52 protein-coding genes and 1 pseudogene (1 of these 53 only partly in view) are annotated in these 56,552 nt (G+C 73.9%); 25 read left to right on the forward strand and 28 right to left on the reverse strand.

Features of this window, described 5'->3' with window-relative positions:
- On the reverse strand, nt 1–62 hold the beginning of the coding sequence (locus NUM_RS20460) for an NAD(P)-dependent oxidoreductase (RefSeq protein ID WP_207126516.1). 892 nt of this gene lie to the left of the window's left edge; 62 of the gene's 954 nt are visible here — the first part of the coding sequence; its start codon is at nt 60–62; the stop codon falls past the left edge of the window.
- A gap of 85 nt (nt 63–147) precedes the next feature.
- Nucleotides 148–996, reverse strand: a complete 849-nt coding sequence (locus NUM_RS20465) for a LysR family transcriptional regulator (protein ID WP_308440581.1) — start codon at nt 994–996, stop codon at nt 148–150.
- 94 nt (nt 997–1,090) lie between these two features.
- Between NUM_RS20465 and NUM_RS20470 the strand changes: the two genes are divergently transcribed.
- Entirely contained in the window at nt 1,091–1,777 is a 687-nt protein-coding gene (locus NUM_RS20470) for an SDR family NAD(P)-dependent oxidoreductase (protein WP_207126517.1), read from the forward strand.
- Nucleotides 1,778–1,875: 98 nt separating this feature from the next.
- On the opposite strand, the gene NUM_RS20475 is transcribed toward NUM_RS20470, so the two are convergent.
- From NUM_RS20475 to NUM_RS20495, 5 genes are all read right to left on the reverse strand, one after another.
- Entirely contained in the window at nt 1,876–2,568 is a 693-nt protein-coding gene (locus NUM_RS20475; protein ID WP_225918723.1) for an endonuclease/exonuclease/phosphatase family protein, read from the reverse strand.
- Between the two features lie 30 nt (nt 2,569–2,598).
- Complete coding sequence (locus tag NUM_RS20480; protein WP_207126518.1) at nt 2,599–3,543, reverse strand: ROK family glucokinase; 945 nt, start codon at nt 3,541–3,543, stop codon at nt 2,599–2,601.
- Nucleotides 3,534–4,046 (reverse strand): hypothetical protein, encoded by a 513-nt coding sequence (locus tag NUM_RS20485; RefSeq protein ID WP_207126519.1) that lies wholly within the window; start codon nt 4,044–4,046, stop codon nt 3,534–3,536. Before NUM_RS20485 ends, NUM_RS20480 begins: the two co-directional genes overlap by 10 nt.
- Nucleotides 4,047–4,354: 308 nt before the next feature.
- Nucleotides 4,355–4,801 carry an SRPBCC family protein gene (locus NUM_RS20490; RefSeq protein ID WP_207126520.1) on the reverse strand — a complete coding sequence of 149 codons (447 nt, stop codon included), beginning with the start codon at nt 4,799–4,801 and terminating at the stop codon, nt 4,355–4,357.
- 11 nt (nt 4,802–4,812) lie between these two features.
- Nucleotides 4,813–5,217, reverse strand: coding sequence for a polyketide cyclase / dehydrase and lipid transport (locus NUM_RS20495; RefSeq protein ID WP_207126521.1), 405 nt, complete (start codon nt 5,215–5,217; stop codon nt 4,813–4,815).
- Between the two features lie 182 nt (nt 5,218–5,399).
- On the opposite strand from NUM_RS20495, the gene NUM_RS20500 reads away from it, so the two are divergent.
- The 4 genes from NUM_RS20500 (at nt 5,400) to NUM_RS20515 (ending at nt 10,342) form a co-directional block, all read left to right on the forward strand.
- Nucleotides 5,400–7,199, forward strand: coding sequence for an AMP-dependent synthetase/ligase (locus tag NUM_RS20500; RefSeq protein WP_207126522.1), 1,800 nt, complete (start codon nt 5,400–5,402; stop codon nt 7,197–7,199).
- Nucleotides 7,200–7,289: 90 nt separating this feature from the next.
- Nucleotides 7,290–8,921 (forward strand): sensor histidine kinase, encoded by a 1,632-nt coding sequence (locus tag NUM_RS20505; RefSeq protein ID WP_207126579.1) that lies wholly within the window; start codon nt 7,290–7,292, stop codon nt 8,919–8,921.
- 57 nt (nt 8,922–8,978) lie between these two features.
- The gene (locus NUM_RS20510) at nt 8,979–9,641 is read left to right on the forward strand and encodes a response regulator transcription factor (protein WP_207126523.1); all 663 of its coding nucleotides are present in this window, start codon (nt 8,979–8,981) and stop codon (nt 9,639–9,641) included.
- Nucleotides 9,642–9,712: 71 nt separating this feature from the next.
- The gene (locus tag NUM_RS20515; RefSeq protein WP_207126524.1) at nt 9,713–10,342 is read left to right on the forward strand and encodes a hypothetical protein; all 630 of its coding nucleotides are present in this window, start codon (nt 9,713–9,715) and stop codon (nt 10,340–10,342) included.
- A gap of 132 nt (nt 10,343–10,474) precedes the next feature.
- Here the strand turns inward: NUM_RS20515 and NUM_RS20520 are convergent, their stop codons facing one another.
- The 3 genes from NUM_RS20520 to NUM_RS20530 all read right to left on the reverse strand — a co-directional run bounded on the left by NUM_RS20520 (nt 10,475) and on the right by NUM_RS20530 (nt 14,257).
- Nucleotides 10,475–11,626, reverse strand: a complete 1,152-nt coding sequence (locus NUM_RS20520; protein WP_207126525.1) for a glycosyltransferase family 4 protein — start codon at nt 11,624–11,626, stop codon at nt 10,475–10,477.
- Between the two features lie 83 nt (nt 11,627–11,709).
- The gene (locus NUM_RS20525) at nt 11,710–12,930 is read right to left on the reverse strand and encodes an acyltransferase family protein (RefSeq protein WP_207126526.1); all 1,221 of its coding nucleotides are present in this window, start codon (nt 12,928–12,930) and stop codon (nt 11,710–11,712) included.
- Nucleotides 12,931–13,003: 73 nt separating this feature from the next.
- Nucleotides 13,004–14,257 carry a M48 family metalloprotease gene (locus NUM_RS20530; RefSeq protein WP_207126527.1) on the reverse strand — a complete coding sequence of 418 codons (1,254 nt, stop codon included), beginning with the start codon at nt 14,255–14,257 and terminating at the stop codon, nt 13,004–13,006.
- Nucleotides 14,258–14,503: 246 nt separating this feature from the next.
- Between NUM_RS20530 and NUM_RS20535 the strand changes: the two genes are divergently transcribed.
- Nucleotides 14,504–15,370, forward strand: a complete 867-nt coding sequence (locus NUM_RS20535) for an LLM class flavin-dependent oxidoreductase (protein WP_207126528.1) — start codon at nt 14,504–14,506, stop codon at nt 15,368–15,370.
- An 82-nt stretch (nt 15,371–15,452) separates the two neighbouring features.
- Here the strand turns inward: NUM_RS20535 and NUM_RS20540 are convergent, their stop codons facing one another.
- A complete protein-coding gene (locus NUM_RS20540) occupies nt 15,453–15,605 on the reverse strand; it encodes a hypothetical protein (RefSeq protein WP_225918724.1) in 153 nt (50 codons plus the stop codon).
- A gap of 181 nt (nt 15,606–15,786) precedes the next feature.
- On the opposite strand from NUM_RS20540, the gene NUM_RS20545 reads away from it, so the two are divergent.
- On the forward strand, nt 15,787–16,668 hold the full coding sequence (locus NUM_RS20545) for an LLM class flavin-dependent oxidoreductase (RefSeq protein WP_207126530.1): 882 nt from the start codon (nt 15,787–15,789) through the stop codon (nt 16,666–16,668).
- Between the two features lie 27 nt (nt 16,669–16,695).
- On the opposite strand, the gene NUM_RS20550 is transcribed toward NUM_RS20545, so the two are convergent.
- Nucleotides 16,696–18,036, reverse strand: coding sequence for an NYN domain-containing protein (locus NUM_RS20550; RefSeq protein ID WP_207126531.1), 1,341 nt, complete (start codon nt 18,034–18,036; stop codon nt 16,696–16,698).
- 366 nt (nt 18,037–18,402) lie between these two features.
- On the opposite strand from NUM_RS20550, the gene NUM_RS20555 reads away from it, so the two are divergent.
- Both NUM_RS20555 and NUM_RS20560 read left to right on the forward strand, forming a co-directional pair.
- Entirely contained in the window at nt 18,403–20,196 is a 1,794-nt protein-coding gene (locus tag NUM_RS20555) for a DEDD exonuclease domain-containing protein (RefSeq protein WP_225918725.1), read from the forward strand.
- A 197-nt stretch (nt 20,197–20,393) separates the two neighbouring features.
- Complete coding sequence (locus tag NUM_RS20560; protein ID WP_370467024.1) at nt 20,394–22,169, forward strand: RelA/SpoT family protein; 1,776 nt, start codon at nt 20,394–20,396, stop codon at nt 22,167–22,169.
- 142 nt (nt 22,170–22,311) lie between these two features.
- On the opposite strand, the pseudogene NUM_RS37265 reads toward NUM_RS20560, so the two are convergent.
- Nucleotides 22,312–22,509: pseudogene (locus tag NUM_RS37265) on the reverse strand (ferredoxin); the annotation flags it as partial.
- 10 nt (nt 22,510–22,519) lie between these two features.
- The gene (locus NUM_RS20570) at nt 22,520–23,734 is read right to left on the reverse strand and encodes a cytochrome P450 (RefSeq protein ID WP_225918727.1); all 1,215 of its coding nucleotides are present in this window, start codon (nt 23,732–23,734) and stop codon (nt 22,520–22,522) included.
- A gap of 166 nt (nt 23,735–23,900) precedes the next feature.
- Here NUM_RS20570 and NUM_RS20575 point away from each other — a divergent pair, with 166 nt between their 5' ends.
- A complete protein-coding gene (locus NUM_RS20575; protein WP_207126534.1) occupies nt 23,901–24,542 on the forward strand; it encodes a TetR/AcrR family transcriptional regulator in 642 nt (213 codons plus the stop codon).
- Nucleotides 24,543–24,554: 12 nt separating this feature from the next.
- On the opposite strand, the gene NUM_RS20580 is transcribed toward NUM_RS20575, so the two are convergent.
- Nucleotides 24,555–25,307 carry an FMN-dependent NADH-azoreductase gene (locus NUM_RS20580; RefSeq protein WP_207126535.1) on the reverse strand — a complete coding sequence of 251 codons (753 nt, stop codon included), beginning with the start codon at nt 25,305–25,307 and terminating at the stop codon, nt 24,555–24,557.
- A gap of 68 nt (nt 25,308–25,375) precedes the next feature.
- Between NUM_RS20580 and NUM_RS20585 the strand changes: the two genes are divergently transcribed.
- The 6 genes from NUM_RS20585 to NUM_RS20610 all read left to right on the forward strand — a co-directional run bounded on the left by NUM_RS20585 (nt 25,376) and on the right by NUM_RS20610 (nt 29,781).
- A complete protein-coding gene (locus NUM_RS20585; RefSeq protein WP_225918728.1) occupies nt 25,376–26,260 on the forward strand; it encodes a sigma-70 family RNA polymerase sigma factor in 885 nt (294 codons plus the stop codon).
- A gap of 113 nt (nt 26,261–26,373) precedes the next feature.
- Nucleotides 26,374–26,958, forward strand: coding sequence for an NUDIX hydrolase (locus NUM_RS20590; protein WP_207126536.1), 585 nt, complete (start codon nt 26,374–26,376; stop codon nt 26,956–26,958).
- Nucleotides 26,948–27,784 (forward strand): nucleotidyltransferase family protein, encoded by an 837-nt coding sequence (locus NUM_RS20595; protein ID WP_207126537.1) that lies wholly within the window; start codon nt 26,948–26,950, stop codon nt 27,782–27,784. Before NUM_RS20590 ends, NUM_RS20595 begins: the two co-directional genes overlap by 11 nt.
- A gap of 257 nt (nt 27,785–28,041) precedes the next feature.
- Complete coding sequence (locus NUM_RS20600) at nt 28,042–28,329, forward strand: Lrp/AsnC family transcriptional regulator (RefSeq protein WP_207126538.1); 288 nt, start codon at nt 28,042–28,044, stop codon at nt 28,327–28,329.
- A gap of 2 nt (nt 28,330–28,331) precedes the next feature.
- On the forward strand, nt 28,332–28,898 hold the full coding sequence (locus NUM_RS20605; protein ID WP_207126539.1) for a class I SAM-dependent methyltransferase: 567 nt from the start codon (nt 28,332–28,334) through the stop codon (nt 28,896–28,898).
- Nucleotides 28,899–28,959: 61 nt separating this feature from the next.
- On the forward strand, nt 28,960–29,781 hold the full coding sequence (locus tag NUM_RS20610; protein WP_207126540.1) for an alpha/beta hydrolase family protein: 822 nt from the start codon (nt 28,960–28,962) through the stop codon (nt 29,779–29,781).
- Nucleotides 29,782–30,023: 242 nt separating this feature from the next.
- Here the strand turns inward: NUM_RS20610 and NUM_RS20615 are convergent, their stop codons facing one another.
- From NUM_RS20615 to NUM_RS37690, 3 genes are all read right to left on the reverse strand, one after another.
- Nucleotides 30,024–32,858: a PA domain-containing protein gene (locus NUM_RS20615; protein ID WP_207126541.1), complete on the reverse strand. Its 2,835-nt coding sequence runs from the start codon at nt 32,856–32,858 to the stop codon at nt 30,024–30,026.
- A 26-nt stretch (nt 32,859–32,884) separates the two neighbouring features.
- The gene (locus tag NUM_RS20620) at nt 32,885–35,479 is read right to left on the reverse strand and encodes a carboxypeptidase regulatory-like domain-containing protein (RefSeq protein ID WP_207126542.1); all 2,595 of its coding nucleotides are present in this window, start codon (nt 35,477–35,479) and stop codon (nt 32,885–32,887) included.
- Nucleotides 35,480–35,771: 292 nt separating this feature from the next.
- Entirely contained in the window at nt 35,772–38,831 is a 3,060-nt protein-coding gene (locus tag NUM_RS37690; protein WP_207126543.1) for a helix-turn-helix transcriptional regulator, read from the reverse strand.
- A 195-nt stretch (nt 38,832–39,026) separates the two neighbouring features.
- Between NUM_RS37690 and NUM_RS20630 the strand changes: the two genes are divergently transcribed.
- Entirely contained in the window at nt 39,027–39,962 is a 936-nt protein-coding gene (locus NUM_RS20630) for a hypothetical protein (RefSeq protein WP_207126544.1), read from the forward strand.
- On the opposite strand, the gene NUM_RS20635 is transcribed toward NUM_RS20630, so the two are convergent.
- The 5 genes from NUM_RS20635 to ctaE form a co-directional block, all read right to left on the reverse strand.
- Nucleotides 39,959–40,390 carry an HIT family protein gene (locus tag NUM_RS20635; RefSeq protein ID WP_207126545.1) on the reverse strand — a complete coding sequence of 144 codons (432 nt, stop codon included), beginning with the start codon at nt 40,388–40,390 and terminating at the stop codon, nt 39,959–39,961. The genes NUM_RS20630 and NUM_RS20635 overlap by 4 nt on opposite strands.
- 179 nt (nt 40,391–40,569) lie before the next feature.
- Entirely contained in the window at nt 40,570–42,177 is a 1,608-nt protein-coding gene (gene qcrB, locus NUM_RS20640; protein WP_207126546.1) for a cytochrome bc1 complex cytochrome b subunit, read from the reverse strand.
- Entirely contained in the window at nt 42,174–43,229 is a 1,056-nt protein-coding gene (qcrA, locus tag NUM_RS20645) for a cytochrome bc1 complex Rieske iron-sulfur subunit (protein WP_207126547.1), read from the reverse strand. The genes qcrB and qcrA overlap by 4 nt, the downstream gene beginning before the upstream one ends.
- Nucleotides 43,226–44,020 carry a cytochrome bc1 complex diheme cytochrome c subunit gene (gene qcrC / locus NUM_RS20650; RefSeq protein WP_207126548.1) on the reverse strand — a complete coding sequence of 265 codons (795 nt, stop codon included), beginning with the start codon at nt 44,018–44,020 and terminating at the stop codon, nt 43,226–43,228. Before qcrC ends, qcrA begins: the two co-directional genes overlap by 4 nt.
- A 146-nt stretch (nt 44,021–44,166) precedes the next feature.
- Nucleotides 44,167–44,766: an aa3-type cytochrome oxidase subunit III gene (gene ctaE / locus NUM_RS20655; protein ID WP_225918729.1), complete on the reverse strand. Its 600-nt coding sequence runs from the start codon at nt 44,764–44,766 to the stop codon at nt 44,167–44,169.
- A 274-nt stretch (nt 44,767–45,040) separates the two neighbouring features.
- Between ctaE and NUM_RS20660 the strand changes: the two genes are divergently transcribed.
- From NUM_RS20660 to NUM_RS20680, 5 genes are all read left to right on the forward strand, one after another.
- Complete coding sequence (locus NUM_RS20660) at nt 45,041–45,463, forward strand: hypothetical protein (RefSeq protein ID WP_207126550.1); 423 nt, start codon at nt 45,041–45,043, stop codon at nt 45,461–45,463.
- A 29-nt stretch (nt 45,464–45,492) separates the two neighbouring features.
- Complete coding sequence (gene trpD, locus NUM_RS20665; protein ID WP_207126551.1) at nt 45,493–46,539, forward strand: anthranilate phosphoribosyltransferase; 1,047 nt, start codon at nt 45,493–45,495, stop codon at nt 46,537–46,539.
- Nucleotides 46,540–46,812: 273 nt separating this feature from the next.
- Nucleotides 46,813–47,130: a nucleoside triphosphate pyrophosphohydrolase gene (locus NUM_RS20670; RefSeq protein WP_207126552.1), complete on the forward strand. Its 318-nt coding sequence runs from the start codon at nt 46,813–46,815 to the stop codon at nt 47,128–47,130.
- 16 nt (nt 47,131–47,146) lie between these two features.
- The gene (locus NUM_RS20675) at nt 47,147–47,497 is read left to right on the forward strand and encodes a hypothetical protein (protein ID WP_207126553.1); all 351 of its coding nucleotides are present in this window, start codon (nt 47,147–47,149) and stop codon (nt 47,495–47,497) included.
- Nucleotides 47,498–47,633: 136 nt separating this feature from the next.
- Nucleotides 47,634–47,816 carry a hypothetical protein gene (locus NUM_RS20680; RefSeq protein WP_207126554.1) on the forward strand — a complete coding sequence of 61 codons (183 nt, stop codon included), beginning with the start codon at nt 47,634–47,636 and terminating at the stop codon, nt 47,814–47,816.
- A gap of 88 nt (nt 47,817–47,904) precedes the next feature.
- Here the strand turns inward: NUM_RS20680 and NUM_RS20685 are convergent, their stop codons facing one another.
- The 5 genes from NUM_RS20685 to NUM_RS20705 all read right to left on the reverse strand — a co-directional run bounded on the left by NUM_RS20685 (nt 47,905) and on the right by NUM_RS20705 (nt 52,507).
- Nucleotides 47,905–48,333 (reverse strand): cytochrome c oxidase subunit 4, encoded by a 429-nt coding sequence (locus NUM_RS20685; RefSeq protein ID WP_207126555.1) that lies wholly within the window; start codon nt 48,331–48,333, stop codon nt 47,905–47,907.
- 13 nt (nt 48,334–48,346) lie between these two features.
- Complete coding sequence (gene ctaC, locus NUM_RS20690; protein ID WP_207126556.1) at nt 48,347–49,270, reverse strand: aa3-type cytochrome oxidase subunit II; 924 nt, start codon at nt 49,268–49,270, stop codon at nt 48,347–48,349.
- 309 nt (nt 49,271–49,579) lie between these two features.
- A complete protein-coding gene (locus NUM_RS20695) occupies nt 49,580–50,557 on the reverse strand; it encodes a carbohydrate kinase family protein (protein WP_207126557.1) in 978 nt (325 codons plus the stop codon).
- A 270-nt stretch (nt 50,558–50,827) separates the two neighbouring features.
- Nucleotides 50,828–51,184, reverse strand: coding sequence for an iron-sulfur cluster insertion protein ErpA (gene erpA / locus NUM_RS20700; protein WP_203963054.1), 357 nt, complete (start codon nt 51,182–51,184; stop codon nt 50,828–50,830).
- 207 nt (nt 51,185–51,391) lie between these two features.
- Nucleotides 51,392–52,507: a glycerate kinase family protein gene (locus tag NUM_RS20705; RefSeq protein ID WP_207126558.1), complete on the reverse strand. Its 1,116-nt coding sequence runs from the start codon at nt 52,505–52,507 to the stop codon at nt 51,392–51,394.
- Between the two features lie 641 nt (nt 52,508–53,148).
- Here NUM_RS20705 and murA point away from each other — a divergent pair.
- The 3 genes from murA to NUM_RS20720 all read left to right on the forward strand — a co-directional run bounded on the left by murA (nt 53,149) and on the right by NUM_RS20720 (nt 56,389).
- Nucleotides 53,149–54,519 carry a UDP-N-acetylglucosamine 1-carboxyvinyltransferase gene (murA, locus tag NUM_RS20710; RefSeq protein WP_207126583.1) on the forward strand — a complete coding sequence of 457 codons (1,371 nt, stop codon included), beginning with the start codon at nt 53,149–53,151 and terminating at the stop codon, nt 54,517–54,519.
- 65 nt (nt 54,520–54,584) lie between these two features.
- Entirely contained in the window at nt 54,585–55,208 is a 624-nt protein-coding gene (locus NUM_RS20715; RefSeq protein WP_207126559.1) for a DUF3043 domain-containing protein, read from the forward strand.
- On the forward strand, nt 55,208–56,389 hold the full coding sequence (locus NUM_RS20720) for a GNAT family N-acetyltransferase (protein ID WP_207126560.1): 1,182 nt from the start codon (nt 55,208–55,210) through the stop codon (nt 56,387–56,389). Before NUM_RS20715 ends, NUM_RS20720 begins: the two co-directional genes overlap by 1 nt.
- Nucleotides 56,390–56,552: the final 163 nt, after the last annotated feature.

The raw sequence follows: 56,552 nt of genomic DNA on the forward strand, positions 1-56,552 counted from the left end.
CGCAGCCGGGCCACCGCCCGCTCACCCACCGACGCCACGCCGTGCACCCAGAAAGCCGTCACACCGTCGGATTCTGGCACCTCCGGCCCGCCACGAACCCGCCGGCCGCACCCCGGACGCGCTGGGTGCGGCGACGGGGCCGGGTGCTCAGCGGATCGGCGGCCCCGCGGTACCGGGCTCGGGGCCCGCGCGGTGCACCGACTCGGCGGCGCGGGCGAGGGCCGCCACCGACGGCGCGGTGCTGTACCCGGGCCAGGCGAGTACCAGGGTCAGCGGCGCGGCGTCGGTGACCGGGACGGCGGCCAGGTCGGCCCGCAGCGGTACGGTCAGCGACCGCGGCAGGACCGCGACGAGCTGGCCGAGCGCGATCCGGTGCATCAGCTCGTCGATGCTGCCGACGACGTTGTCGTCGCGCCGGTGCACGGTCTCGCCGCGCAGCTCGTCCATGCGGATCCCGGTCCGGTCGGCGAGCGGGTGGGCGGTCGGCAGCACCGCGACGGGCGGGTCGGTGAGCAGCGGCTGGGTGTCGAACCCGCGCAGGTCGTCGATCGGGTCGTAGAGCAGGGCGGCGTCGGCGCGGCCGTCGCGCAGCGAGGCGCAGCGGTCCGCGGCGAAGATCACGTGCACCGGCAGCACGTCCGGCTCTCGCTGGTAGGCGGCGAGCAGGTCGGGCAGCCGGCCTCCGTCGCCGCCCACCTTGATGGCGAGCACCAGCCGGGGTTCCACCGCGCCGGCCCGCTGGGCCCGGTGGGCCGCGGCGGACACCGCGTCGAGCGCGTACCGGGCGTCCTCGACCAGCGCGCGACCGGACGGGGTGAGGGCGACCGACCGGCTGGTGCGCTCGAACAGCCCGACGCCGAGCCGGCGCTCCAGCCGGGCCACCGAGCGGGACAGCGCCGGCTGGGCGATGCCGAGCCGCGCCGCGGCCCGGCCGAAGTGCAGTTCCTCGGCGACCGCCAGGAAGTACGCCAGCTCCCGGGTCTCCAGCCGATCCATGCCTCCAGGGTATCGATCGGCGCCGGATCGGTCTTGGACGTATCCGAGCGACCGGTGCTGGGATCGGATCAGCCCCACGACCATAGGAGATCAGATGCCCACCATTGCCATCGTCGGCGCCGGCGCCCGCCTCGGCCTGTCCCTCGGCCGGGTCTTCGGCCGGCACGGGTACCGGGTCGCGCTGCTGGCCCGCAGTCCCGAACGGCTCGACGGACTGGTCCGGCAGCTCGCCGCCGAGCAGATCGACGCCGCCGGGTTCACCGCCGACGTCCTGGACCGGCCGGCGCTGACCGACGCGCTGAACCGGGCCGCCGACCGCTTCGCCGGCATCGACGTCCTGGAGTACTCCCCCACGGTCACCGGGACGGCGTCGGGCGACGCCCACGCCGGCGCTCTCGACCTGACCGTCGACCACCTCCGGCCGCAGCTGGAGAGCACCTGCTACGGCGCGATCGCCGCCACCCGGGCGGTCCTGCCGGCGATGCGCGCGGCCGGCGCCGGCGCCCTGCTGTACACCACCGGCGCCTCGGCGGTGCACCCGGTGCCGATGTTCGCCGGGCCGGGCATCGCCGCCGCCGGGCTGCGCAACTGGGTACTCAACCTCAACACGCTGCTCGCCGAGGACGGGGTGTACGCCTGCCACGTGTCGATCGGCGTGTGGCTGACCGGTACCCCGACGCCGACCCCGGACACTCCCACCACGCACCCGGACGTACTGGCGGAGACGTACTGGCAGCTGGCCGCGGACCGCACCGAACCGGAACGGTTGATCACCGCCTGACCGGAACTGTCTACAGTGGACGGGCGCGGCCCGGGACCGGCCCCCGGCCGGCCACCGCCGGCCGGGGGCCGGCCGCGCCGCGCCCGGGGACGCGGCTGCTACGGCAGGGTGAGGTCGGCGAACACCGGGAGGTGGTCGGAGGCGAGCCGGGCGTCGTCGGTGTCGATCACCCGGACGTCGTACACCGTGCTGGCCGCGGGCGCCAGGACGGCGTCGAGGCGCAGCCGGGGCGCGGCCGCCGGGTACGTCGGGTCGCCCTTGCCGGGGGCCGGGTCGGCGAGCGTGGTGCTCGTCAGGTGCGACCAGACCTGTCCGCCGGGCGCCTCGTTCAGGTCGGCGGCGAACAGCACCGGCGGCTGCTGCGCGCAGACCACCGCGGCCAGCCGCTCGGCCTGGTCGGTGCGCTCGGCCGGGTCGGTACCCAGGTGGGTCCCGACGGCGGTGAAGCGGCCACCGTCGGCGAGCTGGCAGTCGGCGAACGCCACCCCGCGCAGGTGCCGGCCCGGCGTCAGCGGGAACCGCAGCGACCAGTCGCGCACCACCCGTACCCGCTGGCCGACCATGATCAGGTTGCCGATGGCGGGGCCGCCGCCGGCACCGAAGAACAGCCCGCAGTGCCGGGCGAGCTCCGCGCAGCGGGTCCGCCAGCGGAACCGGCGCGGCGCCTCCTGCACGAACACGATGTCCGGCCGGGCCGCGCGCACCACCCGGTACAGCGCCTCCCGATCGTCCTTGAGCCCGTGCACGTTGTAGCTCAACACCCGCACCCGGCCACCCACCGGCACCTCCACGATCGCTCTCGATCTTGACTGACGGCGACGCTAGCGGCGCCGGGCGAGGTCGGCGGCGCCGACGACGCCGGCGGTGTTGCCCATCTCAGCGGGGCGCAGCTCGGCGACCGGCAGCTGACCGCGCTGCGCCATGCCGTCCGCGTACGCCTGGCGGGCCGGGGCGAGCAACAGGTCGCCGGCCTCGACCACGCCGCCGCCGACCACGATCACCGCCGGGTCGAGCGCCTGGACGAGATCGACGCAGGCCAGCCCGAGCCACTTGCCGATGTCCGCGAACGCCGCCACCGACGCCGGCTCACCCTGCCGGGCAGCGTCGGTGATCATCGGGCCGGTGACCCGGTCCGGGTCACCGCCGGTCAGCTCGGTCAGGATCGGCGCGGTGGCCGGTACGTGCGCCACCGCCACCTGGCCGAGCCGCACCAGCGCCTGCCCGCTCGCGTACTGCTCCAGGCAGCCGCGCCGGCCGCACCCGCAGACCTGACCGTCCGGCACCGCGGTCAGGTGCCCCAGCTCGGCGGCGATGCCGTGCGCGCCGCGGATCAGCTGGCCCTCCATGATCACCGCGCCGCCGATGCCGGTGCCGACGGTGTACATGATCATCGACTCGACGTCGCGGCCGGCGCCGAACCGATACTCGGCCCAGGCGGCGACGTTCGCGTCGTTCTCCACCACTACCGGCAGGCCGAACTTGTCCGCGAGCTCCGCCCGCAGCGGCTCGTTGCGCCAGGCGATGTTGGGCGCGAACAGCACGGTCGACCGGGCCGCGTCGATCCAGCCGGCCGCGCCGACCCCGATCGCCTCGACCTGGTGTGCGCCGGCCAGCTCCTCGACCGCGTCCATGATCATCTGCAGGGTGCGGGAAACGTCGTCGGCCGGCGTGTCGCGGCGGGTCTCCGAGACGACCGCGCCGTCCTCGGCGACGACCGCGGCGGCCACCTTCGTCCCGCCGACATCCACCCCGATCGTCACTGACACCCGACGTCTCCCTTCGTCTGCACCCCGCCGTCGGCGGGCTCCCCTGCCGCGGCCGCCGGATCGCCGCCCGGCCCGGCCGCGCCCGCCGCCGCACCGGACGCACCGTCAACGGACGAACCGCCGTCCGACGAACCGCCGAACGACGCACCGTCGGCGGACGGCTCGCCGGCGAACGCGCCGTCGGCGGACGCGCCGTCGGCGGACGCGCCGTCGGCGGACGGCTCGCCGGCGGGCGAGTTGCCGGCGGGCCCGGTACGGTGCTGCCCGGCGGCGCCGTCGGACCAGGCGCGGAGCAGGCCGGCGACGCCGTCGGCGACGGTGCCGACCGCGTCCGCCAACCGCTCGGACAGCTGCGGGTCCGGCTCGCGCACCGCGGCGGCGGCCCGGCACAGCGGGCACCGGCAGCCGGCCTCGCCGGGCCACCCGCTCGCCGCCCGGGACGCGGCGGCGAGGACGCCGGTGACGAGCAACCGTGCCTCGTCGCGTACCGCAGCGTGTGCCACCGGCGCACTCCCGTCCCGGCCGGCACCGCGCGCCGGCCGTCCAGCCACCTCGACCGGCACGAACTCTACTTGGCGGGCGCGGCGCGCAGCCGCGGCAGGCTCGCCTGCGTGACGTGGCCGGCCGCGGGACTCGACACCGGCCTCGGCGGGCCGGGCGAGGCTGGCAGGTGCCGGCCGGAGCGGGCCCGGTGCCGGCCTCGGCGGGCCGGACGAGGGTGGCAGGTGCCGGCCGGGGCGGGCCCAGTCCCGGCCTCGGCGGGCGGGGCGAGGGTGGTCGGTGCCGGCCCGGGCCGGCCGGGCGAGCGTGGTCAGTCGGCGGTCTCGGCGCGCTTCTTCAGCTCGCGCAGCGCCACGTCCATGATCATCTTCTCGGCGCGGCGGCGGAGCATGCCGAGCATCGGCGCGGCCAGCTGTACCGACAGCGAGTAGGTCACCGTGACGGTGCCGTCACCGTTGTCATCGATGTCGTACGAGCCGTCCTGGTCCTTCTGCACCCGGGTGGGTTCGACCAGCCGCCACTGGATCCGGCTCAGGTCCTCGGCGTACTCGTACTCCAGCGTGTAGGTGTCCTTGAGGACACCGGCGTCGAGGACGAACCGGACCCGGCTGGCGTAGCCGTCCTCGTACTCCTCCAGCACGTCGACGGTCTGCACCGCGCTGGCCCAGCCCGGATAGGCGGGGAAGTCGCTGATGATCTCCACGACCCGTTGCGGGGTGGCGCGCACGACGATCGACTGCGTCGAGGAGTCCGTCATGGATCGTGAGGCTACCGTGCCGTCCGGTCGACCATCGTCCCCACCGCCGCCTCGCCCGGCGCCCGGCCCGCCTCGATCCGGTCCTTGTGCCGCCACAGGCCCCACCGCATGGTCCGCTGCCGGCGGTCCGCCTCGCGCCGCGCGACGCGCGCCGAGACCGGGCCGGCGGTGGGGTCGAGCCGCAGGTACGAGTGGACGAGCACGCCGTCGGCGCAGGGCTCCAGCCACAGCTCGGCGGTGCCGCGCCAGGCGCCGTGCACCGCGTACCGTTGACCTTCCAGGCCACGCCGCTGCGTGACCGTGACGGTCAGGTCGGGCCACAGGTCCGCGGCGACCGCCGGCTCGGCCAGCGCGTCGGCGACCAGCCTGGGCGCGGCGGCCACGAACGTCTCCTGCAGCACGTCGACCAGCGGCATGCCGCCCAGCCTGCCACACTGCGGAGGCACCGGCGACGCGGTACGCGCTGCCCCGGGCGCGGTGGACCATTCCGCGACCGGGGGTCACGAAACCGTGGTACTGGGCGGTAGGTTTCGCAGCAGAGAGATCACCGACGGCGAGAGCATCGGGCCCGCCGCCGGCCGGGCGCAAGGAGTAGAGCGTGCGCGAGTTGACCGTTCCCCCCCTCGTCACCGTCGCGGACGACGAGAACCTCACCGACGTGGTGTGGCGGCACGCCGAGGAGTACCCGGACACGGTGCAGTTCTCCCGCCGGCGCGACACCGAGTGGGAGCCGGTGACGATCCGGCAGTTCCGGGACGAAGTGGTCGCGGTGGCGCGCGGCCTGGTCGCGGCCGGGGTCGGCGCCGGCGACCGGGTCGGCCTGATGTCGAAGACCCGGTACGAGTGGACCCTGCTCGACTACGCGATCTGGGCGGCCGGCGCGATCACCGTGCCGATCTACGAGACGTCCTCGGCCGACCAGGTGGCATGGATCCTGGCCGACTCCGGCGCCGTCGGCGTGGTGGTGGAGACCGCCGAGCACGCCGCGCTGGTTTCCGGCACCCGCGACGAGTCGCCCGCGCTCAAGCACGTCTGGACGATCGACGAGGACGCGGTCGGCACCCTGGTCGCCGGCGGCGGTTCGGTCTCGCCGGAGACCGTCGAGCAGCGCCGCAGCTCCCGCGGCGCCGACGACATGGCCACGCTGATCTACACGTCCGGGACGACCGGGCGACCGAAGGGCTGCCAGCTGACCCACCGCAACCTCTACTCCGACATCGCGAACGCGGTGCCCGGCCTGCTGCCGCTGTTCAACGAACGGTCGGCCACGCTGCTGTTCCTGCCGCTGGCGCACGCGTTCGCCCGGATCGTGCAGCTCGGCGCGGTGCAGGCACGGGCCCGGATGGGCCACACCGGCGACGTGAAGAACCTGCTGCCCGACCTGGCCTCGTTCCGGCCGACGTTCCTGCTCTCGGTGCCGCGGGTGTTCGAGAAGGTCTACAACGGCGCCAAGCAGAAGGCACACGGCGAGAGCGACGCCAAGGGCAGGATCTTCGACCGCGCCGAACGGGTCGCCATCGCGTACAGCAAGGGGCTGGACAGCGGGCGGATCGGCGCCGGGGTGCGGCTGCAGCACGCGGTCTTCGACAAGCTGGTGTACGCGAAGCTGCGGGCGGCGATGGGCGGCCAGTGCCGGTACGCGATCTCCGGCGGGGCACCGCTGGGCGAGCGGCTGGCGCACTTCTTCCGCGGCGTGGGCATCACCGTCTTCGAGGGGTACGGGCTGACCGAGACGTCGCCGGTCATCGCGGTCAACGACCAGGACCACGGCAAGATCGGTACGGTCGGCCGGCCGATCCCCGGTTCGTCGGTGCGCATCGCCGACGACGGCGAGCTGTGCGTCAAGGGCGACTACGTGTTCACCGGCTACTGGAACAACGAGAAGGCGACGGCCGAGGCGTTCGACGACGAGGGCTACTTCCACACCGGCGACCTGGCCGAGCTGGACGACGACGGCTTCCTCACCATCACCGGCCGCAAGAAGGAGATCATCGTGACGGCCGGCGGCAAGAACGTCGCGCCGGCCACGCTGGAGGACCGGGTCCGGTCGCATCCGCTGGTCAGTCAGTGCATGGTGGTCGGCGACCGGCAGCCGTTCATCGCCGCGCTGGTGACCCTGGACCCGGAGGCGCTGCCGGACTGGCTGCGCAACCACGGCCGCAAGGCGAGCACCGACGCCGCCGCGCTGATCGACGACGAGGAGATCCGGGCCGAGATCCAGTCCGCGGTGGACGAGGCGAACAAGGCGGTCTCCCGGGCCGAGTCGATCAAGGTGTTCCGGATCCTGCCCCGCGACTTCAGCGAGGAGACCGGCGAGATGACCCCGTCGCTGAAGGTCAAGCGCGGCGTCGTGCTCAAGCAGTACGCCGCGGAGATCGACGCGATCTACACCCGCTGACGCGCGCCGCCCGGGTGGAAGGCGTGGCAAGGTGAGCCGGTGACCAGCGCACCGCAGTCGGCGGACCGGCCGGGCCAGGCCGGGGTACGGATGCTGCGCCCGTTGCGGGCGGCGCTGCTGGTCCTGGTGGTGGTGCTGGTCCTGGTCTCGGCACCGCGGTGGAGCACGGTCGGCTGGTGCGCGCTGCTCGCGGTGGCCGCGCTGCCCGGCCTCGCGATCCCGCCGGGTGCCGGCGGCCGGCTCGGGCTGCTGAGCCGGCTCGGCCGGATCGCCGAGGTGGTCGTCGTCGGCCTGTCCACCGCCGCGCTGCACACCGGCTACGGCGCCACCCTGCCCTACCTGCTGGTACCGGTGCGCTCCGCGGCGATCGCCGGCATCGGCGAGGCGCTGGCGCTGGTCGGGCTGGGCGCGCTGACCACGTTCGCCGCGAGCGCGGCGACCGGCCGGCTGGCCGGCCGCGACTTCGTCCTGGCGAGCGTGCTGTGGCTGCTGGTGGCGTCGGCCGCGGCGCTCGCCGGCCGCCGGATGTACGCCGACGCCGGCCGCACCGAGCCACAGCCGTACGCGGCGGCGACCCGGCTGCTGACCCAGCTGCGCACGGTGGCCCGCCAGCTGCCCGGCGGCACCCTCGATCTGGGTGGCATCGCCGCCGGGCTGCTCGACGAGGTGACCGCGGCGGCACCGAGCGACCGGGCCGCCGTGCTGGGGCGCTCCGGGGGCGGCCGGCTGGTGGTGCTCACCCAGCGCGGCCCGGACCGTACCGACTGGGAGACGTCGCTGTCGGCGGACACCCCGATCGCGGAGGCCTGGCTGAGCCAGCAGCCGCACCTGACCTCCACCTCGCTGGCCCGCTCGATCACCGGCCACCCGGTCTCGGCCCTGGTGGTACCGCTGGTCGCCGGGGTGCGCAGCATCGGCCTGCTGGTGGTCGAGTCGGACCGCACCGGGGCGTACCCGCCGGAGACCGTCGCCCGGGTCCGCGGGCTGGTGTCGACCGCGGCGCTGCGGCTGGAGGCGGCGCTGCTGTTCGACGAGGTCCGCGCGCTCGCCACCACCGAGGAGCGGCAGCGGCTGGCCCGGGAGATCCACGACGGGGTGGCACAGGAACTCGTCATGGTCGGGTACGGGATCGACAACGCGGTCGCCGAGCTGACCGACGTGGCCGGCGCCGAGCAGGCGGTCGGCGAGCTGAACACGCTGCGCGCCGAGGTGACCCGGGTGATCACCGAACTGCGGCTGTCGCTGTTCGAGCTGCGTACCGACGTCGATCCGTCCGGCGGGCTCGCCACCGCGCTGGCCGACTACGCCCGTACGGTGGCGGCGTCCAGCGGGATGCGGGTGCACCTGTCGCTGGACACCTCGACCGCCCGGCTGCCGGCGACGGTGGAGACCGAGCTGCTGCGCATCGGCCAGGAGGCCATCACCAACGCCCGCAAGCACGCCCGCGCCGAGAACCTGTGGGTGACCTGCGAGATCGACCCGCCGTACGCGCGGATCGAGGTCGCCGACGACGGCCAGGGCATGCCGGAAGGGCCCAGCGAGGGCAGTTACGGGCTGACCATCATGGCCGAGCGGGCTCGTCGCATCAGGGCCGAGCTGGGGATAAAACCCCGTGAGCCCTCCGGTACGACGATCACTGCGGTACTCGCGGCACGGCCCCGGCGCGGTAGCGTGTCGGCAGCGGAGGGTGCCGACGACAGCACCGCCACGGACAGCGCCTGACCCGGCGACGCTGGCCCCTCCGCGACCGAATGATTCCCGGACCGCGGAGTGAGCGCCATGCCCGATGAGCCGATCGGCCGAACCAGGATCCTGCTCGTCGACGACCACGACCTGATTCGCAAGGGTCTGCGGCACGCGTTCGAGCGCGATCCGAACTTCGAGGTGGTCGGCGAGGCCGGCGCCGCCGGCGACGGGGTCCGGCAGGCCGCGGCGCTGCACCCGGACGTGGTGATCATGGACCTGCGGCTGCCCGACGGCAGCGGCCTGACCGCCACCCGCGAGCTGCGCAAGGCGCACCCGACGATGGGCATCGTGGTGCTGACCATGTACGCCGGCGACGACCAGCTGTTCGGCGCGCTGGAGGCCGGCGCGAGCGCGTTCGTGCCGAAGAGCGCGCCGGCCGACGACGTGGTCGCCGCCGCCCGGCACGCCGCCGCCACGCCGAACGCGTTCACCGCCGCCGACCTGGCCGAGGCGATGAAGCGCCGGCTGGAGCCGTCCGGCCCGCAGCTGTCGCCGCGCGAGGGCCAGGTGCTCAAGCTGCTCGCCGACGGGATGTCGGTCGCTGGCATCGCCAAGCAGCTCTACGTCTCCGAGTCGACCGCGAAGACGCACATCTCCAAGCTGTACGAGAAGCTCGGCGCCGGCAACCGGGCCCAGGCGCTGATGACCGCGCTGCGCCTCGGCCTGCTCGAAGCGCCCGACTCGCCCCGCTTCTGACCGGTACCCGCCGGGCACCCGACGTGTGCCCGGCGCCGGGCCGGGTAGTCGCCGGGGCGGAGGTGATCGCCATGACCCGCGAGGACACCGTGCGCACCCTGCTCGACCGGTACGGGCCCAGCTTCGCCGAGCAGGCCGGGATCCGGCTCACCGACACCCCGTCCCCGCTGTACCGGTTGCTGGTGCTCGCGCACCTGCTGTCCGCGCGGATCTCCGCGGACGTCGCGGTGGCGGCCGCGCGAGAGCTGTCCGCCGCCGGGTACCGGACTCCGCGCCGGATGCTCGACGCGACCTGGCAGCAGCGGGTCGACGCGCTCGGCCGCGGCCACTACCGCCGGTACGACGAGCGCACCGCCACCCAGCTGGGCGACGGCGCGCAACTGCTGCTGGAGCGCTGGCACGGTGACCTGCGCCGGCTGCGGGACGAGGCGGACGGTGCACCGGCGGGCATCTCCCGGCTGCTCACCGAGTTCCCCGGGATCGGCCCGACCGGCGCGGACATCATCCTGCGCGAGGTGCAGTCGACCTGGCCCTCGGTCGCGCCGTACGCGGACGAGCGGGTCCGCTCGACCGCACGCACCCTGCGGCTGCCGCACAGCGCCGCCGGGCTGGCCAAGCTGGTCCCGGCCGCGGAACTGCCCCGGCTGGCCGCCGCGCTGATCCGCGCGCACGGCCACGAGCAGGAGCTGCGGGCCGCCTGAACATCAGCCCGGTGTGGTCGAGCCCCAGGTAGTTGTCGGTGGTGAACAGCGCGCCGGAGATTCCCGGGCCGCGCACATACCGCGACGCGGGTCCGGTCCGCAGCCCGTTCAACCGGTCCCGGCCGCCTCCGTCTACTGTGGACTGTCCGGGTGCAGCAACGCGGTCATCCGGGCGGCGATGGTGTCCCACTGCCAGTCCGACTCGACCCAGGCGCGGCCGGCCTTGCCCATCCGGGCCGCGAGCGACCGGTCGGTCAGCAACGTGGCCAGCCGGTCGGCCAGCACCGGCACGTCGGTACCGGAGACCACGAAGCCGGTCTCCCCCTCGCGCACCGCGTCCGGCGCGCCACCGGAGTCGCCCGCCACCACCGGCAACCCGGTCGCCGACGCCTCCAGGTACACGATGCCAAGGCCCTCGGCCTCCAGCCCGCCGCGGCGGGTCCGGCACGGCATCGCGAACACGTCACCCGCCGCGTAGTAGTGCGGCAGCGCCGCCCACGGCACCGACCCGGTGAACACCACGTCGTCCGCCACCCCGGTGTCGGTCGCCAGCCGCTGCAGCCGCTGCTTGTCCGGCCCGCCCGAGACGATCAGCAGCGCCGCGTCCGGTACCCGCCGGCGCACCGCCGGCAGCGCCCGGATCAGCGTGTCCTGCCCCTTGCGCGGTACCAGCCGGGACACGCAGACGATCACCGGCCGGTCCGCCAACCCCAGCTCGCGCCGGATCGCCGCCCCCTCGGTGTGCACCAGGTCGGGCCGGAACTTCTCGGTGTCCACGCCCGGCGCGAGGTGCTCCAGCCGGGCACCCTGCCGGCGCGCGTTGATCGCCCGGTCCAGCCGGATCCGGAAGTAGTCGGCCAGGTAGGTGACCACGTCGACGTGCTGCCCGATCCGGCGCAGCAGCCCGCGCGGGCCGGGCAGCGCGGCCCAGCCCGCCTCGTGCCCGTGCGTCTGCGCGACCTGGTGGCGCACCCCGGCCGCTCGCAGCGCCGGCGCGAGCAGCCCCAGCGGCGCCATCGCCCCGTACCAGGCGGTGTCGCAGTCGTACTCGCGGGCCAGCGCCACCGCCGCCCGCCGGGCCCGCGGGGTGGGCAGCAGCACCGTGGTGTCCGCCCGGACCACCGGGAAGGGCTGCTCGGCGTCGAACTGCGCGGCGCCGCGCCAGGACGACGCGTACACCACCAGCGAGTCGGCCGGCTGCCGCACCGCGAGCGCGTGCACGAAGTTCTGGATCCCACCGGTACGCGGCGGGAAGTCGTTGGTGATCAGCAGGGTGCGGCCCATCCCGCGATCGTAGGCGGCCGCCGGCCGGGCCGGACGCGGGATCGCCGGCGCACCCGAAACGGCGCCCGGCCCGGGCCGGACGGTCAGCGGACGATGGTCGGGATGCGCCAGGAGGCCGCCCGGGCGAGGACCTGGCGGGTGCACTCGGTCGCCGGGGCGCCGAGCGGCCGGGCCGGCCGCGGACGCCGCGCACCGTTCAGCCTGGCTCGCGCCCAGGCCTGCACCGGCCGCTCGACCAGATGGTACGAGAGCTCCGCCGCGGCGAGCATCACCAGCCAGGACGCCACCGTGGCGAGATGCCCCGGATGGTGCCCGCGCAGTTCCATCAGCGCCCGGCCGGGCAGCAGGTTCCACAGGTACAGGCCGTACGAGATGGTGCCGAGGTGCACCAGCGGGCGGATCGCGAGCAGCCGGGCGAGCAGCGCGTCCGGCCGCTGCACCACGCTGACCACCACGGCCGCGGCCGCGAGGGTACCCACCGGCAGGCCCCACAGGTTCAGTGACGAGCGCCCGATCGACCACAGCGGGCTCAGGCAGGCGAACGCCAGTACCGCGGCGCCGAGCCAGCCGACGCACCGGGCGAACGGCAGCCGGTACCGCCAGGCGGCGAGCGCGGCGAGGCAGCCCACCGCGAGCGCGTCCATCCGGGTGAACGTCGAGTAGTAGAGCATGTCGTGCCAGCGCACCGAGTGCACGAGCGTCACCCGCAGCCCGACCGCGACCGCCACGATCGCCAGTGCCGCGGTGGTGGCCGCGAGCATCGGATGCCGGCGCGGCAGCGACCGGTCGGCGTGCCGGGTCTCGGTGCGGAACAGCCAGCGCAGCAGCGGCGGCCAGCCGAAGTAGAAGTGCTCCTCGACCGACAGCGACCAGCTCCAGGTGATCTTGCCCATCAGCCGCCAGAACCCGGCGAACACGCTGCCGAGGTACAGCAGTGCCGCGACCACCGGCAGCACCGTCTTGAGCACGCCGTCCTGGCTGCTCCAGAACAGCGAGTGCACCACCGCGACGAGCAGCAGTCCGGGCAGCAGCCGGGCCGCCCGGCGCAGGTAGAACGCCCGCAGATCAAGGTCGCCGGTGCGGTGCAGCTCGCCCAGCAGCAGCGTCGTGATCAGGTAGCCGGAGAGGACGAAGAAGACCGTGACGCCCATGTGGCCGCCGGGCAGCACCCTGGGCAGCGAGCCCCACCCGGGCGTGTGGAACACGATGACCGCGATGATCGACAACGCCCGGATCCCGTCCAGCGCCGGGCGGTAGCCCAGCGACGCCCGCGGCGCCGGTACCCGTTCCGACGGGTTGGCCATGCGGTCGGTCACTCCTGGTACGTCTCGGCGATCCGGTGGTGGCACTTGTGATTCGCCGGAAATGACCGGAACGTTACTCCTCGGCAGCGAACTCGTCGGCCGCCGCGAGCCGCTGCACCGTGCTCGGATGGGTACCGAACAGCGCCTGCGCGACCCGGCCCGGATCGACGTCGGCGAGGTTGCGCAGCGCCAGCCGCCCCTGCATCGCCGCGAACGTCGCCGGGTCGCCGGTGGTACGCAGCGCGTGCCGGTCGGCGCGCGCCTCGACCCGGCGCGACACCAGGTTGCCGACCGGCCCCAGCACCAGCTGCGCGACCGTGAGCAGCGCGAACAGCAGCCCCACCGCCCGCGGGTCGGCCAGTCCGGTGGCTCCGGCGGCGGCGAACGGCGCGGGCCAGGCGCCGAACAGGTACAGCAGGCAGCAGCCGGCCGCGGCGCCGAGCGCACCGAGCCCGGTCGCGAGCGGTACGTCGTGGTGCCGGGCGTGGCCCAGCTCGTGCGCCACCACCAGCCGGGTCTCCGCATCGGGCGCCGCGGACAGCAGCGTGTCGAACACGACGATGCGGCGGGTCGGCCCCAACCCCGACACGTACGCGTTGACCGCGCTGCCGCGCCGCGACGCGTCGGCCACCAGCACCGAGCGGACGCGTACCCGGTCGGCGGCGGCGAGCGCCAGCAGGTCGTCGCGCAGCGGCGAGTCGGGCATCGGGGTGAACCGGTGGAACAGCGGCTCCACCAGCACCGGGAACACCATCGACAGCAGCACCGTGAGCACCGCGGCGGCGCCGGCGACCGGCGCCCACCAGGCGTGCGGCCAGGCACCCGTCGCGGCGAAGAACCCGGCCAGCGCGGCACCGACGAACACGACCGCGAGCACCGCACCGCGGCCGAGGTCCACCGCCCAGCCGGCCCAACCCTGCGTGACCAGCCCGTACCGGCGAAGCACCGCCCGGCGGCGGGCCGCGAACGGCAACCCGAGCACCTCGACGATCGCCGCCACCGCCAGCCCGCCCAGGACCGCGGTCACCAGCCGACCGCCGCCCACCGCGTCGCCGATCGCGGTCACCAGCCGCGCGGCCAGCGGGGTCACTCCCAGCACCAGCACCGCGACCAGCTCCACCAACAGGCCCGCGTACCGCAGCGGGCGCAGTTCCCGCGCCAGCTCCCGGCCCCGCGCCACCTGGTCGGCAGGCAGCCGGGACAGTGCGGCGAGCTGCGCGGCCCGCGGCGGTACCGGGACGCGCCACGGCACCGCGACCGCGACGACGACGCCGGCCGCGACCAGCAGGACCGCCGCGACGACCGCGGCACCGACCAGACTCGCCATTCCCGCAGCCTTCCAGAGCCGCCCCGCCCCCGCGCCCCCGCCCGCCCGTACGCCGCGCGCCTGCCCGCTCGTTCGCCGTGCACAGCGGCGCCCCGGCCGCTCGTACGGCCCGTGCCGACGCGAGCGTGCCCAGAGCGCCCGCGCGTCCTGCGCCGACCACCCGCGCGATCCACGCCGGCGCACTCGTGGGGTGTGTGCCGGTGCAATGTGCTTGCCGGGTGGCGATGCGTGCCGCAGGCTGCGGACATGCGCTTCTCGATCAACATCCCGAACTTCGGGGACTTCGCCGACCCCCGAACCGTCGCGCTGGTGGCGACCGCGGCCGAACGGGCCGGCTGGGACGGCCTGTTCGTCTGGGACCACGTGGTCCACGACAAGCGGCGGCGCCGCGGCCAGCCGTTCGGCGATCCGTGGCTGCTGCTGACCGCCGCGGCCCTGGCCACCTCCCGGATCCGGCTCGGCACGCTGGTCACCCCGGTGGCCCGGCGCCGGCCGGAGCAGCTCGCCCGGCAGGTCGCCACGCTCGACGCGCTCAGCGGCGGGCGGGTCGTGTTCGGCGCCGGCCTCGGCGGACCGATCGAGGACGAGTTCGGCAGCTTCGGCGAGCCGACCGACCCGGTGGTCCTCGCCGAGCGGCTGGACGAGGGCCTCGACCTGCTGAACCGCTACTGGTCCGGCGAGACGGTCGACCACGACGGGAAGCACTACCAGGTACGGGACGTGCAGCTGCTGCCGGCCACGGTGCAGCGTCCGCGGCCGCCGGTCTGGGTCGGCGGCTACTGGCCGCGCCGCCGGCCGATCCGCCGCGCCGCCCGCTGGGACGGGGTCGTGCCGCTGTTCACCGAGGCCCGGCACGGCGAGGTGCCGCCGCTCGACGCGGTGCGAGAGCTGGTCGACTACGTGCGGACCCAGCGCGCGGACCGGGACGGCCCGTTCGAGATCGTGCTGGGTGGCGTCAGCCCGGGTGACCCGGCCGCGGCCCGGGACCTGATCGCGCCGCTGGCCGACGCCGGCGCGACCTGGTGGGACGAACGTCAGGTGCAGACGCTGGTCGGCTTCGACCGGCTCGCCCCGGTGCTGCGCCGGATCGAGCAGGGCCCGCCGACGCTCTGACCGCGACAGCCGCCCGGCCGGCGCGGCCGCAGCCGCCGGGCCGGCGCCGCGCCGGTGGCGGCGCGGCGGCCCGGGCCACTGGTCAGGCGGTGCGGCGAGAGCCGGCGTCAGGGTCCGGCTCGGCGGGCACCAGCCGCAGCCGGGGCAGCATGCCGGCGTCGGCGAACACGTCCAGCGCGTGCTGCTCCTCGGCGTCGAGCTCCAGCTCGGGCGGCGGTCCCAGCAGGACGCTCACCACACAGTCCGCACACGCGCGCCCCCGCACCGTGCACTGGTCACAGTCGATGATCATCGAGCCTCCCAACCTGTGCGGCGGGCTCTCCCCCGCCACGATCCGCACGCTACGCAGGGGGTACGACGTTTCCGCCGGACCGAACCGACAGAGGATGTCAGGTCGGCACCCTAGGTTCGAGGGCATGCGGTACGGGTTGGAGATCTGTTGCGGTGGGTCCGGGGTCGAGGCCGCCGACCTGGTCGCGCTGGGCGTGCTCGCCGAGCGGTCCGGGTTCGACGGTGTCTTCTTCGAGGACTACCTCGTCTACTACAGCGAACCGGACGCGCCGACGCACGATCCGTGGCTGCTGCTCGCGGCGATCTCCGCCGGGACCGACCGGATCCGGCTCGGTACCACGGTGACCGGCCTGCCGGCGCGGCAGCTCGCGAAGCTGGCCCGGGAGGCCCTCACGCTCGACCACCTGTCCGGCGGCCGGGCGGTACTCGGGGTCGGGCTGGGTGATCCGCAGGACCGCGGCGTGTCCGCCATCCACGAGACCGCGGGCGCCCCGGGTACCGGTGGCCCGCGCGGCCCGCAGGGCGGGCGGCTCGGCGGGTCGGCGGGTGAGCGGGCGGCGCGGTACGACGAGGGGCTCGACGTCCTGCTCGGGCTGCTCGGCGGTGCCCCCGTGCGACACACCGGCCGGTACTACCGGGTCGACGGCGTCGCGTACCGGCCGGGGCCGGTGCAGACACCGCGGCTGCCGGTGTGGGTCGGCGGCAGCCTGGAGGCTGGGGCCGCGGTGCGCCGGGCGGCCCGGTGCGACGGCATCGTGCCGTACCGGCGCCGGGACACCGACAGCTGGGCCGACGTGGACGCCGGCCAGGTGGCGGCGCTGCGACGGCGGCTGGGCCCGGCCGCCGACATCGCGATCGGCGGCCGGCGGCGCCGCACCGATCAGGCGGTCGAACGCGAGTACGTCGCGGGCCTGGCCGACGCGGGCGCCACCTGGTGGCTGGAATTCGTCCCGCCGGGCGACCCGGCCGAGATGCGCGATCTCGTCGCCCGCGGCCCGCTGCGCTGACTTCCGGGCCGCCGCCCGGGGGCGGTCTCAGCCGCGGGCGAGGCGGCGCAGCAGGGTGTGCGCGGACAGCGGGTACGCGCCGTGCCGGCGGACGCCGTCGGCGACCTCCTTGTCGGAGGACACCACGACCACCACCCGGCCGTCCGGCTCGGCCCGGACCAGCCGGCGGATCAGCTCGTCGGCGATCTCGCCCTTGCGGCTGAACAGCACCCGCACGCCCCGCGGTGGCGGGGCGATGCCGTGCACCGGGTCGGCGCCGTCCCAGACACAGGTCACCTCGGCACCGGTCTGCGCGGCGAGCACGCCGAGGCTGGCCGCCAACCGGTTGCGCTGCTGTTCCAGCGACAGCTCGCCGTAGCCGGTCTTGGTGACGTTGTAGCCGTCGACCACTAGGTGCGCCCGGGGCATCGCGAGCAGCTGGTCGAGCCGGGCCGGATCGTCGGCGGCGAGCGCGCGGGCGCCGGCCCGCGGCCGGTCCGGCGTGTCCGCGGTCTCGGCGACGAAGTCGGCCGGTACCACCTCGACCGGGTCCAGCGCGAGCTCCCGGACCAGGCCGCGGGCGGCGTTGCGGACCGTCTCCAGCAGCAGCCAGACCCGGGAGTCGTCGAACGCGTGCTCCTGCGCCCCGGCCGCCCGGGTCGCGGCGGCGGCCGCCTCGGCGTCGGCCAGCCGGGCATTGAGCCGGCGCAGCTCCGCCTGGTGGTCGCGTTCGGCCCGGGCCAGCCGGCCCTTCTCGGTGGCGGCCTGCTCGCTGGCCCGGCGCTCCCGGTGCTGGCTCTCGCGCAGCTCCTTCTGCACCGCGCGCAGCTCGGCGCGCAGCTCGGCCAGCTCGGCCCGGGCCTGCTCCGCCTCGCCGCGCAGCCGTCCGTGCTCGGCGACCGCCGCCGCGCGGGCCTGTTCGGCCCGGTCGGCCCGCTGCTCGGCCTCCTTGATCCGGTGCTCGGTGGCGACCCGGTCGGTCTCGGTGCGCACCTCGTCGGCGGCGCCGACGACCAGGTCGACCCAGTTGTCCGGGCGCAGCAGGTAGGCCAGCGCACCGACCTCGACCGGATCGGCGGCGGCCGGCCGGGTACCGGCGGTGACCGCGATGGTCAGCTCGCCGCCGGCGTCGGCGACCTTGGCCGCGACCCGCTGCCGGAACGCCGGGTCGCCGGCCAGCGCGGCAGCGATGCCGGTACCGCCGAGCTTGGCCCGCTTGGCCGGGGTGAACCGGGCCACCCGGCGCAGCGAGGCGGGCACCTGGTCGAGCGGCAGCCCGCCCAGCACCGTGGCGGCGAGCGTCACCACCCGCTGCCGGACCGCCTCGGGCAGCACCGGGACCAGCGCCGGGTCGTCGGCCGAGTCGATCGGGTTCGGTTCGGCACTCATGGGCGTGCCCCCCGGCTCGGACCGCTCGCGCTGCCGCCCGGCCACCGGCGCTCGCGCCGCACGGCTGCCCCGCCCGGCGTCCCGACCCGGTCACGACGGTCCGCGACGTGCCGCTGCCGGTACGTCGAGGGCCGCGGTCGGGCCGCGGGGGCCGGGGTGCTCATAGGGACAGTTTGACATCGCCGGGTCGCCTCGGCACGTCAGCGCGGACGCGCTGCGGCCGGCCGGGCGTGCCGGCGGAGCGCCCCGTCGGCCAAAGGCGACACATCGGTGCGTACCGATCCACCGTGCGTACCGAGCTGCGTGCTGCGGGCGATGCCGGGTGCGGCGTCGGTTTCGTCGTACCCGGGGCCTACCGTGCGGTCCGTGCCCGTACCCCCCGTCCGTCGCAGCGGCGAACCCGCCTTCCGGCAACAGAGCATCGACGAGATCGGTCAGCCGCTGGCGACGACCACGTTCGTGGTGGTCGACCTGGAGACCACGGGCGGGTCACCGGCCGACGCGGGCATCACCGAGATCGGCGCGGTGAAGGTGTGCGGTGGCGAGGTGCTGGGCGAGTTCGGCACGCTGGTCAATCCCGGCCTGCCGATCCCGCCGTTCGTGGCCGCGCTGACCGGCATCACCGAGGCGATGGTGGCGCCGGCGCCGGAGCTGACCGAAGCGCTGCCGAGCTTCCTGGAGTTCGCCCGGGGCGCGGTGCTGGTGGCGCACAACGCGCCGTTCGACGTGGGGTTCCTGAAGGCGGCGTGCGCGAAGTTCGGCTACCCGTGGCCGGGGTTCCCGGTGGTCGACACGGTGACGCTGGCCCGCCGGGCGCTGACCCGCGACGAGGTGCCGAACTGCAAGCTCGCCACCCTGGCCGCCTACTTTCACACCGAGACCCAGCCCAGCCACCGCGCGCTGGACGACGCCCGGGCCACCGTCGACGTGCTGCACCGGCTGCTGGAGCGGGTCGGCAGCCACCGGGTGCACACGCTGGACGAGCTGGTCGAGTTCTGCCGCGCGGTGCACCCGGTGCAGCGCCGCAAGCGCGGCCTCGCCGACGGCCTGCCGCACGCCCCCGGGGTGTACGTGTTCCGCGACGGCTCCGGCCGCCCGCTCTACGTGGGCACCTCGCGCGACATCGCGACCCGGGTGCGCAGCTACTTCACCGCGGCGGAGACCAGGTCCCGGATGACCGAGATGCTCACCGCGGCCGAACGGGTGGAGGCGGTGGAGTGCGCGCACGCGCTGGAGGCGGGGGTGCGCGAGCTGCGGCTGATCGCCGCGCACAAGCCGCCGTACAACCGGCGGTCGAAGTTTCCGGAGCGGGTGCACTGGTTGAAGCTGACCGACGAGCCGTTCCCGCGGCTGTCGATCGTGCGCAAGCTGGCCGACGACGCCGGCTGCTACCTGGGGCCGTTCTCGTCCCGGCGGACCGCCGAGACCGCCGCCGCGGGGGTGTACGACGCGGTGCCGCTGCGGCAGTGCACCCGCCGGCTGTCGGTGCGCACCGCGAGCCCCGCCTGCGCGCTGGCCGAGATCGGCCGGTGCGCGGCGCCGTGCGAGCTGCAGATCGCGCCGGCCGACTACGCCCGGTACGCCGACGCCTTCCGCGAGGCGGTGCACGGCGATCCGGCGGTGCTGGTCGACCGGCTGCTCGCGCGCATCGGCGAGCTCGCCACCGACCAGCGGTACGAGGAGGCCGCCACGGTCCGCGGCCGGCTGGTGGCGCTGCTGCGGGCGGCGGTGCGGCTGCAGCGGCTGCGGTCGCTGACCTCGATCCCGGAGCTGGTCGCGGCGCGCCGGGCGGAGGAGGGCGGCTGGGAGCTGGCGGTGGTGCGGCACGGCCGGCTCGCCGCCGCCGGGACGGCCCCGCGCGGGACGGCACCGCGGCCGGTGCTGGCGGCGCTGCTGGCGACGGCCGAGACGGTGCGCGGCGGGGTCGGCCCGACGCCGTGCGCGACGGCCGAGGAGACCGAGCTGATCCTCACCTTCCTCAACCGGCCGGAGACCCGGTTGGTGGAGGCGTCCGGCGCCGGCTGGTACTGCCCGGCCAGCGGCGCCGAGCGATTTCACGATCTGTTACAGAAGGCGGACGCTGCGCGTTCTTCGGCGGACCCGCTGTCCGACCGTGGCGCACCGCGTACGATGCATCGACCGACCCGTGCGACGGCCTGACCTGCGATTTGGTGTCCAGTGTGAGAAATGCCGTCATCGGGGATGCGACCGTTCGTTGGTATCCACCGATCGATCGGGTCTAATTGGCTCATCGGTCGTCCCGGTTCGCCGATTACGATCGGTGAGAGGACCCGTCAGGCCGGCTGGCCGGGCAGGAGGTGCCGTTGAGTCTGGGAGCCAATCCGTCGCGCGCGGAGCTGCCCGCTTTCGCGCCGAATCAGGCCGCGCCCACCAGCCGGGAACGCCGTGCCAGCGCCCCGCTGTACCGCTGGCTGCGGGCAATGCTGCCGTGGGGCGGGTCGCAGGGCTCCGAGACCCCGATCGAGACGGTGGTGCGTACCCACCGGGGCACCTACCCGCGCCCGGACGTGCCGCTGGTGACCCGCGCGTTCGCGGTCGCCGACAAGCTGCACGCCGGCCAGGTCCGGCGCAGCGGCGAGGCGTACATCAGCCATCCGCTCGCGGTCACCCAGATCCTCGCCGGGCTGGGCATGGACCCGGTGACGCTCGCCGCCGCCTTACTGCACGACACCGTCGAGGACACCGACTACACGCTGGAGCAGCTGCGGTCGGACTTCGGTGACGAGGTGACGCTGCTGGTCGACGGCGTGACCAAGCTGGACAAGGTGTTCTTCGGCGACATCGCCGAGGCGGAGACGATCCGCAAGATGATGATCACCGCCGGCCGGGACGTGCGGGTGCTGATCATCAAGCTGGCCGACCGGGTGCACAACATGCGCACCATCCAACACAAGTCGCGCAGCTCGCAGATCCGGATCGCGAACGCCACCCAGGACGTGCTGGTGCCGATGGCCGACCGGCTCGGCATCCACGTGCTCAAGGCCGAGCTGGAAGACATCGTGCTGCGCACCGTCGACCCGGACATGTTCCTGGAGATCGACAAATACCTGTCCGAGCGCAGCGACGACGGCGGCTACCTGGTCGACGTGATCCGCACCGTGTCCGGCGCGCTGCGGGCCGACCGGATCGACGCCGAGGTGGTCCGCCGGCCCCGGCACCACTCCTCGATCTACCACGAGATGACGCAGGGCCCGCTGCGCGAGCCGAACGACCCGCCGCGCATCGTGATCATCATCGACGGGCCGGACACCGACTGCTACGCGGCGCTGGGCACCGTGCACGCGCTGTGGCGACCGGTGCCGGGCCGGTTCAAGGACTTCATCGCCTCGCCGAAGTTCAACTACTACCAGTCGCTGCACACCACGGTGATGGGGCCGGAGCGGCAACCGATCGAGATCATGATCCGCACCGAGCAGATGAACGACACCGCCGAGTACGGCATCGTGGTCCGGCTGCGCAACGGGACGGCGCCGACCGACGGGCCGGAGCGGCTCGACTGGCTGCAGTCGCTGCTCGGCTGGGAGCGCGACGCGCTCGCCTCCACCGAGTTCCTCGACGCCCTGCGCTGTGACCTCTCCGAGGATCAGGTACAGGTGTTCACCACGGCCGGCGACAGGGTGCTGTTGCCGGCCGGCGCGACTCCGGTCGACCTCGCGTACTCGATGGATCCGCAGACCGGCGACCGGCTCATCGGCGCGTACGTGAACGGGCGGCTGGCCCGGCTGTCCACGGTGCTGGAGGACGGCGACGCGGTGGAGATCATCACCGCCCGGGCGGACGACTATCCGGGCCCGTCGAAGGAGTGGCTGGGCTTCGCCCGCAGCGCCAACGCCCGGCTGGCGATCGGCAAGTGGTTCCACCGGGGCGACGTCGAGCAGTCCGCCGAGACGCTCAACGACCGGATCGACGCCGGCCGGGTGGCGGTGGCCCGCGCGCTGCGCCGCCAGCAGCGGTCGCTCGCGGTGGAGGACCCGCTGCTGTCCACCGCGCACGACCTCGGCTACCCGGATCTCGACGCGCTGTTCGTCGCCGTCTCGTCCGGCAAGCTGTCCGCCGACGAGGTGGTGCACCAGCTGATCGACTCGGTCGACCGGCCGAGCACCACCCCGTAGCCCGCTCGCCGTTTCAGTCGTCAGGCCGCTCGCGGCCTCGGTCGTCAGGCCGCTCGCGGCCTCGGTCGTCAGGCCGCTCGCGGCCTCGGTCATCAGGCCGCTCCCGGCCGTCGGGCCGCTCCCGGCCGTCGGGCCGCTCGCGGCCTCGGTCGTCGTCGAGGCGCAGGGCGCCGGACGGGCACAGGCCCACCGCCTCGCGGACCCGGTCGGCGGTCTCGCCGGTGGGCCGGTCGAGGCGCACCAGTACGGTGCCGTCGTCGTCCTGGTCGAACACCGCCGGCTCGGTCAGCACGCACTGACCGGCGCCGATGCACACGTCCCGGTTCGCGGTGACACGCATCGTCTCGCTCCTACCACTCGACCGGCATCCGGTGGATGCCGTAGATGCTGGCGTCGTCCTTGTACGGCAGTTCGTCGACCGCGCCGGCCAGCCGCAGCCCGGGCAGCCGCCGCAGTACGGTGTCGAACACGACGGCGAGCTCGGCGCGGGCCAGGTTCTGGCCGAGGCACTGGTGCGGGCCGAAGCCGAACGCGACGTGGTGCCGGGCGCCGCGATCGAGGTCCAGCTCGTCCGGGCGGTCGAAGGCGGCCGGGTCGTGGTCGGCGGACAGCCCGAGGGCGACGACCCCCTCCCCCGGGCCGATCCGCCGGCCGCCGATCTCGACCTCCTCGGTGGTCACCCGCGAGGTGACCGAGTCGACGATGGTGAAGTACCGCAGCATCTCCTCGACGGCGGCCGGGGTGCGGGACGCGTCGGCGCGCAGCGCGGCGGCCTCGGCCGGGTGCTCGATCAGCGCCAACGTACCGAGCGAGACCATGTTGGCGGTGGTCTCGTGCCCGGCGATCAGCAGCAGCACCGCGAGCGACACCAGCTCGTCCCGCTGGTAGCCGCCGGCGGCGCGGCGACGCACGATCTGCCGGCCGATCAGGTCGTCGCCGGGATCGCGTTCCTTCTCGGTGACCATGGTGTCCAGGTAGGACATCAGCTCGTCCATCGCGTTGCTGCGCTCGGCGCCGCCGATGTCGCGGCGCAGCAGCATGCTGCTGCGCCGCTGGAAGAAGTCGTGGTCGGCGTAGGGGACGCCGAGCAGCTCGCAGATCACCAGCGACGGGACCGGCAGCGACAGCGCCGTGACCAGGTCGACCGGGCGGTCGGCGGCGAGCATGGCGTCGATCCGGTCGTCCACGATCTGCTGGATGCGGGGGCGCATCGCCTCGGCCCGCCGCACCGTGAACTCGCCGACGACCAGTCGACGGGCCGCGGTGTGCGCGGCGCCGTCCATGCCGATCAGTGACAGCGGCCGGACCGGCTGTGCCGGCGCCTCGGCGAACGGCCGCGGGAACGCCGGGTGGGCCCGGTCGGCGCTGAACCGGGTGCCGTCGCCGAGCACCGCCCGTACGTCGGCGTGCCGGGCGACGAGCCAGGCGTACTGGCCGCCGGGCAGCCGGGCGGACACCGGCCCGGTGTCGCGCAGCCCGGCCAGCTGTTCGGGCGGTTCGAACGGGCAGCCTCGCTCGATCGGGTACGTCGGAGCAGGTACGGGCGTCTCCGGTGTGGTGGCCACGGTCGTCTCTCCTCTGCCGATGCGGATGGATTTCCTCCACTTGACCGTAGGCAACCGGAAGAAGTTCGTCCAGATAGTCGCCATGAAATGTGACGAAAGGGAGCGAGCCACGGTACCGGCGAGGCCGCCGTGCAAGAATCCGGGCACGGTGACGGGGAGGACGGCGATGACCGACGGCATCCGGATGCGGGCCGACGCGCGGCGCAACAGGGAGCAGATCATCGCCGCCGCCCGCACCCTGTTCGCCGAGAACGGCCCGGACGTACCGATGGAGGAGATCGCGCGGCGCGCCGGCTGCGGCGTCGGCACCCTGTACCGCCGGTTCCCGGACCGGGCGTCGCTGATCCACGCGGTCGGTCTGGACAACCTCGAACGCATCCGCGCCGCCGCCCGCGCCGCCGTCGCCGAGGAGCCCGACCCCTGGCAGGCACTGCGCCGGGTGGTCCGGCTCTCGCTGGACCTGCGGCTGTCGCAACGGCTGTCGGTCGCCGCCGAGGAGGCGCCGGACAGCTTCCACCGCGATCCGGCGGCCGCCGCGAGCCGCCGGGAGATCCTCGCACTGCTCGACGAGCTCGTCGCCGCCGCGCAACGACAGGGCAGCCTGCGCCGCGACATCGGCGCCGGCGACGTGCTCGCGATGGCGATCATGACCATCCGCCCGCTGCCCGGCTTCGACGAGGCGCACCGCGACCTGCTCACCGAACGCTGCCTCGGCCTGGTCCTGGACGCCCTCGGTACCGGCGGCGACGAGCCGCTGCCCGGCCGGCCGCTCGGCCTCGCCGACGTGTTCCCGTTCGCCGCCGAGTAGCCGGCGAACGGCTCAACGAGCCCGTGCCGGAACGTTCACGCCCCCGGTCGCAGAGCTGTCGGTCACGTCGCCGCCGGCGGCGCTGTCGCGCCAGGTCGCGGCGGCGTCGGTGGCGGTACGGGCGGCGGCGAGCGAGCGGGCGGCCTGCGGGCGGAACCGGGCCAGCGCCGGAGCGAGGTCGGCGAGCGCCAGCTCGGCGTGCACGAACCGCAGGTGCTCCGGCGCGACGCCCTGCCGGACGAAGTAGGCCCGCAGGTACGGGGTGTGGAAATCGTTGCCCTCCTGCGGCGTGCCGGGCCCGTACGCGCCGCCGCGGGCGCCGAGCACCACGACCCTGGTGTCGCGCAGCAGCGGCGCACCGGTGTCCGGATCGAGGTACGCGCCGGGGAAGGTGACCCGGTCGATCCACGCCTTCAGCGCGACCGGTACCGACAGGTTGTACATCGGCGCGCCGATCAGCACCGTGTCGGCGGCCAACAGCTCGTCGATCAGCGGCCGGGACAGCTCCCACTCGCACCGCTCGTCGGCGTCGGCGGCCAGCGCGCCGACCCGGCTCAGCGGTACCCCGCCGTGGCGCTCCACCCGGCGGCCGAGCGTGCAGTAGCCGGTGCCGACCGGAGGTACCGGATCCGCGGCGAGATCCCGGTACCGGTACGGCGCCGTGGGGTGCGCGGTGCGCCAGCGCTCCGCGTACCGGGCGGTCAGCTCCCGGCTGATCGACTCGCCGGACCGGTTGGCACTGGAATCGAGGTGCAGCAACGACATCGTGGTTCTCCTGTCACCGTTGAGGCGTCGGGTACGTCATTCCGGTTGACGGGCCACGACGGGAAGAGGTGACCGTGCAGGTGGCGGACGACGGGCTGGCGGCCCGGTTCGAGGCGGAACGCGGCCGGCTGCGGGCGGTGGCGTACCGGATGCTGGGCGAGCCGACGGCGGCCGAGGACGCGGTGCAGGAGGCGTGGCTGCGGCTGAGCCGGGTCGACGCGGACGAGGTGGACAACCTGGGCGGTTGGCTGCGCACCGTGGTCACCCGGATCTGCCTGGACGTGCTGCGCGCCCGCCGGTCCCGGCCGGAGGACCCGACCGAGACCGGCCAGCTCGACGAGGTACCCGGCGCGGCGGCCGAACCGGCCGACACCGCGGCGCTGGCCGACTCGGTCAGCCGCGCGCTGCTGATCGTGCTGGACACGCTGGAGCCGGCCGAACGGGTCGCGTTCGTGCTGCACGACATGTTCGCGGTGCCGTTCGACCAGATCGCGCCGATCGTGTCGCGCAGCCCGGTGGCCACCAAGAAGCTCGCCAGCCGGGCCCGGCAGAAGGTCCGGGGCACCCCGGCGGTACCGGCGGACGAGCTGGCCCGGCAGCGCCGGGTGGTGGCCGCGTTCCTCGCCGCCGCCCGCTCCGGCGACCTCGGCGGCATCCTCGCCGTACTGGCGCCGGACGTGGTGCGGCGCTCCGACCCGGCCGCGCTGCCGCCCGGCGCCGCCGCGGTGGTACGGGGCGCGCAGCAGGTCGCCCGGGGCACGGTGGCGCTGGCCGGCCGCTCCCGCCTGGCCGAGCTGGTACTGGTGAACGGGCGGATCGGCGCGGTCGTCGCACCGGGCGGGCGGCTGCGGTTCGCGCTGGCGTTCCGGGTCGACGGCGACGTGATCACCGAGTACGAGGTGATCGCCGATCCGGAGCGGCTCGCCCACCTGGACCTCGCGCTGCTCCCCTGACCCGGCGGGCGACGGCGCCGACCGACGCGCGCCGAGCGTGGCCGCGGCGGTACGTGGAGGTGCGAACGTGGGCGCGCGGCCGTCGGGGGCGGCCGTGCCGATAGCCTGGGGGCATGACGTCTCGGCGCGGGCTGCGGGAGCAGGCGTACTACGTCGGATTCCGGGCCTTCCACCGGCTGCCGATGAAGGTGCGCCGGCGCATCGTGCGCACCGTCGCCCCGACGTACACGCTGGGCGGGGTGACGCTGCTGCTGGACGTGCACAGCGTCGGCGACACGCCGGCGCCGCGGATCCCGGACACCGCGCGGATCCTGCTGCTGCGCCAGCCACCCGGGTTCGGCTGGACCCTGCCCGGCGGGCTGATCGACCGGGGCGAGTCGCCGCTGCAGTGCGCCGCGCGGGAGCTGCGCGAGGAGACCGGGGTACGGCTGCCGCTGGACGCGTTCGTCCCGGCGGTGCCGAACGCGGTGGTGCACCCGCGCGGCCAGTGGGTCGACACGGTGTTCGTCGCGCACGTCGACCCGGCGGACCATCCGGCCGAGGCGGACGGCATCGAGGTGGACGAGCTGGCCTGGCATCCGGTCACCGACCTGCCCCGGCTCACGCTGCCCACCGCGCGGCTGGTCGCCCGGTACGGGCTGGGGCCGCTCGCCGGCGCCGACGACCCGGACACCGCGGTGTTCAGCCTTGACCGCTGAACCACCCCGCCCCGCACCACCCCATCGCGTACCGGACCGGCCGCGGGAGCTGTGCGCGGTCGTGCTGGCCGCCGGGGAGGGGACGCGGCTGCGGCCGCTGACCGAGCTGCTGCCCAAGCCGCTGTGCCCGGTGGCGAACGTGCCGCTGCTCGACCGCGCCCTGGCGCGGCTGGCCGCGGCCGGCGTCACCGACGTGGCCGTCAACGCCTGCTACCGCGCCGCCGACATCGTCGAACACCTCGCCGACCGGCCGGTACGCGTCTCCGTCGAGGCGCCGCCCGCCCTCGGCACCGGCGGCGGGGTGGCCCGGCTGCGCGACTGGATCGACGGCCGGGACGTCCTGGTGTGCAACGCGGACGGCTACCTCGCCGACGGCGTCGAGGCCGCCCGGTCGCTGCTGGCCGGCTGGGACCGGCACCGGTTCCGGCTGCTCACCGTGCACGACGAGGCTCGTGGCGACTTCGGCGCACCGCGCCGCACCGAACGGTTCGCCGGGATGAGCCTGATGACCTGGCCGCAGGTGTGCGCGCTGCCGACCGGTACCAGCGAACTGCAGGTGCCGTGGCGTCGCGCCGAGGCGGCCGGCGAACTGGACCTGGTCGACTTCGCCGGCGTCTTCGTCGACTGCGGTACGCCCCGGGACTACCTCGCCGCGAACCTGCACGCCAGCGGCGGTACCAGCGTGGTCGGACCCGGTGCCCGGGTGGCCGGGCGCCTGGTCCGCAGCGTCGTGTGGCCCGGCGCGACCGTCACCGCCGACGAGACCCTCACCGACACCGTCCGCGCCACCACCCCGACCGGCCGCCCCGTCACCGTCCGCGCCTAGGGGCTGTCTCGAGGTCGCCGGCCGAGCGAGGCGAGTCCCGTTCGTCCGCGGCGGCGGCGGAGGGCAGTTCGGGCGCCGGGCCTGCACCCGGGCTGGCCGACGACGCCGCGAGCGGGCAGACGGGGCGCCGCAGCCGGCACGCGGACCTCGAGACAGGCCCTGGAGGTGCCGGTTGCCGGGAGGGTCGGGTCGGCGGGTGGCTAGCATGAACGGCCGACGGCACCGGAGCCGCGCAGGTCGACAGCAAGGAGCAGACGGTGATCACCGCGATCGTCCTCATCCAGTGCGAGACCGACTCGATCCCCGAGGTGGCGAGCGCGCTGGCCGCGCTACCCGGCGTCAGCGAGGTCTACTCGACGGCCGGCAACGTCGACCTGATCGCCGTCGTCCGGGTCCGCGAGTTCCACCAGATCGCCGACGTGATCGCCGACCGGATCAGCAAGACGGCCGGTGTGGTCGACACCGAGACGCACATCGCCTTCCGGGCGTACTCGCAGCACGACCTGGAGGAGACCTTCGCGATCGGCTTCGAGGACGCGGACTGACCATGCCGACCCGCCCGACCCCGCCGCTGGTGGTACGGGCCAAGCAGGGTGCCGCGGCGGCCGGGTTCGGCCGCTCCTGCCGGGACGAGGTGGGCCGGCTGCTCGCCACCCTGGCCGCGGCGGCCGGTGCCGGGCCGGTCGGCGAGCTGGGCAGCGGGTACGGCGTGGGTGCCGGCTGGCTGCGCGCGGGCCTGGCCCCGGGCGGCCGGCTGGTGACGGTGGACCTGGACCCGGCCGCCGCGGCGGCGACCGCGGCGCTGTTCGCCGACGACCCGGCGGTGACGGTGCTCGCCGACGACTGGCGGGCGGCGACGGGCCACGGGCCGTACCGGCTGCTGTTCTGCGACGGCGGCGGCAAGCAGGGCGGCCCGGACGCGGTCGCGCCGCTGGTCGCGCCGGGAGGCGTGGTGGTGCTGGACGACTTCACCGCGTCGGACGAGTGGCCACCCCGGTTCGAGGGCGAGGTGGACGAGCTGCGGCTGGCCTGGCTGACCGACGAGCGGTTCGTGGCCACCGAGGTCGGTACCGGGCCGGGCGCCGTCGCCCTCGTCGCCACCAGACTGACCTGAGGTTCCCCGGAGTGACGCTGGTCGTAGCCGGCATGACTACCCGTCGGTAACATGACTCGGCATGAGCACCGTCGAGACCCGGTACCTGCCGCGCGGTGACGACCGGCTGGCGCTGCGGGTGCACCCGGCGGGCGGCGGCCGGACCGCGCTGGTGCTGCCGGCGATGGGCGTGCCCGCGGCGTACTACGACGCGTTCGCGGCGCGGCTCACCGACGGCGGGCTGGACGTCGTGGTCGCCGACCTGCGCGGCACCGGCGCGAGCACCCCGCAACCGACCCGCACCAGCCGGTACGGGTACGCCGAGCTGGTCGACGACGTGGCCGCGGTGCTGGCGGCGCTGCGGGCCGAGGCGCCGCTGCTGATCGGGCACAGCCTCGGCGGGCACGCGGCGGCGCTGCACCTGGCGCTCGGTGGCAGCGGCGCCGGCCTGGCGCTGATCGCCTCCGGCACGCCGTGGAACCGGTTCTACCCCGGCCGGTACGGGCTGGGGCTGCGCGCGGTGACGCCGGTGATCACCGCGCTGTCCGGCGGCCTCGGGTACTGGCCGGGGCACCGGCTCGGGTTCGGTGGCCGGCAGTCGACCGGCGTGATGCGCGACTGGGCGTACGTGGTGCGCACCGGTGACTTCCCGCCGCTGTCCGGGGTGGACGTCGACGCGCGGCTGGCCGACGTCAAGGTGCCGGTGTACGCGGCCAGCGTCGAGGGCGACCGGCTCACCCCGCCGGTGACGCTCGACCACTTCGTCGCGAAGTTCACCGGTACCAGCGTCGAGCGGCACCACTACACCGCCGCGGAGTCCGGCGCCACGATGAACCACTTCCGCTGGACCCGGGCCGCGACACCGCTGGCCGCCCGCATCCTCGACTTCGCGCGCACCCTCTAGCCCGGCCCCGGCCGCCGCACCGCTCGGCGGGTCCGCTCGCCGCCCGGACGAGCTGCGCCCGTCCGACCGCTCGGCCGATCTGCGCCCCATCCGCCCGCTCGGCCGGTCTGCGCCCCATCCGCCCGCTCGGCCGGTCTGCGCCCCGTTCGGCCGCTCGGCGGGTCCGCGCCCCCTCCGCCCGCTCGGCCGGTCTGCGCCTCGCGCAGGTGCGGGGGCGTCCCGGCCGGGACGCCCCCGCACCGTCAGGACACCGCGATGGGGTCGGTGAGGGTCTGGGTGAGGGTGGCGCCGGCGGTGTCGGTCGCCACCGCCCTGATCGAGACGTACCCGCCGGTCCGCGCCTTCGCCGGCACCCGGTAGTGCGCGGTGTACACGCCGGCGTGGTCGCGGCTCAGCGCCGCCGTCGTCCACGACTTGCCGCCGTCGACGCTGGTCCACACCTTCAGCGAGCGCAGCCGCGCGACCGCACCGGGGTCGAGCTGGTGGGTGGGCGTGATCGTGACGGTATGGCCGGCGGACGCGGTGACCGAGTCGTGCACGTCGGTGTGCCCGTCGTACCGCAGGAACAGGATCGGGTTCGCCGCGCACCGCTCGTCCTGCGCCACGGCCCAGTCGAGGCACTCGTACCCGGTCGGGTAGTCACCGTCGCCGGGCCGGGCAGAGGTGAACGTCCACTCGCTCGCGATGCCGTTGACCGACGCCGTGAACCGGTACTTCCGCTTCTCCGGCGGCAGCTGATAGGCGTCGGCGTAGGAGTGGGTCGTCAGCGGCACCTCGGTACCGTCGGACCGGTAGAGGTGCATGCTGCCCGCGTCGAACGCCTGCACGCCCCAGTCCCGCGGCGCCGCGCCGGGCACCATGTCGGCGTACGGGAAGAACCAGTCGCCGGTGCGGCACAGCGAGCACACCATCCCGGTGGGCGAGTCGGTCCACTTGCCCTCGGGCTGCGCCGCGTACACGTCGGTCGGCGGCGCGATCGTGGCCGGCGCCGCGAGCGCGCCGAGCCAGTCGGTCTCCCGTACCCCGGGGGTGAACACGTCCCGGGTGAACTCGGCGGTCGGCCCCGCGTTCGCCCGGGTCCCGGCGGCGCTGCGGGTCCACACCTGGTCCGGCGTGGCCGGTCCGTAGTACATCCGCGTCGTCGCGGGCGCCGGCCGTCGGTAGTAGCCGATGCCGGTGACCAGGTTCTCGTTCGGCCGGAAGGCGCTCCAGTCGGTGCTGATCGAACCGCCCGGCGCGTGGTAGCGCTCGGTGACCCGGGTGAGCTCCGGGTCGGTGACCGAGTAGCGGCCGGTGCGGTGGAACCCGCCCTCGTCGGTGAACCGCAGGTTGTACAGGTAGGGGGTGGCGCCGCCGTCGGCGACGGCCACCGTCACCGGCCCGCCGGCCAGCAGCTTCCGCACCTGTGCCGCCTCGGCCACCGAGATCGACGCGCTCGGGATCTCCGACGCGTACGCGCACGGCAACGTGTCGCACAGCCCGCCCCACGGCAGGAAGACCGGGATCTCCGCCGACAGGCTGGGGTCCTCGGTGTTCGTCGGGTCGATGAGGATGCCGGCCGCGCCGGCGGCCGACGCGGCGGCGTAGTCGTCGCGGGTCGGCCCGGCGAATCCGTTGCGCGCCCGGACGAGGGCGAGCTTGCCGCGGGCGTCGATCCGGTCGAAGTCGGCCTGGTCACCGACTCCGGCGTCCACGACCTGCAACGCCTGCCGCCCGTCGAAGCGGGTGAACGGATCCCCGGGCACGGTCTCGTACGCGTGCGGGTAGAAGGCGTGCAGCGCCAGCTTCGTCGGTGCGGTCACCTTCATCGTCAGCGACGGTGTGCCCAGCTGCCACAGGGTCGAGACGTGGAAGGTGCCGAAGGTGACCGGCGACGTGGTGGGCAGCCACTCCAGCACCGTGCCGTAGCTGGGGAAGGTGAGCCCGGCCCCGTACGCGCCGTCGATCGTGGTCCGGCCCGCGCTGAAGTTCTGCGAGTACGCCTCGGTGGGTCTGGGTGTGTCGACGCCCAGCGGCACCACCCGGTCGGCGTCGAGCACCGTCGTGGTGTCGCCGGCCACCGCGAACTCGGGGTCGACGAGCGTCCCGTAGTGCCGCCGGTTGCCGACGTGCTGGGTGTACGAACCGTCCGCCTCGTAGGTGCCGGCCGGGACGCTGAACTTCCAGACCACCTGGGTGCAGGCCTCGTCGACGCACGCCGCACCGAGCGGTTGGTAGCTGTCGAACGAGCGGGAGTTGATCCGGCTCAGGTACACCGGACCGATGCAGTTCGCACCCGACCGGTAGCAGCCGGCGGTGAAGCCGCCCTTCGACTTCTTCTCCACGACCGTGACGGTGAACAGCGGCGCGCCGTCGCTGCCGGTCGCCGCCGGCCTGGCGGCGGTGCTGCGGTGACCGGTGGGCCACACCCGTACCGCGCCGCCGGCGAGCTGCTCGACCGGCACCGCGCCGTCCGCCTCGGCGCGTCCGGTCAGGCCGCGCCAGAAGGCGGCGGCCTTCCGCGCCGGTACCGCCACCGACACGGTACGGCCGGACGCGTGCGTCACGGTGGCGCCGGGCAGCGCCTCGGCGTGCCGGGCCGCCGCGGCGGTGGCCGTCGACGCCGAGTACCGGATCGTGATCGGCAGTGTCGCCGCCGGCGTGGTGTCGCCGTGTGCCATCAGCCAGGTCACGTCGAACAGGTTCCGATCGACGATCCCGGTACGCACCAGCGACCAGGTGTCGGAGGTGTCCGCCGTGATGTGGTCGGTGACGCCGGCCGGCGTGGTCGTGGCGTGCACCGTGACCACCGAGTCGGTGCCGGGTGCCGCGGTCGCCTGCACCGTGTAGTGCCCGGCCCCGCCGGTCAGCGTGATCCGGTCACCGGTGGGCAGCGTGACGACGTGGCTGTCGCCGGTCAGGCCGGGCAGCCCGACCCGGTTCGGGTCGCTCGGGCGGGTGGCCTTCGCGCCGTCCGGCGCGGCGCTCGCGGTCGGCGGGGCGACCACCGACGTGAGGCCCAGGGTGACGGCGGCCGCGGCGGCGAGCGCGATCGGCGCCCTCCGCCACCCGGCCCGCCGGCGGGGGGTGCTGATCACGGCTCTCTCCTCGGCTCGGTGCGGGCTCATCGGGTACCTCCGGCGGGTTCCAGCGTCCAGTCGTAGCGGACCACCCGACCGGACTCGACGGTCACGCTGTGGGTGGCGGTCGCGTACCCGTCCCGCGTCGCGGTCAGCGCGCGGCTTCCGGCCGGCAGGAACAGCGCGTAGTAGTTCGGTACGGCCGGGTCGCCGGTCGCCGCCGACACGGCGCTGGTGGCCGGGTCGCCGTCGGGGCCGATCCGGGCGCCGTCGATCGAACCGTGGTCGTCGGCGTTCGCCACCGTGCCGACGAGCAGCCCGCCGGGCTGCGCGGTGCAGTCGCCGGCACCGATCGCCACGTCGTCCAGCGACCACCAGCCGGCCCGCCGGCCGGTGAAGTCGAACCGCACCCGCGCCTTCGCGGCGCTCGGCAGGGCCAGCTCGACCGTACCGATCGCGTTGCTGGAACCCTTGCGCCACAACGACTTCCACCGCTTACCGCCGTCCGTGGACAGCTCGACGGCGGCGCGCTGACCGGCGCCGGCGTAGTACGCGCTGTCGAAGCGCAGGGTGGGCGAGCGCTGCCCGGACAGGTCCACGACCGGGGAGGTGAGCGTCGTCGCCAGCCGGTGCCCGCTGGCGCCCGAGTCGGCCACCGCGAACACGTCGTTGCCGCCCGGCGCCGGCGGCCGGCCGGCCGGGTTGTCGAACCGCCAGCCGCGCCCGGAGACCGTCCAGCCGCCGCCCGCTCGGGTACCGGTGAAGGTGTCGAAGGTCTGGGTCGAGCCACCCCGGCCGTACCCGGGTGCGCTGCACTCGGCCAGATCGGCCCTCAGCGCGACGTCCCGGGTCGACCCGTCGGCGGCCAGCTCGACCTCGGTGTCCTTCGCCTGGTAGCCGTCGGTCACCGTCGCCACGGCCGCCCCCGCCGCGTCGACGTGCAGCGAGTACGTGGCCGGTGCCGGCAGGTCGACCTGGTACCGGCCGGTCGTGGGGTCGGTGTGGATCGGCCCCTCGGGATAGCCGTCGATCGTGATCCGCGCGTACAGGCCCCACCCGTGGCCGGAGCCGTCGGTGACCCGGCCGCGCAGCGTCGCGTGCGGCAGCGGCGTCATCGACAGGTCGGCGGTCACCCGCTCACCGTCGCCGACCTCGACGCCGTCCTTCGTGGCCGTCCGGTAGCCGTACCTGCTCGCCGACAGGTCGTACCTGCCGGCCGCCACGTTCAGGTCGAAGCCGCCGTCGCTGCCGGTCCGGGTCTGGTAGCCGCCCGGGCTCGCCTTGATCGTCATGCCGGCGACCGGGGTACCGGTGGCGGCGTCGGTGACGTGGCCGACGATGTCGCCGTGCGGGCCGCCGGACAGCGCCGCGACGCCGTTCGGGGTACCGAGCCCGGTCGGGCCGTCCCAGCCGACCCCGGCGGTACACAACACGTTCCCGCAGGTCCCGTTCGTCCCGGTGGTGACGTCGAACAGGTGGTCGGACCGCTGCGGGTCGTGGTACGGGTAGCTCACCGGGTAGGTGTCCGCCGCCGGCGGGCCGGCCAGCGCGTACATCGCGGCCACCAGCGGCGAGGACAGGCTGGTACCGCCGACCTGCAGCCACCCGTCGTAGCCGAGCGTGTCGTACACGGCCAGGCCGGAGGCGGGATCGGCGACCGCGGCGAGGTCGGCGCTGGCACGCCGGTCGCAGCCGGTGTCGACGGCGTGCTGGAACTCCGGCTTCGGCTCGTACGGCGAGCAGCCGGACCCGGCCTCCGCCCACGCCGACTCGGTCCAGCCGCGTGCGGTGGAGCCGTCCCGGGTCAGCCGGGTACCGCCGATCGAGACGACCTTGTCGGAGGTGGCCGGCCAGTTCGTCACGTTGCCGTCGTCGCCGGACGAGGCGGTCACCACCACGCCCGGGTGGTCGTAGAAGTGGTCGTAGGCGGCCTCGTCGGCGAACTCACCGGCGATGCCGTACGAGTTGGAGACGTACTTCGCGCCCAGCTCGACCGCCTTGTCGACCGCGGCACCCATGTTCTCGACGCTCGCGTCGTCGCTCTCCACCAGCAGGATGCTGCAGGTCGGGCACGCCGCGGACACCGCGTCGATGTCCAGCGCGGTTTCCATCGCCCAACCGGGATCGTCCGGCGGGTACTGCGTGCCCCCGCGCTGGTCCACCTTGGTGAAGCAGCCGTTGGCCGTCGTGCACGGGGGCAGGCCGTAGTGGTCCCGGTAGGTGGCCAGGTCCTCCTCGGCCGACGAGTACCCCATCGCGTCGACGATCGCCACGGTCTGCCCGCCGGTCTCCGGCAGCCGGTACGCGCGCTGGATGTCGGCCGGGGACAGCGACGACGGGCGCGGTCCGCTGTCGTTCGGGACGATCTCGTGGTCCGGCGCGGTGCGCACCACCGACAGGCAGCGTACGAACCCCTTCTTCGGCGTCGTGTTGCAGCCGGTCGGGGTGTTCGCCGTCAACGCCGTCGCGGCGGCCGCGTGCGTCGCCGGTGGCGCCTCGTCGCCCGTCGCGACCATGCCGAACGCGGTGCCGCCGGCCAGCAGCGCCAGCACGCCCACCGCCGCACCGAGCGCGGCGAACCTGCCGCGCCTACCGGTCGGTACCCACCGGGGCACCAGTTGCTGGAGTCTCCATCGCATCGGAGCCTGCCCTTCCGCTCGGGGATCGGTTCGTCCGTGCACCACGCCCGGTCAGACCGGCCCGTAGTCGTCGTCGGTGTCCTCGGAGGGCTCGTCCGGGGTCGCCCCCGCCACCGGGGTCGCCTCGTCGTTCGGTGGGGTCGCGGGCTCGGACCCGGACGGCTGGCTCATCGCACGTACTCCTCGGACGCCTGTCGGTACGTGGCACATCCTGGCGTCGGCGCGGCGGCCTGACGATGGGGCAGATGCCCCAATAAACCGGCGGCCGGTGCGGCGCCGTGGTGGATCCGGGTCAGGTCGTCGCGGTGGGCGGGGCGTCGACGACGATCCCGGACTCCACCAGGCGAACGGCGAGTGCGGTCCGGGACGCGGCGTCGAGCTTGCGCATCGCCGAGTCCAGGTGCCGGGCGACCGTCTTGGGCGACAGGTACAGCCGTTCGGCGATCTGCCGGTTGGTGAGGCCACCGACCAGCAACCGCGCCACGTCCAGCTCCCGCGGGGAGAGCCGGTCGCCGTAGCTGGGCCGGCCGCCGCGGCGCAGCGGTCCGTCGCCGAGCCGCCGCAGCGCGTCGGAGATCCGGCCCGCGTCCCCGGCCGCGCCGAGCTGCGCGAGCCGCTGCCCGGTCTGCCGCAACAGCGCGATCCCCTCGTCGGTACGGCCCGCCCGCACCAGCGCGTGCGCCTGGCCCTCCCGGGCCAGCAGCGCATCGTACGGCTGTGGCAGCGCCTCCCACGCCAGCGCCGCCCGCTCGTACGCGGCGGCCGCGGCGGCCGGGTCGACACCGCCGTCGGCGAGCACCGCGGTACACGACGCCACCGTCGCCCGGGCCACCGGCATGTCCCGCCGCCCGGCCCAGTCGGCGAACGCCGCGGCGAGCTGGGCCGCCTCGTCCCCGCGATCCACCGCCACCAGCGCCGCCACCCGCACCGACACCATGTCCCGGGCCCGCATCCACAGCTGCTGCGCGCCGGCCGTACCGACCGACTCGGCCGTCAGCCGCACGGCCTCCTCCGGGTGACCGGTGGCCAGGGCCAGCCGGGCCAGCGCCGCGGTCACCGACGCCACGTGGTCCATCAACCCGCTTCGCCGCAGCGCCGCCAGCGCCTCCCGCAGCCGCGCCCCGGCCCGGGCGTAGGCGCCGCCGGCCAACTCCAGCAGGCCGGCAAGCAGGGTCGCGTCCAGCTGGATGTGCGGGCCGAGCTCCTCGTCGGCGGCCAGCGCGTCGACCCGTTCGGCGAGCCCGGCCCACCGCCCGGTGAGATGGTCCAGGTACGCCTGGTTCACCGCCCCGAGTCCCAGGTACTGCCGGTACTGGTACCGCTCGGCGGTGGCCAGCGCGTCGTCGTTCAGCTCACCGGCGCGCGCGTAGCGACCCCAGTACTGCGCCATCAGCGCGAGGTTGAGCTTCGCGATGATGGCGTCCGCGCGGCTCTCCGGCCCGGACGGCGCCGTGGGCACCCGCTCGGCGTACGACCAGCCTTCGTCGTCGCCGAGGAACAGCAGCCCGCACGCGACGCTGGCGGTCAGCCAGATCCGGAGACCGGCGGGCAGCTCCGCCGTCGCCGCCGTGTCGTGGGCGCGGTGCAACCAGTCGCGGTAGACCTCCGCCGACCACTCGGCGCCCTCCGGCCAGCCGAGCACCACCATCGCGCGCGCCGCGTTCCCCGGATCGTGCCCCAGGTCCGGGATCGCCACCTCGAACTCGGCCCGGCCGGCCCCGCGGTCGCCCGACATCATCAGCATCCGGCCGAGATGAATGCGCAGTTCACCGCGCGCCGGGCCGGGCAGGTCGGCCCCGGCGAGCACCGCCCGCAACGCCGCCACCAGCCGGACGAACCGGTCGCCGCGCGAGATCGTGCCGAAGCTCGTCATCCGGACCAGCCGCAGCAGCGTGTCGACGGGCGGGCCGGCCTCGGTGATCGCCTCGTACAGCAACAGGTCGGCCGACTCGGCGTCACCGGAGGCGGCGGCCTGGTCGGCGGCCAGCTCGGCGTACCGGCACCACGCCGCGACATCGCCGGCGGCGCGGAAGTGCCGGGTCAGCTGCGCCACCGGCGGCGGTGCCGTGGCGGCCAGCTCGGTACCGACCCGGCGGTGCAGCACGCCGCGCTGCGGCGCCGGGATCGACTCGTACACGATGCGGGCGACCAGGGCGTGCCGCACCGACACGACCCCCGGCCGGGTCTCGCCCAGCAGCCCCGCCTCCGCCGCAGCGGCCAGACCGGCCCGCGCCGCGTCCACCGGCAGTCCGGTACCGGCGACGACGATCTGCTCCGGTACCGGATGAGCGGCCACCGCCGCCACCCGCAACACCGCGCGCGCGTCGTCGTCGAGCCGGCGTACCCGTTCCAGCACGGCGTGCCGGATCGACCGCGGTACCACGATGTCGGACAGGTTGCGGCGCCGCCGCCACTCCCCGTTGCGGTGGATCAGGTCGGCGCGCTGCCCCATCAGCCGCACCGACTCCTCCACCGCCAGCGGCACCCCACCGGTACGGTCGTGCAGGAACGCGGCGAACTCCGCCGACACCGGCCCGCCGGCGAGCATCGTCGACACCAGCCGCGCCGTCGCGTCGACGTCCAGCGGGTCGAGCACGATCCGGCACTGCGTCGTACCGGCCGGCGCCCGCGCCGCGAGCACCGGCACCAGCGAGTCGTCCGGCAGGTCCGCCGGCCGGCAGGTCACCAGCAGGCTCACCGTGCTGGCCGGTCGCGCGGACAGGAACAGCAGGAACTCCAGCGTCGTGTCGTCGGCCCAGTGCGCGTCCTCCAGTACCAGCAGCCGCACGCCGAGCCGGTCGAACAGTTCCGCCAGCGCGCGCAGCAGCCGGTGCCGGGCGGCGCTCGCGTCCCCGGCCGGCTCCAGCGCCGGTGGCAGTTCGTCCGCCCACTCCGGCAGCAGCGGCCGCAGCGCACCGGCCAGCGGGCTGAGCCGCAGCGCGCCGACGTCGGGCACCGCGACCCGTACCGCGTCCACGATCGCGCCGAGCGTGTGCGGCCGCGGCAGCGCCGGACACGCCGCCAGTACGGTGTCCACCCGACCGCCGCCCCGGCTGTCGCTCGGCCGTTCGCCGCTCGCCTGACTACCACCGGCCCGACTACCGACAGCCCGGCTACCGCCGGCCCGGCTGCCGGCGGCCCGGTTTCCGCTGGCAGGGTTTCCGCTGGTCCGGCCGCCGCTGGTCGGGGTCCGGGCGGCGAGCACCTCGGCGACCAGGCGGCTCTTGCCGACACCCGCCTCGCCCTCGACCACCACGAGCGCCGGCGGCGCGGCCAGCGCGGCGGTCAACGCCGCGAACTCGGCATCACGCCCGACGAACCCGGGCTGCCGCACCGGCGCGGGATCGTTCATCGGCACCTCCCGGCGTGGTGGGGCGGCCACGCGACCGGCGACGAACCGACCATGTTCCGACAGGGTGCCCTATCGCCCCGGATCTGGCCAGAGCCGATGCGCCGACCACGCAGGCACGGAGCGTGGCGGCCCCGGCCTCGCCGCTCGGGTTCGCATTAAGAGCAGCTCATCGCGGTGGCTGCTTACGCTGCGGCGATGGATCGCCCCATGGCACCGCTACCGGTTCGCGCCTGCGCCGGCGCGCTGACGCTGTGTGCCGTCGCCTCGGTCGTCTACGCCGCGACGAGGCTGGTCCAGGCGATCGTGCCGGACAGCAGCCCGTACCCGAGGGAAGACTCGGTGATCGACGCCTGGTTCGCGCTGTTCGCGATGATCGGCTACGCGGCGGCCGCGTACGGCGTGCTGACGCACCGGTGGGGCGCCCGCCAGCTCGGCCTGCTGGTGTCCGGCGCCTTCCTGCCGTACGGCGCGTTCGTCTCGCTGCTGGCGTTCGTCAACCTGTTCGGTTACCCGTGGGAGAACCGGCTGCGCACCGTGCTGCTCGCGGCCAACTGCATCGCCCTGACCGCGGCGATGGCCGGCGCCGTGCTCGGGCTCGCCAGCCTGTGGCGCCGGCGCGTCGCCGACTACTTCGCCGTCCAGCTGCCGCCGCTGTCGGAGCGGCAGGCCCGGCGGATGACGCTGCGCTCCCGGCTGCTGCTCGTCACGGTCGCGGCGACGACCAGCGGGGTGATGCTGTGGGTGGCGATGCTGGCGCTGAACAGCGAGACCGATCCCGCCAGCAGGTACGGCGTGATGGCCGCGCTGCTGGCGCTGTTCCTGGTGTTCCTGACGCCCGGGCTGCTGTGCGTGATCTCGGCGGCGTTGCTGCCCCGCTACCCGGGTTCGCGCCGGGTCGGCCTCGTCGGGTTGTGGGTGTCCGCGCTGTTGGGCGTGCCGGTGATGGTGTTGCTGGCCTCGTTCATGACGCTCGACCCGGTGACCCCGGACCCGGACCAGCTGCTCTGGACGCTCGGCAGCGGCATCGCCCTGCTGTGCGAACTGATCGGCTTCTTCTGCGTCGCCAGCGCCGTGCTGCTGCTCAACCATCCGCAGCTGCGGGCCCGGCTCGCCCACCGGCGCCCGGCCTAGAGGTACGGGCGGAGCTGGTCGGCGATCGCGTCGGTCTCCGGCACCGACAGGCGCGGCACCTCACCCCACTCGGTACCGCCGCCGGGCAGCGTGCCGGCGACGTGGAAGTGCACGTGCGGCACCATCTGCCGGGCCGGCACGCCGTTGTTCTGCCACACGCAGATGCCCTCCGGGTCGTACGCGGCGGACAGCGCCCGGGCCGCCCGCTGCACCCCGGTCATCACCGCGGCCGCCTCGTCCGGTGCCAGGTCGAGCACCGTGGCCCGGTGCGCGATCGGGATCACCAGCAGGTGCCCCACCCCACGCTGCTCCCGGGTGACCATGATCGCCGTCTCGTCGTCCCGGCACAGGATCGTGTACGGGAACTCCCCGTCCAACGTCCCGCAGAAACTGCACCGTCGCCCTGCCTCGGGCACCGCGATACCCACGTCGACATCATCCCCCGGTACCGGCCCTTCGAGGCGGCCGGGAGGCGTCGGCACCGGGCCCCGCGGTTCCGACGCGCGCCAGGCGGCGTCCGTACCTCGTCCGCGCGCCCCGGGCGACGGAACACGACAACGGCCGGGACACCCCCGAAGGGACGCCCCGGCCGTCGGTCGGAGTGGGCTCAGCGACGCCCGGAGGTGATCTCCTCGCGCTGCTCCTCGGCCTCCACCTCGCGCGGCTCCTCCGGCTGCTCGACCGGAACGAAGAACCCCTTGATGGCGGGCCCGATGGCACCGATACGGTTCATCTTCTTCGGCACCACCCAACCGCGGTACGGCAGCTCGGTGTGGCCGTGCTCGTCCGGCGCCGCGAGCGGCTGGTGCACCTCGACGAAGGCACCGTTGGGCAGCCGCTTGATGATGCCGGTCTCGACGCCGTGCGCCAACACCTCGCGGTCGTGCTGCTGCAACCCCAGCGCGATGCGATAGGCCAGGTAGTAGGCCAGTGGCGGCAGCACGAGCAACCCGATCCGGCCGGCCCAGGTCATCGCGTTCAGGCTGATGTCGAACTTGTCGGCGATCACGTCGTTGCCGCCGGACAGCGTCAGCACGACGAAGAAGGTCACCGCCATCGCGCCGAGCCCGGTACGGGTGGGCACGTCCCGCGGCCGCTGCAGCAGGTTGTGATGGGCTCTGTCGCGCATGAACCGCTGTTCCAGGAACGGATACAGCAGGCCGAGCGTGACCAGGACGCCGGGCAGCACGACGGTCGGCCAGAAGATCGGCGGCACCGTGTACCCGTGGTTGAACAGGTGGATGCGGATCTCCCACGGCGGCATCAGTCGGGTCGAGCCGTCGAGGAACATCACGTACCAGTCGGGCTGCGAGGCGGACGACACCACGGCCGCCTTGTACGGGCCGAACAGCCAGATCGGGTTGATCTGGATCAGCCCGCCGAACAGCGCCAGCACGCCGAACACGATCATGAAGAAGCCGCCGCCCTTGGCCGCGAAGCCCGGGAACATGCGGTGCCCGACCACGTTGTGCTCGGTGCGCCCCGGGCCGGGCCACTGGGTGTGCTTCTGCTTGACCAGCAGCGCCAGGTGCAGCGCGATCAGCCCGAGGATGATGCCGGGTATCAGGAACACGTGCCCGATGTAGAGCAGGCTGAATATTCGGTCGCCGCCCGGGAACTCGCCGCCGAAGATCGCGAACGACACCCAGGTGCCGATCACCGGGATCGACAGCATGATCGCGTCGGCGATGCGCAGGCCGGTGCCGGACAGCGCGTCGTCCGGCAGCGAGTAGCCGGCGAAGCCCTCCAGGAAGCCCAGCCAGAACAGCAGGAAGCCGACCATCCAGTTCATCTCACGCGGGCGCCGGAACGCGCCGGTGAAGAAGATCCGGAGCATGTGCACCACGATCGCGGCCATGAACAGCAGCGCCGACCAGTGGTGGATCTGCCGCAGCACCAGGCCGCCGCGCACGTCGAACGAGATGTTCAGCGCCGACGCGTACGCCTGCGACATGCTGATGCCGCGCAGCGGCACGTACGACCCGTGGTAGACGACCTCCGCCGACGACGGGGTGAAGAAGAACGCCAGGAACGTCCCGGTCAGCAGCAGGATGATGAACGAGTAGAGCGCGATCTCGCCCAGCATGAACGACCAGTGGTCCGGGAAGACCTTGTTGAACAGCTTGCGCAGCGGGCTCGCACCGGCCAACCGCTGGTCCGCCCAGTCGGCGACGGCACCCGGCGCCTGCTTGGGGTCAAACTTCGGACGCTTCATGGCCGCTCCCAGAAGCCCGGGCCGATCGGAACCTTGTAGTCCGATGTTGCGACGAAATAGCCGTCGCTGTCCACCGTGATCGGCAGCTGGGGCAGCCGCCGGGTGGCCGGACCGAAGATCGGGCGGGCGTTGTTGGTGATGTCGAACTGCGACTGGTGGCACGGGCAGAGCAGCCGGTTGGTCTGCTGCTCGTACAGGCTGGCCGGGCAGCCGGCGTGGGTGCAGATCTTCGAGTACGCCAGGTAGTTGTTCCACTGCGCGCCCTTGTTGATGGGCAGCGCGTTGGACAGCGCCCGCTTGGCGTCCGAGTCCCGCAGGTGGATCAGCAGCGTCGGCGAGTCGGCGTACTTGTTGGTGTTGCCGTCCCGGATCGCCGGGAACACGGTGATCTGGCCGCCGGCCGACACGTCCTCGGGCCGCACCAGCGTCCCGTCGTCGTGCATCAGCCGCACACCCTTTTTCCAGGCTGTGGTCAGCAGATCGGACTTGTGGTCCTTGATCAGGCCGCCCAGCGGCATGATCGCGGCGACGCCGACCGGGGCGAGGCCCAGCGCGACCGCGCCCTTGAGCAGCGGACGACGCTGGATGCCCAGCTCGTCGACCATGCTCATCGCGGTCGCGGCGGTCAGCTTGCGCTCGACGTCCGGCGACGCGCCGTCGTGCCGGCGCTCCACCGAGACCTCCTCGGGCAGCAGCTTCTTCGCCCAGGTGATGATCGCGATGCCGATGAACAGCAGCGCCAACCCCAGGGTGAGGCCGAGGACGGGCGTGTAGAACTTGTTCAGGTTCGAGCCGGGCTTGTAGTGCCACGGCCAGGCGACGTACGCGACGATGAACGCCAGCGCGGCCAGCCCGACGATGGCGAAGCACAGCGCCACGAACCGGACGACGCGCTTCTCTTCCTTGCTGCCCGGCCGGGTGAACCGCGGCTGGTAGTGCACGATCTCGACGCCGTCCCGGCGAGCGCCCTCCCGGACCAGGTCGAACCGGGTGAGCTTCGGATCGTCCGGATCGAACTCCGGCGCGTCCCTGTCGGTTTCGGTCTCGCTCACGACTTCCCCGCAATCCACAGCGTGGCGAACAGCAGCGCGGTGATGCCGATCAGGAAGATCGCCAGACCCTCGGTGGTCGGACCGATCGCACCGATGTCCCAACCGCCCGGACTCTGGTCGCTCTTCATGTTCTGGACGTAGGAGATGATGTCCATCTTTTCCTGCGGGGTCAGCTCGTTGTCCCCGAACACCGGCATGTTCTGCGGGCCGGTCAGCATCGCGGCGTAGATCTGCCGGTCCGTCGACGGGTGCAGGCTCGGTGCGTACTTGCCGGAGGACAGCGCGCCGCCGCCGGCCGAGAAGCCATGGCAGGACGAGCAGTTCACCCGGTACAGCTCGCCACCCGCGGCGACGTCACCCTTGCGCAGGTCGCCGTCCGGGATCTGCGGGCCGCCACCGAGCGACTCGATGTAGGCACCGAGCTGCTTCGCCTGCGTGTCGTCGAAGTGCGGAGTCTTGCGGGAGGCCTGCGCCTCCTGCCGGCTCATCGGCATCCGGCCGGTGGTCACCTGGAACTCGACCGCCGCCGAACCGACACCCACCAGGCTCGGCCCGCGGTCCTGCACGCCTTCCGCGTTCTTGCCGTGGCAGCTGATGCAACTCGTGTTGTACAGCTGCTGGCCCTTCTGGGCCGCGACGGACAACTGTTTCGTGTCCTCCGCGTGGCTGGAAGGCGCGAACGCCGTGTAGACACCACCGGCCAGAACCAGCGCCGCGACCAGCCGGGCACCGGTGCCCAGCTTCTGGCGCAGGGTGCGCCGTGGTCGACGATCGACGGGAGCAGCCGTCATGAGGTGGCCTCCGGATTCGGCGTCGCAACGAAGCGGAACCCACCGCCGCGTAGCACTGTCATGGCCTCACCTTGCGGTTGGTCGGCCCCGGCCGTCACCGACCGGTACCGATGCACTCGATTCACTTGGATCTCGCCCACCGGCCGTCACTTGAGGATGTAGACCATGCTGAACAGCGCGATCCACACCACGTCGACGAAGTGCCAGTAGTACGAGACGACGATGGCCGCGGTCGCCTGCGCCGGCGTGAACTTCGCCAGCGTGGTGCGCACCATGTAGATGATGAACGCGACCAAGCCACCGGTCACGTGCAGCGCGTGGAACCCGGTGGTCAGGAAGAACATCGACCCGTAGCCGTCGGTGTCGATCTTCAGGCCCTCGGCGTAGAGGTTGTGGTACTCGTTCAGCTGGCCGAGCACGAAGACCAGGCCCATGATGAACGTGATCGAGAACCACATCCGCAGCCGGTAGACGTTGCCGCGCTCGGCCGCGAACACACCGAACTGACAGGTCACCGAGGACAGCACCAGGATGATGGTGTTGCCCAGCGCGTAGGGCACGTCGAGGGTCGGGGTGTGGTGCGCCCACAACTCCGGCGCCGCGGCGCGGATCGAGAAGTACATCGCGAACAGCGCCGCGAAGAACATCAGCTCGCTGGACAGCCAGACGATCACGCCGACGCTGACCATGTTGGGCCTGGTCAGCGAGTGGATCCGGCTCGGTTCGATAGCGGGTGCCGCAGTCACGCCGGTCATTATTGCCCCCTACCCGTCGGCACTGACCGCCGGGTCTGCCCCCAGGCCGCGCACGAGGTCTCGTCGTACCTGTCCGTCCTGCGTACCGCCATGCCCGTCCCCGTGGGTTCGTCGCCGATACCACAACAGGGTGCACCGTGCGCGACGCGATCGCGGCCGAAACGCCGCAACGTACCGGTCCTCCCCCGGCACCGCCCGGCGCCGCGACCGGACCGGCGGGTACGATCCGTGGCGTCCGGCCAGCACTCCGGGGAGCACTGACACCATGGTCAACACGTCGCCGATCGCCCGCACCGTCCTGCTCTACAGCGACGACGAGAAGGTCCGCGAGCGGATGCGGCTGTCCATCGGCCGCCGACCGGCGGCCGACCTGTCGGTCACCTTCGTCGAGTGCGCCGACCAGCGCGACGTGCTGATGCACGCCGACGACCACGACGTCGACCTGCTGCTGCTCGACGGCGAGGCGTGGCCGGCCGGCGGGATGGGCATCGCGCACCAGATCAAGGAAGAGATCATCGACCCGCCGGTGACCGTCGTGGTGGTCGGCCGGGACGCCGACCGATGGCTCGCGGCCTGGTCCCTCGCGGACGCCGTTCTCGCCCACCCACTGGACCCGGTGACCACCGCCGACACGCTCGCCGACCTGCTGCGCCGGCAGAGCGAAGGGCGCGTCGCCACCACCCGGTGACCCCGCCACTCGGTGACAAGGAGCCCATCATGGGCGATCGGACCTGGCCGGTCCTGCTGTCCGCGCTGCTGCGCGGCGACACGCTGAGCACCGACGACACCGCCTGGGCCATGGGCGAGATCATGACCGGCAACGCCAGCGGCGCGCAGATCGCCGGCTTCGCGATCGCGCTGCGAGCCAAGGGCGAGACACCCGCCGAGGTCACCGGCCTGGTCGAGGTGATGCTGGAGCACGCCGAGCGGGTCACGCTCGCCGCGCCGGGCGAGCTGGCCGACGCGGTCGACGTCGTCGGTACCGGCGGGGACGGCGCGCACACCGTCAACATCTCCACCATGGCGGCGATCGTCGCGGCCGGCGCCGGCGTGCCGGTGGTCAAGCACGGCAACCGGGCCGCGTCGTCCCGGTGCGGCGCCGCCGACCTGCTGGAGGAGCTCGGCGTGCCGCTGGAGCTCGGCCCGGCCGAGGTGGCGCGGTGCGTGCGCGAGGCGGGCATCGGCTTCTGCTTCTCCGCCCGGTTCCACCCCGGCATGCGGCACGCCGGGCCGGTGCGCCGCGAGATCGGGGTGCCGACGTTCTTCAACTTCCTCGGCCCGCTGACCAACCCCGGGCTGCCCCGGGCCGGCGCGATCGGCTGCGCCGACCTGCGCATGGCACCGGTGCTGGCCCGGGTGCTGGCCGACCGCGGCTGCTCGGCCCTGGTGCTGCGCGGCGAGGACGGGCTGGACGAGTTCACCACCACCGCGCCGACCAGGCTGTGGGTGGTGCACGACCACGCGGTACGGGAGGGCACGGTCGACGCGCGCGAGCTGGGGCTGTCCCCGGCGACGCCGGCCGACCTGCGCGGCGCGGACGCCACGTACAACGCGGGGGTGGCCCGCGAGGTGCTCGCCGGCGCGGCGGGCCCGGCCCGCGAGGCCGTGCTGATCAACGCCGCCGCCGCGATCGCCGCGTACCGGGGGCTGGACGGAGACGTCATCGGCGCGCTGCGGGACGGGCTGCAGGAGGCCGCCGCGGCGATCGACACCGGCGCCGCCGCGGCAACGCTGGAGCGCTGGATCCGGGTCGCCCGCAGTTGACCGGCCGGGCGGGTCGGGCGCGGTCCAGCTCGGCCGGTTCGTCCGATTCGTCCGGTTCGCCCGGGGCCGGCCGGCCACGTTCCGCGCGCCGCGTCCGGGCGGGGCCGGCGCGGGCCGGGTCGGCGGGCTCGTCGCACGAGGGTGGCGGCGTCGCGACCGGCCGTGGCGAGTCGTCACTCGGACGAGGGACAAACCGGCCTGCACCCGAAATCTCCGCGTTATCGGACCTGCCCCGCGGTGGCGCGACAACCTGCGCTCTCGCAGAATGGTGCGATGCCTACCGAACGCCACGACAAGCTGGTACGCGATCGGATCCCCGAGATCGTGACGGCTTCCGGTGCCCGTCCGGAGACCAGGGTCGCCGACCCCGTCGAGTTTCGTGCCCTGCTGCGCGCCAAGCTGGTCGAGGAGGTGTACGAGTTCCTGGAGGACGAGAACCCGGCCGAGCTGGCCGACATCCTGGAGGTCGTGCGCGCCCTGGCGGTCGACCTGTCGACCGAGCCGGAGGAGCTGGAACGCATGCGGGAGAAGAAGGTCACCGAGCGCGGCGGCTACGAGGAGCGCATCGTGCTGCTCGCCGTGCACAGCTGACCGGCGGAGCGGCCGCGTGATCGCGGTACGCCCGGTCCCCGCCGACGATCCCGCGCTGGCCGCGCTGGGTGTGCCGGACCCGCCGCCGCGGGCGCTGTGCCTGCTCGCCGAGCGGGACGGTACCGCCGTCGGCTGCTGCGTCCTGACCGGCGCACCGCGCGACGTCGTGCCGCTGGTCCGGATCGACCCGCTGATCGTGCTGCCCGGTACGGTCGGCGCGGAGCGCGCCCTGCTCGCCGCCGCGGAACGGTTCGCGGCCCGGCTCGGGGCGGGCGTCGTGCTGCTGCCGGAGTACCGGCCGGGAATCGAGGTGGCCGGCTACCGCCCGGCCGACGACGGGTACCGCAAGCCGCTTCCCCGGTCCTGACCGGCCCACCCGCCCCGACCGACGCACCCCGTGCCGGCCGGCCCACCCGTCCCGACCGACCTCACCCACTCGGCCCGACACGCCGGGCGGCGCCGCGTCCGCGGCAACGTCGTACCCCCGTGGCATGGTCGGGTTCGTGGACGAGTACCGATACTGCTCGACGTGCGACGCGGAGCGCCCGTTCGAACGGCCCGAGTGCCTCGACGGGCACGGCGTCGACTGCCCGGAGCGCTGCTGCGTGGACTGCGGGGAAGCGATCCTGGTCGACCCGCCGCTGCGGCGCGACACCGTGCGCCACCGCCACCCTCTCGCCGCCTGACCGCTACGACGACAAGGCCCGCCGGAGGCGGGCCTTGTCGTCTGTCTGCACGTCGCGGGCGAATCAGGCCACCGCAGCGACCGTGTTCCTACTCGTGGCCGTGCACCTTGCGGGTGCCGGTGTAGTACTCGAAGACGAAGCCGCAGACCGCGGCGATCACCGCGATCAGACCGGCGACCAGCAGCCAGACCTGCCAGAACACGACGCCGAGGCCGGCGATCGCGGCGGCCAGCGCCATCCCGAACGGCCAGTAGCTGCCCGGGCTGAAGAAGCCCACCTCGCCGGCGCCGTCGGCGATCTCGGCGTCCTCGCGGTCCTCCGGGCGCGGCTCCATCCGGCGGGCGATGAACGCGAAGTACAGCCCGCACATCAGCAGCAGCAGGGTGGACAGGATCAGCGCGACGACGCCGATGACCTCGACGTGCCCGTCGGCTGCGCGGGTCCAGAAGCCGTAGACCACGGCCGCCACCGCCAGGAACAGCGCGACGATGTTGAAGATTCGGGATTCGGTCTTCATCTGGAGGTTCGCCTCAGCTCGCGGTACGAGAGGTGCGGTCGGTGTCGAAGGGGTGCGTGGTCGTCGCGTACGGCGCCTGGCCGATGTCGCGCAGCGCGGCCGGCGTCGACATCCCCTTCTGCTTGTCCTGCAGGAACTTCTGGTAGTCGGTCCAGCTGACCGCACGCATCTCGAAGTTCATCTGCGAGTGGTAGGTGCCGCACAGCTCGGCGCAGCGGCCGACGTAGGCGCCTTCCTTCTCGATCGTCACCTCGAACTTGTTCGTCGTCCCGCCGGGGAACACGTCCCGCTTGAACAGCAGCTCCGGGACCCAGAACGAGTGGATGACGTCCTCGGAGTCCTCGACGAACTGGACCTTCTTGTGCGTCGGCACCACCAGCACCGGGATGTAGCTGCTGGTCCCGGTGGTCTGCACCGGCTGGCCGTTGCTGCCCTTGGCGTCCGGGTACTGGAACTGCCAGTTCCACTTGAACGCGACCACGTGCACGGTGGCGTCAGGGTGCTTGGAGGTCTTGTTCACGTACGACTCGGTGATCGCCGTGTAGTAGAACAGCACCGCGATGACGAAGAACGGCACGATCGAGTAGACCAGCTCGATCGGCAGGTTGTACCGGGTCTGCACAGGCAGCCGCTCGCCGCGCTTGCGGTAGCGCACCACGCACCAGAAGATCAGCCCCCACACCAGCACGCCGACGCACAGCGCGGCGATCGTGGAGCCGATCCACATGTTGTACATCTTGTGCGCCTGCGGCGTGATGCCGCCGTGCGGCCAGCCGAACGCGAAGGCGTCCTTGGCCGAGCAGCCGGCGAGCGACGTGAGCAGCGCGGCCCCGCCGAACGCGACGGCGGCGACCCGCCGGGCGGACCTGCGTCGCGGGGACGCGGTGGGACGGGGCGCGTGGCTGGCGCGAGCGGTGTCTGTTGGACCTGCGACCACCGGCTCCTGCCTTCCTGTGCGGTTGAGACGATCCGCGGTCGCCTGCGAGGGGCGACTGCCGCGGAACAGGGTGCGGCGACGGCTGTCACCGACGGTCGCAGATTACTCGACCTGCCCCGGCCGCACGCCGATGGGGTGGCTAGGTCCGCCCTCGGTGGTTGGCGTCGTAACAGGGCAACCCGAGCTGTGACCGCCTGTTGCGAAGCCTTTCACACTCCGGCCGCCGGGTGGCCCGTTCGACGCACTTCGTCGGTACCGGGAACGGGCCCCCACCGGTCGGTGGGGCCCCGTCGCCGGGCGTGCGGCGGGTCAGCCGATCAGCTTGGCCCGGACCTCCTTGGCGCAGACCTCGCCGTACGACTCGGTCAGCCGGGCGATGAACCGCTCCGGCTCGACGGTGTACTCCTGGGTGCCGATGGTCTCCAGGACGAGGGTGGCGACCATGCTGCCGATCTGGGCGGCCCGCTCCAGCGTCAGCCCCCAGGACAGGCCGGCGAAGAAGCCGGCGCGGAAGCCGTCGCCGACGCCGGTCGGGTCGTGCGCGGCGATCTCCTTGGCCACCGGCACGTGCACCGGCGGAAGGCCGCGGCCGGTGATCCGGGCACCGTCCTTGCCCAGCGTGGTGATCCGCACCTTGACCAGGTCGAGGATCTCGTCGTCGGACAGCCCGGTCTTCTGCTCCAGCAGGTTCTTCTCGTAGTCGTTGGTGAGCAGGTACTCCGCGCCCTCGATCAGCCGGCGCGCGTCGTCGCCGGACATCCGGGCCAGCTGCTGCGACGGGTCGGCGGCGAACGGGATGCCGCGCTGCCGGCACTCGTCGGAGTGCCGCAGCATGCCCGCCGGGTCGTTCGCCCCGATCAGGACCAGGTCGAGGCCGCCGGCACGATCCGCGACCGGCTGCAGCTCGATGTTGCGCGCCTCGGCCATCGCACCCGCGTAGAACGAGGCGATCTGGCACATGTCCTCGTCGGTGGTGCAGACGAACCGGGCGGTGTGTGCGGTCTCGGAGACGTGCACCGAGTCGCAGTCGACCCCGTGCCGGGTCAGCCACCCCCGGTAGTCGGTGAAGTCGGCGCCGACCGCGCCGACCAGCATCGGGCTCAGCCCGAGCTGGGCCATCCCGAAGGCGATGTTGGCGGCCACCCCGCCCCGGCGCACCTCCAGCTCGTCGACCAGGAAGGACAGCGACACCTGGTGCAGCTGGTCGGGCAGCAGCTGCTCGGCGAACCGACCCGGGAAGTGCATCAGATGGTCGGTGGCGATCGATCCAGTGACGGCGATCTTCATGGTCGAACCTTCCGGACAGACGTGTTTGCCAACAGTGCGCCGCGCCAGCGTACCGGCGTCACCGGGAATTCACCGACCACCCACGAACAACGAGGGGCGCCCCGTCGGGACGCCCCTCGTTGTGTGCTGTCTGTTCTGACGTCTCCCCGAGGAGACGTGAGCGAGGCGAGGCTGATTCCTTCGCTCGCAAGCCGAGTCGGGGCGCCGGGTGCGAACGCACACAAGCCTCGAATCGGCGCAGTCCAGCGGGCGAATCAGCCCGCCGCAGCGTCAGTGGAACGAATCGCCGCAGGCGCAGGAGCCCGAAGCGTTCGGGTTGTCGATGGTGAAGCCCTGGCGGTCGATGCGGTCGGCGAAGTCGATCGTCGCGCCGCTGAGGTAGGGCACGCTCATCCGGTCGACGACGACCTCGACGCCGCCGAAGTCCTTCACCACGTCGCCGTCGAGCGAGCGCTCGTCGAAGAACAGCTGGTACCGCAGGCCGGAGCAGCCGCCGGGCTGGACCGCGACCCGCAGCCGCAGGTCGTCGCGGCCTTCCTGGTCGAGCAGCGCCTTGACCTTCTCCGCCGCGACGTCGGTGAGGATGATCCCGTCGGTGGACGACTCGGTGGTCTGCTGAACAGTCACGTGGTGCTCCCTGCGCCGGTTTGGTGATCTCTGGTCTGCCTCATGGCGTGGAACAACGGCGCCCTAGGCATGCATTCCCATACTGGCACAGGATCGGCGGGGCGCCACCGGTACCGCCGTGACCTGCCCCGCACGCCAGTGCGCCGCCCTGGCGCCCGGTTTCTGCGTGAATCAACCGTCTCTTCCCCACCAGGACCCCTTGTCCGATCAGCGCCACCGCCGGGCGGTACGGGCGGCGAGCGCGGTCAGGCCGGCCGCGGGTTCGGCCATCGCCGCCTCGACGCTGCCCACCTGTTCGACCACCGAGTACGCCGCTTCGATGCCGGCCGCCGCGGCCTCCCGCCGGCCGACGTCGACCCGGCCGGCGAGCACCACGCAGGGCACGCCGCGTTCGGCGGCCGCGGCCGCGACCATCGCCGGCAGCTTGCCGCGCAGCGACTGGAAGTCGAACGACCCCTCCCCCGTGATCACCAGGTCGCAGTCGTCCAGCGCGGCGTCCAGGTCGACCAGCGAGCGGACCAGCCCGGCCCCGGAGGTACGGGTGGCGCCGAGCGCGTACAGCGCGGCGCCGAGGCCACCGGCGGCACCGGCGCCGGGCCGGGTGGCCACGTCCGGCGGGCACCCGGGCACCTCGCGTACCAGCACCTGCGCGTACCGGGTCAGCGCGTCGTCGAGGCGCAGCACGGCGGCGCGGTCGGCGCCCTTCTGCGGCCCGAACACCGCGGACGCACCGGACAGCCCGGTCAGCGGGTTGTCCACGTCGGTCGCGGCGACCAGCGCCAGCGGCCGCAGCCTTGGCGTGCCGGACAGGCCGGCGACGGCGAGCAACGCGGCCCCGCCGTACGGGAGCACCCGGCCGGCCTCGTCGACCGGCGCGGCGCCGAGCGCGGCGAGCATGCCGGCACCGCCGTCGTTGGTGGCGGAGCCGCCGAGCCCGACCACGACCGTACGGGCGCCGGTCTCGGCCGCGGCGGCGATCAGCAGCCCCAGCCCGTACGAGGTGGTGCGGTCCGGGTCGCGCTCCCCGGCGGCGAGCAGGTGCAAACCGCAAGCCTGGGCGGACTCGACGTACGCGGTGTCGCCGACGACGAGCACCTCGCCGTCGGCCGGGCGGCCGAGCGGATCGGTGGTGCGTACCGGGAGGCGCCGGCCGGGCAGCGCGGTGGCGAGCACGTCGAGGAAGCCGGGGCCGCCGTCGGCGAGCGGTCGCAGCAGCAGCGTGTCGTCCGGGCCGACCGAACGCCAGCCGGCGGCGACCGCGGCGGCGGCCTCGGGGGCGGACAGCGTGCCGGCGAACTTGTCCGGGCAGATCAGTACGCGCATGGCAGGCAGTCAACCGCATGGCTGTCGCCGCCGGTACCGCCGGATCTCGGCCCCGGCGGCACCGGCCCGATCCCGGCCGGCACGGACGAGGCTCGCGGTCGGCCCGGGCGAGGGGACGGCTCCCGGCCGATCCGGCGACGGGCCGGTACGGCCGGATCCCGGCGGGGCCGGGCGGCGGGCCGGTACGGCCGGATCTCGACCCACCGGGCGACGGGGCGGTGCCGGCTGGGTACCACGGCCGGGTGATCGGGGCGGCAAGCCGCCGGCCCGGGGTCGGTGGTTCAGCGGAGAGTAAACAGTGATGTTTGCTCGTATCCGCTGATCGCGGACCGGCCAGGTCCGGTCCGCCGCGGTGTCGGGCATGGCGGACTCGGGCGCCCATCGACCGGTGGGCGTCGCTTTCCGCACGGTGCACGTAGGGGTGGCGACGGCGCCGTCGCGGTTCGGGGGAACTGGGGGATTGATCACGCAGCAGCGACATTCCGGATGCGTTCGGTAACCGAGCGGATAGTGTCGCGGTCGGCCGTCGGGGGGCGGTCCGCGTAGCGACCGTGGTCCGCGGCGGAATCAGGGGGAGGTACGCCGTGAGCGCAGAACCTTCGGCTCGCAGCTTCGACTCTTCGTACCCGGACCCGGGCGACATGCTCGTGGTTCGCGGCGGCACGCCGCTGTGCGGCGAGATCCGGGTACGCGGGGCGAAGAACCTGGTGTCCAAGGCGATGGTGGCGGCCCTGCTCGGCAGCACGCCGAGCACGTTGTACGACGTACCGGCGATCCGCGACGTCGAGGTGGTGACCGGGCTGCTGCGGCTGCACGGGGTACGGGTGGAGTCGCTCGGCGACGGCCGGCTGGTGCTGGACCCGGCGAACGTGGAGACCGCGGACGTCGAGGAGCTCAACGTGCACGCCGGCGCGAGCCGGATCCCGATCCTGTTCTGCGGTCCGCTGCTGCACCGGCTCGGCCGGGCGTTCATCCCGGACCTGGGCGGCTGCCGGATCGGTGGCCGGCCGATCGACTTCCACCTCGACGCGCTGCGCGAGATGGGTGCGGTGGTGGACAAGACGCCGGACGGGCTCGTGATCACCGCGCCGGACGGGCTGCACGGCACCACGCTGCGGCTGCCGTACCCGAGCGTCGGCGCGACCGAGCAGGTGCTGCTGACCGCGGTACTGGCGGACGGCATCACCGAGCTGCACAACGCCGCGGTGGAGCCGGAGATCACCGACCTGATCGCGCTGCTGCAGAAGATGGGCGCGCTGATCACCGCGCACACCGACCGGCTGCTGCGGATCGAGGGCGTACCGGCGCTGCGCGGCTACGCGCACCGGCCACTGCCGGACCGGCTGGAGGCGGCGAGCTGGGCCTGCGCCGCCCTGGCCACCCGCGGTGACGTGCTGGTCCGCGGCGCCCGGCAGGCCGACCTGATGACGTTCCTCAACGTGTACCGGGCGGTCGGCGGTGAGTTCGAGGTGGACGACGACCCGGTCGACGGCGGCATCCGGTTCTGGCACCCGGGCGGCGACCTGGGCGCGGTGGCGCTGGAGACCGACGTGCACCCCGGGTTCATGACCGACTGGCAGCAGCCGCTGGTGGTGGCGCTGACCCAGGCCCGCGGGCTGTCGATCGTGCACGAGACCGTGTACGAGAACCGGCTCGGCTTCACCGACGCCCTGGTGACGATGGGCGCGACGATCCAGGTGTACTCGGCGTGCCTGGGCGCCACACCGTGCCGGTTCGGCCACGGCGGGTACCGGCACTCGGCGGTGATCTCCGGGCCGAGCAAGCTGCAGGGCAACGACCTGGTGATCCCGGACCTGCGCGGCGGGTTCAGCCACTTCATCGCCGCGCTGGCCGCCGAGGGCACCTCCCGGGTGTTCGGCGTGCACCTGATCGACCGCGGGTACGAGGACTTCGGCGCGAAGCTCGCCGCGCTCGGTGCCACCGTGGACGGCCCGGCGTACGAGCGGGCCGGGCTGCGGCTCGCCGGCGGCCCGCTGGAAGCCGCCCGCTGACGGGTGGGTAGCGCACGAGGGCGGGCCGGTGGAACCGGCACGGTGATTCCGGCTACCCTTCGTGCGTGCCCTCCCTGTTCAAGCGCCGCGCGGACGCGGCCGAGACGGTCGACATCGAGCCCGACGAGGCCACCGAGGCCGACGAGTCGGTGACCCGACCCCGGGCGTACACGGAGAAGAAGGGCAAGGCGACCCCGAAGCGCAGCGACGCGCAGAAGCGCGCCAAGGAGGCCCCGCCGGCCGACCGCAAGGAGGCGGCACGCCGGCTGCGCGACCGGCAGCGGTCCGAGCGCGCCGAGGCCCGGCAGAAGATGGCCGCCGGCGACGACCGGTACCTGCCGGCCCGGGACCGCGGGCCGGAGAAGGCGCTGGCCCGCAGGGTGGTCGACTCGCGCCGCAACATCGGCAGCTACTTCCTGATCGCCGCGCTGGTGATCCTGATCGGCACCTCGCAGAGCATGCCACCGCTGGTGCGCACCGTCGCCCAGGTGCTGTGGTTCGCGCTGGCGTTCCTGTTCGTGCTCGACTCGGTGCTGCTGTGCCGCAAGGTGCGCAAGACGCTGAAGGCGAAGATGCCGAAGGCCACGGTGCGCTGGGGCAGCATGTACATGTATGTCGTGATGCGCTCGATCACCTTCCGCAAGCTGCGGCTGCCCTCTCCCCAGGTCAAGATCGGCGAACCGCTCTGATGCCGGCCACCGTCCGGGTGGTCGACCCCGTCGAGTGGTCGACCGACTCGTTGCGGCTGACCAGGTACGCGTTCCAGCCGAGTCCGGCCGAGCTGGACGCCGGGCGCAACCTCGCCCAGGGCAAGCTCTACGCGCGGTTCAGCCGCACCCACGTGCTGTACGAGGACGACGCGCCGCGGGCCACCGCGATGGTGTGGCGGATGCACCAGCACGTGCGCGGTCGGCTGTTGCCGATGGGCGGCATCGGCGGCGTGGCCACCGATCCGGCGGCCCGGCGCGGCGGTCGGGCCCGGCAGCTGCTGACCGCGGTGCTGGCCGACATGCGCGACCAGGGCCAGGTGGTCAGCACGCTGTACCCGTTCCGGCCGTCGTTCTACGAGCGGTTCGGCTACGCCGGGCTGGCGCAGGAGCGCCGGGTGCGGATCGCGCCGGCCGCCCTGCTGCCGCTGCTGCGGCTGGACCTGCCGGGCGAGGTGACGCTGCACCGGCACGTCGGGGTGGCCGGCGAGATCCAGCGGTTCGAGACCGACCTGGCAGCAGCGGTCCCGGGCATGGCGGTCTACGACGATCCGGACGGCGAGCTGCTCGCCAACCAGACGGCGGAGTGGGCGGCGATCGCCCGGGTGGACGGCCGGATGACCGGCTACCTGCGGTACTCCGTCACCGAGCACGGCGGGGACTTCGACGCGCGCCGGTTCCTCTACCGCGACCCGGTCACCAGGTCGCTGCTGCTGGCCTGGGTGGCGCGACACACCGACCAGGTGGCCAGCGCCGTGCTGCGGCTGCCGCCCGGCGAGACCCCGGAGACCTGGGTCCCGGACGCCGAGGCGACCGTGGAGGCGAAGGTCGCGCCGATGACCGACGCGGCGCCGATGGCCCGGATCCTGTCGGTCGACGGGCTCGCCGGCATCGACGCCGGCCCGGGCGAGATCACGGTGCGGGTGGACGATCCGCTGATCGGCGGGGTGTGGTCGCTGTCCGGCGGCGGCACGCTGTCCGTCGCCACCGGCGGTACGCCGAGCGCCGAGTTGACCGGGCCCGGCCTCGCCGCGCTGGTCTACGGCGCGCTGGATCCGGCCGAGCTGCCGCTCCGCGGCTTCGGCAGTGTCGACGAGCCGGCCGCCGCCACGCTGCGGTCGCTCTTCCCGCGCACCCCCAGCCACCTGGTCGCCCACTTCTGACCGGCACCCGCTCCGGCTGGGGCGCCGGGCGATCGGTTCCACAGCTGGTGACGCTCCGGGGTCACAGCGGGATCGGCCACGTGCGGGCGCTGTCCGGCTGGTCCACCCAGACGAGCTGCTGGCCGTCGTCACGAACGGTCAGGCCGAACCGGTCCGCCGTTGT

It is taken from the genome of Actinocatenispora comari (assembly GCF_017312725.1).
In the GTDB taxonomy this organism is placed as follows: domain Bacteria; phylum Actinomycetota; class Actinomycetes; order Mycobacteriales; family Micromonosporaceae; genus Actinocatenispora; species Actinocatenispora comari.

What these genes read in the sequence shown, in the direction of transcription:
- NUM_RS20620 (WP_207126542.1), bottom strand. Translation starts at nt 35,479, where the DNA reads ATGCGATGGAGACTCCAGCAACTGGTGCCCCGGTGGGTACCGACCGGT.
- NUM_RS20530 (WP_207126527.1), bottom strand. Translation starts at nt 14,257, where the DNA reads ATGGCGAGTCTGGTCGGTGCCGCGGTCGTCGCGGCGGTCCTGCTGGTC.
- NUM_RS20545 (WP_207126530.1), top strand. Translation starts at nt 15,787, where the DNA reads ATGCGGTACGGGTTGGAGATCTGTTGCGGTGGGTCCGGGGTCGAGGCC.
- NUM_RS20515 (WP_207126524.1), top strand. Translation starts at nt 9,713, where the DNA reads ATGACCCGCGAGGACACCGTGCGCACCCTGCTCGACCGGTACGGGCCC.
- NUM_RS20580 (WP_207126535.1), bottom strand. Translation starts at nt 25,307, where the DNA reads ATGTCGTTGCTGCACCTCGATTCCAGTGCCAACCGGTCCGGCGAGTCG.
- NUM_RS20470 (WP_207126517.1), top strand. Translation starts at nt 1,091, where the DNA reads ATGCCCACCATTGCCATCGTCGGCGCCGGCGCCCGCCTCGGCCTGTCC.
- NUM_RS20525 (WP_207126526.1), bottom strand. Translation starts at nt 12,930, where the DNA reads ATGGCCAACCCGTCGGAACGGGTACCGGCGCCGCGGGCGTCGCTGGGC.
- NUM_RS20610 (WP_207126540.1), top strand. Translation starts at nt 28,960, where the DNA reads ATGAGCACCGTCGAGACCCGGTACCTGCCGCGCGGTGACGACCGGCTG.
- NUM_RS20505 (WP_207126579.1), top strand. Translation starts at nt 7,290, where the DNA reads ATGCTGCGCCCGTTGCGGGCGGCGCTGCTGGTCCTGGTGGTGGTGCTG.
- NUM_RS20670 (WP_207126552.1), top strand. Translation starts at nt 46,813, where the DNA reads ATGCCTACCGAACGCCACGACAAGCTGGTACGCGATCGGATCCCCGAG.
- NUM_RS37690 (WP_207126543.1), bottom strand. Translation starts at nt 38,831, where the DNA reads ATGAACGATCCCGCGCCGGTGCGGCAGCCCGGGTTCGTCGGGCGTGAT.
- NUM_RS20465 (WP_308440581.1), bottom strand. Translation starts at nt 996, where the DNA reads ATGGATCGGCTGGAGACCCGGGAGCTGGCGTACTTCCTGGCGGTCGCC.
- NUM_RS20705 (WP_207126558.1), bottom strand. Translation starts at nt 52,507, where the DNA reads ATGCGCGTACTGATCTGCCCGGACAAGTTCGCCGGCACGCTGTCCGCC.
- NUM_RS20685 (WP_207126555.1), bottom strand. Translation starts at nt 48,333, where the DNA reads ATGAAGACCGAATCCCGAATCTTCAACATCGTCGCGCTGTTCCTGGCG.
- NUM_RS20495 (WP_207126521.1), bottom strand. Translation starts at nt 5,217, where the DNA reads ATGCCGCTGGTCGACGTGCTGCAGGAGACGTTCGTGGCCGCCGCGCCC.
- trpD (WP_207126551.1), top strand. Translation starts at nt 45,493, where the DNA reads ATGGGCGATCGGACCTGGCCGGTCCTGCTGTCCGCGCTGCTGCGCGGC.
- NUM_RS20590 (WP_207126536.1), top strand. Translation starts at nt 26,374, where the DNA reads ATGACGTCTCGGCGCGGGCTGCGGGAGCAGGCGTACTACGTCGGATTC.
- murA (WP_207126583.1), top strand. Translation starts at nt 53,149, where the DNA reads ATGCTCGTGGTTCGCGGCGGCACGCCGCTGTGCGGCGAGATCCGGGTA.
- NUM_RS20490 (WP_207126520.1), bottom strand. Translation starts at nt 4,801, where the DNA reads ATGACGGACTCCTCGACGCAGTCGATCGTCGTGCGCGCCACCCCGCAA.
- NUM_RS20695 (WP_207126557.1), bottom strand. Translation starts at nt 50,557, where the DNA reads ATGAAGATCGCCGTCACTGGATCGATCGCCACCGACCATCTGATGCAC.
- NUM_RS20660 (WP_207126550.1), top strand. Translation starts at nt 45,041, where the DNA reads ATGGTCAACACGTCGCCGATCGCCCGCACCGTCCTGCTCTACAGCGAC.
- NUM_RS20535 (WP_207126528.1), top strand. Translation starts at nt 14,504, where the DNA reads ATGCGCTTCTCGATCAACATCCCGAACTTCGGGGACTTCGCCGACCCC.
- NUM_RS20605 (WP_207126539.1), top strand. Translation starts at nt 28,332, where the DNA reads ATGCCGACCCGCCCGACCCCGCCGCTGGTGGTACGGGCCAAGCAGGGT.
- NUM_RS20630 (WP_207126544.1), top strand. Translation starts at nt 39,027, where the DNA reads ATGGATCGCCCCATGGCACCGCTACCGGTTCGCGCCTGCGCCGGCGCG.
- NUM_RS20575 (WP_207126534.1), top strand. Translation starts at nt 23,901, where the DNA reads ATGACCGACGGCATCCGGATGCGGGCCGACGCGCGGCGCAACAGGGAG.
- qcrC (WP_207126548.1), bottom strand. Translation starts at nt 44,020, where the DNA reads ATGACGGCTGCTCCCGTCGATCGTCGACCACGGCGCACCCTGCGCCAG.
- NUM_RS20520 (WP_207126525.1), bottom strand. Translation starts at nt 11,626, where the DNA reads ATGGGCCGCACCCTGCTGATCACCAACGACTTCCCGCCGCGTACCGGT.
- qcrB (WP_207126546.1), bottom strand. Translation starts at nt 42,177, where the DNA reads ATGAAGCGTCCGAAGTTTGACCCCAAGCAGGCGCCGGGTGCCGTCGCC.
- NUM_RS20510 (WP_207126523.1), top strand. Translation starts at nt 8,979, where the DNA reads ATGCCCGATGAGCCGATCGGCCGAACCAGGATCCTGCTCGTCGACGAC.
- NUM_RS20550 (WP_207126531.1), bottom strand. Translation starts at nt 18,036, where the DNA reads ATGAGTGCCGAACCGAACCCGATCGACTCGGCCGACGACCCGGCGCTG.
- NUM_RS20720 (WP_207126560.1), top strand. Translation starts at nt 55,208, where the DNA reads ATGCCGGCCACCGTCCGGGTGGTCGACCCCGTCGAGTGGTCGACCGAC.